57 protein-coding genes and 1 tRNA gene (1 of these 58 running past the window's edge) are annotated in these 57,671 nt (G+C 36.4%); 12 read left to right on the forward strand and 46 right to left on the reverse strand.

What is annotated here, in order from left to right; genetic code table 11:
• Positions 1-256 precede the first annotated feature (256 nt).
• Positions 257-1,492: an ABC transporter permease gene (locus NHE85_RS03035; protein ID WP_252809540.1), complete on the reverse strand. Its 1,236-nt coding sequence runs from the start codon at positions 1,490-1,492 to the stop codon at positions 257-259.
• Positions 1,493-1,499: 7 nt separating this feature from the next.
• Here NHE85_RS03035 and NHE85_RS03040 point away from each other — a divergent pair, with 7 nt between their 5' ends.
• Both NHE85_RS03040 and NHE85_RS03045 read left to right on the forward strand, forming a co-directional pair.
• The gene (locus tag NHE85_RS03040) at positions 1,500-2,765 is read left to right on the forward strand and encodes an exo-beta-N-acetylmuramidase NamZ domain-containing protein (RefSeq protein ID WP_252809544.1); all 1,266 of its coding nucleotides are present in this window, start codon (positions 1,500-1,502) and stop codon (positions 2,763-2,765) included.
• 92 nt (positions 2,766-2,857) lie between these two features.
• On the forward strand, positions 2,858-3,067 hold the full coding sequence (locus NHE85_RS03045; RefSeq protein WP_252809546.1) for a hypothetical protein: 210 nt from the start codon (positions 2,858-2,860) through the stop codon (positions 3,065-3,067).
• Here NHE85_RS03045 and NHE85_RS03050 read toward each other — a convergent pair.
• The 3 genes from NHE85_RS03050 to NHE85_RS03060 are packed head-to-tail and all read right to left on the reverse strand — an operon-like array spanning position 3,064 to position 4,197.
• Positions 3,064-3,309 (reverse strand): hypothetical protein, encoded by a 246-nt coding sequence (locus NHE85_RS03050; protein ID WP_252809548.1) that lies wholly within the window; start codon positions 3,307-3,309, stop codon positions 3,064-3,066. The two genes, NHE85_RS03045 and NHE85_RS03050, sit on opposite strands and share 4 nt — an antisense overlap.
• A 7-nt stretch (positions 3,310-3,316) precedes the next feature.
• A complete protein-coding gene (locus NHE85_RS03055; protein ID WP_252809550.1) occupies positions 3,317-3,682 on the reverse strand; it encodes a VOC family protein in 366 nt (121 codons plus the stop codon).
• A gap of 23 nt (positions 3,683-3,705) precedes the next feature.
• Entirely contained in the window at positions 3,706-4,197 is a 492-nt protein-coding gene (locus NHE85_RS03060) for a YkgJ family cysteine cluster protein (protein WP_252809551.1), read from the reverse strand.
• Between the two features lie 42 nt (positions 4,198-4,239).
• On the opposite strand from NHE85_RS03060, the gene NHE85_RS03065 reads away from it, so the two are divergent.
• Complete coding sequence (locus tag NHE85_RS03065) at positions 4,240-4,947, forward strand: bifunctional 2-polyprenyl-6-hydroxyphenol methylase/3-demethylubiquinol 3-O-methyltransferase UbiG (protein ID WP_252809554.1); 708 nt, start codon at positions 4,240-4,242, stop codon at positions 4,945-4,947.
• Between the two features lie 53 nt (positions 4,948-5,000).
• Here the strand turns inward: NHE85_RS03065 and NHE85_RS03070 are convergent, their stop codons facing one another.
• From NHE85_RS03070 to NHE85_RS03115, 10 genes are all read right to left on the reverse strand, one after another.
• On the reverse strand, positions 5,001-5,411 hold the full coding sequence (locus NHE85_RS03070) for a DUF2059 domain-containing protein (protein WP_252809555.1): 411 nt from the start codon (positions 5,409-5,411) through the stop codon (positions 5,001-5,003).
• Positions 5,412-5,431: 20 nt separating this feature from the next.
• Positions 5,432-6,064: a 7-carboxy-7-deazaguanine synthase QueE gene (locus NHE85_RS03075; RefSeq protein WP_252809558.1), complete on the reverse strand. Its 633-nt coding sequence runs from the start codon at positions 6,062-6,064 to the stop codon at positions 5,432-5,434.
• 100 nt (positions 6,065-6,164) lie between these two features.
• Entirely contained in the window at positions 6,165-7,859 is a 1,695-nt protein-coding gene (locus NHE85_RS03080; RefSeq protein WP_252809560.1) for a tetratricopeptide repeat protein, read from the reverse strand.
• A gap of 43 nt (positions 7,860-7,902) precedes the next feature.
• On the reverse strand, positions 7,903-8,826 hold the full coding sequence (locus NHE85_RS03085; RefSeq protein ID WP_252809561.1) for a PstS family phosphate ABC transporter substrate-binding protein: 924 nt from the start codon (positions 8,824-8,826) through the stop codon (positions 7,903-7,905).
• The gene (locus NHE85_RS03090; protein ID WP_252809564.1) at positions 8,819-9,070 is read right to left on the reverse strand and encodes a hypothetical protein; all 252 of its coding nucleotides are present in this window, start codon (positions 9,068-9,070) and stop codon (positions 8,819-8,821) included. Before NHE85_RS03090 ends, NHE85_RS03085 begins: the two co-directional genes overlap by 8 nt.
• A gap of 11 nt (positions 9,071-9,081) precedes the next feature.
• On the reverse strand, positions 9,082-9,909 hold the full coding sequence (locus NHE85_RS03095; protein ID WP_252809565.1) for an energy transducer TonB: 828 nt from the start codon (positions 9,907-9,909) through the stop codon (positions 9,082-9,084).
• 29 nt (positions 9,910-9,938) lie between these two features.
• Positions 9,939-10,499, reverse strand: coding sequence for a biopolymer transporter ExbD (locus NHE85_RS03100; RefSeq protein ID WP_252809567.1), 561 nt, complete (start codon positions 10,497-10,499; stop codon positions 9,939-9,941).
• Positions 10,500-10,519: 20 nt separating this feature from the next.
• Positions 10,520-11,179, reverse strand: coding sequence for a biopolymer transporter ExbD (locus NHE85_RS03105; protein ID WP_252809569.1), 660 nt, complete (start codon positions 11,177-11,179; stop codon positions 10,520-10,522).
• Positions 11,180-11,268: 89 nt separating this feature from the next.
• Positions 11,269-12,108 (reverse strand): MotA/TolQ/ExbB proton channel family protein, encoded by an 840-nt coding sequence (locus tag NHE85_RS03110; RefSeq protein WP_252809571.1) that lies wholly within the window; start codon positions 12,106-12,108, stop codon positions 11,269-11,271.
• A gap of 467 nt (positions 12,109-12,575) precedes the next feature.
• Entirely contained in the window at positions 12,576-13,922 is a 1,347-nt protein-coding gene (locus NHE85_RS03115; protein WP_252809574.1) for an NAD(P)/FAD-dependent oxidoreductase, read from the reverse strand.
• Positions 13,923-14,105: 183 nt separating this feature from the next.
• On the opposite strand from NHE85_RS03115, the gene NHE85_RS03120 reads away from it, so the two are divergent.
• Positions 14,106-14,264, forward strand: a complete 159-nt coding sequence (locus NHE85_RS03120) for a lmo0937 family membrane protein (protein ID WP_252809576.1) — start codon at positions 14,106-14,108, stop codon at positions 14,262-14,264.
• 177 nt (positions 14,265-14,441) lie between these two features.
• Complete coding sequence (locus NHE85_RS03125; protein WP_252809577.1) at positions 14,442-15,308, forward strand: cupin-like domain-containing protein; 867 nt, start codon at positions 14,442-14,444, stop codon at positions 15,306-15,308.
• Here the strand turns inward: NHE85_RS03125 and NHE85_RS03130 are convergent.
• Positions 15,298-16,071 carry a phosphatase PAP2 family protein gene (locus NHE85_RS03130; RefSeq protein ID WP_252809579.1) on the reverse strand — a complete coding sequence of 258 codons (774 nt, stop codon included), beginning with the start codon at positions 16,069-16,071 and terminating at the stop codon, positions 15,298-15,300. The genes NHE85_RS03125 and NHE85_RS03130 overlap by 11 nt on opposite strands.
• Before the next feature lie 144 nt (positions 16,072-16,215).
• Entirely contained in the window at positions 16,216-16,722 is a 507-nt protein-coding gene (locus tag NHE85_RS03135) for a hypothetical protein (protein WP_252809581.1), read from the reverse strand.
• 229 nt (positions 16,723-16,951) lie between these two features.
• On the opposite strand from NHE85_RS03135, the gene NHE85_RS03140 reads away from it, so the two are divergent.
• Positions 16,952-17,905, forward strand: a complete 954-nt coding sequence (locus tag NHE85_RS03140; RefSeq protein WP_252809583.1) for a GNAT family N-acetyltransferase — start codon at positions 16,952-16,954, stop codon at positions 17,903-17,905.
• Between the two features lie 44 nt (positions 17,906-17,949).
• On the opposite strand, the gene NHE85_RS03145 is transcribed toward NHE85_RS03140, so the two are convergent.
• The 15 genes from NHE85_RS03145 to mraZ form a co-directional block, all read right to left on the reverse strand.
• Positions 17,950-18,023, reverse strand: a tRNA-Arg gene (locus NHE85_RS03145).
• Between the two features lie 40 nt (positions 18,024-18,063).
• The gene (locus tag NHE85_RS03150) at positions 18,064-18,513 is read right to left on the reverse strand and encodes a GatB/YqeY domain-containing protein (RefSeq protein WP_252809585.1); all 450 of its coding nucleotides are present in this window, start codon (positions 18,511-18,513) and stop codon (positions 18,064-18,066) included.
• A gap of 88 nt (positions 18,514-18,601) precedes the next feature.
• Entirely contained in the window at positions 18,602-20,593 is a 1,992-nt protein-coding gene (gene ftsZ, locus NHE85_RS03155; RefSeq protein ID WP_252809587.1) for a cell division protein FtsZ, read from the reverse strand.
• Positions 20,594-20,606: 13 nt separating this feature from the next.
• A complete protein-coding gene (gene ftsA, locus NHE85_RS03160) occupies positions 20,607-22,013 on the reverse strand; it encodes a cell division protein FtsA (RefSeq protein ID WP_252809589.1) in 1,407 nt (468 codons plus the stop codon).
• A 4-nt stretch (positions 22,014-22,017) separates the two neighbouring features.
• Complete coding sequence (locus NHE85_RS03165; RefSeq protein ID WP_252809591.1) at positions 22,018-22,740, reverse strand: cell division protein FtsQ/DivIB; 723 nt, start codon at positions 22,738-22,740, stop codon at positions 22,018-22,020.
• Positions 22,727-24,076, reverse strand: coding sequence for a UDP-N-acetylmuramate--L-alanine ligase (gene murC, locus NHE85_RS03170; RefSeq protein WP_252809594.1), 1,350 nt, complete (start codon positions 24,074-24,076; stop codon positions 22,727-22,729). Before murC ends, NHE85_RS03165 begins: the two co-directional genes overlap by 14 nt.
• A gap of 17 nt (positions 24,077-24,093) precedes the next feature.
• Positions 24,094-25,185: an undecaprenyldiphospho-muramoylpentapeptide beta-N-acetylglucosaminyltransferase gene (gene murG / locus NHE85_RS03175; protein ID WP_252809595.1), complete on the reverse strand. Its 1,092-nt coding sequence runs from the start codon at positions 25,183-25,185 to the stop codon at positions 24,094-24,096.
• A 10-nt stretch (positions 25,186-25,195) separates the two neighbouring features.
• Complete coding sequence (locus tag NHE85_RS03180; RefSeq protein WP_252809597.1) at positions 25,196-26,530, reverse strand: FtsW/RodA/SpoVE family cell cycle protein; 1,335 nt, start codon at positions 26,528-26,530, stop codon at positions 25,196-25,198.
• Between the two features lie 55 nt (positions 26,531-26,585).
• The gene (gene murD / locus NHE85_RS03185; protein ID WP_252809599.1) at positions 26,586-27,917 is read right to left on the reverse strand and encodes a UDP-N-acetylmuramoyl-L-alanine--D-glutamate ligase; all 1,332 of its coding nucleotides are present in this window, start codon (positions 27,915-27,917) and stop codon (positions 26,586-26,588) included.
• Between the two features lie 3 nt (positions 27,918-27,920).
• The gene (gene mraY, locus NHE85_RS03190) at positions 27,921-29,150 is read right to left on the reverse strand and encodes a phospho-N-acetylmuramoyl-pentapeptide-transferase (protein ID WP_252809601.1); all 1,230 of its coding nucleotides are present in this window, start codon (positions 29,148-29,150) and stop codon (positions 27,921-27,923) included.
• Positions 29,151-29,159: 9 nt separating this feature from the next.
• Positions 29,160-30,623 (reverse strand): UDP-N-acetylmuramoyl-L-alanyl-D-glutamate--2,6-diaminopimelate ligase, encoded by a 1,464-nt coding sequence (locus tag NHE85_RS03195; protein ID WP_252813272.1) that lies wholly within the window; start codon positions 30,621-30,623, stop codon positions 29,160-29,162.
• Entirely contained in the window at positions 30,617-32,617 is a 2,001-nt protein-coding gene (locus NHE85_RS03200; RefSeq protein ID WP_252809603.1) for a penicillin-binding protein, read from the reverse strand. The genes NHE85_RS03195 and NHE85_RS03200 overlap by 7 nt, the downstream gene beginning before the upstream one ends.
• Entirely contained in the window at positions 32,608-32,955 is a 348-nt protein-coding gene (locus tag NHE85_RS03205; protein WP_252809605.1) for an FtsL-like putative cell division protein, read from the reverse strand. Before NHE85_RS03205 ends, NHE85_RS03200 begins: the two co-directional genes overlap by 10 nt.
• A gap of 3 nt (positions 32,956-32,958) precedes the next feature.
• The gene (rsmH, locus tag NHE85_RS03210) at positions 32,959-33,864 is read right to left on the reverse strand and encodes a 16S rRNA (cytosine(1402)-N(4))-methyltransferase RsmH (RefSeq protein WP_374676551.1); all 906 of its coding nucleotides are present in this window, start codon (positions 33,862-33,864) and stop codon (positions 32,959-32,961) included.
• Entirely contained in the window at positions 33,842-34,315 is a 474-nt protein-coding gene (gene mraZ / locus NHE85_RS03215; protein ID WP_252809607.1) for a division/cell wall cluster transcriptional repressor MraZ, read from the reverse strand. The genes rsmH and mraZ overlap by 23 nt, the downstream gene beginning before the upstream one ends.
• A gap of 407 nt (positions 34,316-34,722) precedes the next feature.
• Here mraZ and NHE85_RS03220 point away from each other — a divergent pair, with 407 nt between their 5' ends.
• Together NHE85_RS03220 and yihA are read left to right on the forward strand one after the other, a co-directional pair.
• Entirely contained in the window at positions 34,723-35,508 is a 786-nt protein-coding gene (locus tag NHE85_RS03220) for an alpha/beta fold hydrolase (protein WP_252809612.1), read from the forward strand.
• Between the two features lie 116 nt (positions 35,509-35,624).
• Complete coding sequence (yihA, locus tag NHE85_RS03225) at positions 35,625-36,245, forward strand: ribosome biogenesis GTP-binding protein YihA/YsxC (protein ID WP_252809616.1); 621 nt, start codon at positions 35,625-35,627, stop codon at positions 36,243-36,245.
• A 46-nt stretch (positions 36,246-36,291) separates the two neighbouring features.
• On the opposite strand, the gene NHE85_RS03230 is transcribed toward yihA, so the two are convergent.
• Complete coding sequence (locus NHE85_RS03230) at positions 36,292-37,494, reverse strand: alkaline phosphatase family protein (RefSeq protein ID WP_252809618.1); 1,203 nt, start codon at positions 37,492-37,494, stop codon at positions 36,292-36,294.
• A 278-nt stretch (positions 37,495-37,772) separates the two neighbouring features.
• On the opposite strand from NHE85_RS03230, the gene NHE85_RS03235 reads away from it, so the two are divergent.
• Positions 37,773-38,837 (forward strand): AraC family transcriptional regulator, encoded by a 1,065-nt coding sequence (locus NHE85_RS03235; RefSeq protein ID WP_252809620.1) that lies wholly within the window; start codon positions 37,773-37,775, stop codon positions 38,835-38,837.
• A gap of 9 nt (positions 38,838-38,846) precedes the next feature.
• Here the strand turns inward: NHE85_RS03235 and gldC are convergent, their stop codons facing one another.
• Together gldC and gldB are read right to left on the reverse strand one after the other, a co-directional pair.
• Positions 38,847-39,188, reverse strand: coding sequence for a gliding motility protein GldC (gene gldC, locus NHE85_RS03240; protein ID WP_252809622.1), 342 nt, complete (start codon positions 39,186-39,188; stop codon positions 38,847-38,849).
• A complete protein-coding gene (gene gldB / locus NHE85_RS03245) occupies positions 39,188-40,150 on the reverse strand; it encodes a gliding motility lipoprotein GldB (protein ID WP_252809624.1) in 963 nt (320 codons plus the stop codon). Before gldB ends, gldC begins: the two co-directional genes overlap by 1 nt.
• Positions 40,151-40,234: 84 nt before the next feature.
• On the opposite strand from gldB, the gene nadE reads away from it, so the two are divergent.
• Together nadE and NHE85_RS03255 are read left to right on the forward strand one after the other, a co-directional pair.
• Positions 40,235-41,041, forward strand: a complete 807-nt coding sequence (gene nadE / locus NHE85_RS03250; RefSeq protein ID WP_252809626.1) for an NAD(+) synthase — start codon at positions 40,235-40,237, stop codon at positions 41,039-41,041.
• 75 nt (positions 41,042-41,116) lie between these two features.
• Complete coding sequence (locus NHE85_RS03255) at positions 41,117-41,746, forward strand: response regulator transcription factor (RefSeq protein ID WP_252809629.1); 630 nt, start codon at positions 41,117-41,119, stop codon at positions 41,744-41,746.
• 118 nt (positions 41,747-41,864) lie between these two features.
• Here the strand turns inward: NHE85_RS03255 and dnaG are convergent, their stop codons facing one another.
• The 9 genes from dnaG to NHE85_RS03300 form a co-directional block, all read right to left on the reverse strand.
• Positions 41,865-43,850 (reverse strand): DNA primase, encoded by a 1,986-nt coding sequence (gene dnaG / locus NHE85_RS03260; RefSeq protein WP_252809631.1) that lies wholly within the window; start codon positions 43,848-43,850, stop codon positions 41,865-41,867.
• Positions 43,851-44,146: 296 nt separating this feature from the next.
• On the reverse strand, positions 44,147-45,070 hold the full coding sequence (locus NHE85_RS03265) for a cation diffusion facilitator family transporter (protein ID WP_252809633.1): 924 nt from the start codon (positions 45,068-45,070) through the stop codon (positions 44,147-44,149).
• Between the two features lie 122 nt (positions 45,071-45,192).
• The gene (locus NHE85_RS03270) at positions 45,193-46,251 is read right to left on the reverse strand and encodes a hypothetical protein (protein ID WP_252809635.1); all 1,059 of its coding nucleotides are present in this window, start codon (positions 46,249-46,251) and stop codon (positions 45,193-45,195) included.
• Positions 46,252-46,286: 35 nt separating this feature from the next.
• Positions 46,287-46,967 carry a hypothetical protein gene (locus NHE85_RS03275; RefSeq protein WP_252809637.1) on the reverse strand — a complete coding sequence of 227 codons (681 nt, stop codon included), beginning with the start codon at positions 46,965-46,967 and terminating at the stop codon, positions 46,287-46,289.
• Positions 46,954-47,514, reverse strand: a complete 561-nt coding sequence (locus NHE85_RS03280; protein WP_252809639.1) for an RNA polymerase sigma factor — start codon at positions 47,512-47,514, stop codon at positions 46,954-46,956. The genes NHE85_RS03275 and NHE85_RS03280 overlap by 14 nt, the downstream gene beginning before the upstream one ends.
• A 198-nt stretch (positions 47,515-47,712) precedes the next feature.
• Complete coding sequence (locus NHE85_RS03285; protein WP_252809641.1) at positions 47,713-49,554, reverse strand: T9SS type A sorting domain-containing protein; 1,842 nt, start codon at positions 49,552-49,554, stop codon at positions 47,713-47,715.
• A 290-nt stretch (positions 49,555-49,844) separates the two neighbouring features.
• The gene (locus tag NHE85_RS03290; RefSeq protein ID WP_252809643.1) at positions 49,845-50,822 is read right to left on the reverse strand and encodes a polyprenyl synthetase family protein; all 978 of its coding nucleotides are present in this window, start codon (positions 50,820-50,822) and stop codon (positions 49,845-49,847) included.
• A gap of 54 nt (positions 50,823-50,876) precedes the next feature.
• Positions 50,877-51,935, reverse strand: a complete 1,059-nt coding sequence (rlmN, locus tag NHE85_RS03295) for a 23S rRNA (adenine(2503)-C(2))-methyltransferase RlmN (RefSeq protein ID WP_252809646.1) — start codon at positions 51,933-51,935, stop codon at positions 50,877-50,879.
• A 119-nt stretch (positions 51,936-52,054) separates the two neighbouring features.
• On the reverse strand, positions 52,055-53,671 hold the full coding sequence (locus NHE85_RS03300) for a T9SS type A sorting domain-containing protein (protein ID WP_252809647.1): 1,617 nt from the start codon (positions 53,669-53,671) through the stop codon (positions 52,055-52,057).
• A 123-nt stretch (positions 53,672-53,794) separates the two neighbouring features.
• On the opposite strand from NHE85_RS03300, the gene NHE85_RS03305 reads away from it, so the two are divergent.
• On the forward strand, positions 53,795-54,436 hold the full coding sequence (locus NHE85_RS03305; protein WP_252809649.1) for an O-methyltransferase: 642 nt from the start codon (positions 53,795-53,797) through the stop codon (positions 54,434-54,436).
• On the opposite strand, the gene NHE85_RS03310 is transcribed toward NHE85_RS03305, so the two are convergent.
• The 3 genes from NHE85_RS03310 to NHE85_RS03320 all read right to left on the reverse strand — a co-directional run.
• Positions 54,392-55,009 (reverse strand): phosphatase PAP2 family protein, encoded by a 618-nt coding sequence (locus NHE85_RS03310; protein ID WP_252809651.1) that lies wholly within the window; start codon positions 55,007-55,009, stop codon positions 54,392-54,394. The two genes, NHE85_RS03305 and NHE85_RS03310, sit on opposite strands and share 45 nt — an antisense overlap.
• A gap of 1 nt (position 55,010) precedes the next feature.
• Positions 55,011-55,310, reverse strand: a complete 300-nt coding sequence (locus NHE85_RS03315) for a twin-arginine translocase TatA/TatE family subunit (protein WP_252809653.1) — start codon at positions 55,308-55,310, stop codon at positions 55,011-55,013.
• A gap of 122 nt (positions 55,311-55,432) precedes the next feature.
• A protein-coding gene (locus NHE85_RS03320) for a M1 family metallopeptidase (protein WP_252809655.1) crosses the window boundary here: on the reverse strand, positions 55,433-57,671 show its 3' portion. Its footprint extends 23 nt past the window's final position; the window shows 2,239 of its 2,262 coding nt (coding positions 24-2,262); its start codon lies off the right edge, out of view; it ends in the stop codon at positions 55,433-55,435.

Raw genomic sequence — 57,671 nt, forward strand, 5'->3', positions numbered from 1 at the left:
TTTTTTTAATGTTTTTTTAACCTTATTTCTCAACTGTCTAATTACCCGATTATTGCAGTATGAATTATTTTTGGTTTTGTAGAGATGACAAGGATGACAATATTGAATTTTTGACAATTTTAAGCTTTAAAACTATAGCAGCATTGAAAAGTTTCTAATCACATCACATTTTTATTTAAAAAAAATACTCTTATATATATGTAGTAATAAAAAATCCCGGCCTAACCGGGATCAAATTTTTAAGCAAAATCTATTATTAGTCAAATCGCAATGCTTTTACGGGTGATATTTTGGTAATAATATATGAAGGTATCAATAATAATGTCACACACACTATAATAGTTCCGGCATTGATAAGTAGTATAGCCGGTACATCAATAGCTACGGGAGCAACAGTTACATAGTAATTTTCCGGAGGAAGCTTAATTATTCCGAAATATTTCTGAATAAGCAGTAATCCAATACTTATAACATTACCCCAAAACAATCCTTTTATTATAAGGTAAGCTGCATTGTATAAAAATATCTTTCGCACACTCCAGTTTGTAGCCCCAAGTGCTTTTAGCATTCCAACCATTTGGGTTCGTTCCAGAATCAGTACCAGCAAGGCAACAATCATATTAATTGTAGATACTACTACCATTATTATTATAATAACAATAATGTTGGTATCAAACAATTTCAACCATTCAAAAATATTAATGTATTTCTCTTTAATTGTCTGACAAAATAAGGTAGAGGGTATGGCTTTATATATCTCATCTCCTTTTTCATCTATCTTAGTAAAGTCATCAATAAAAACTTCAAAAGCCCCTACCTGATCACTTTTCCATTTATTGATGCGTTGTATGTGACGAATATCACCTATTAAATAGGTAGCATCAAATTCCTGGAATCCCGAATTATAAATACCTACTAATTGAAACACTCTAAGGTTAGGCATACCGTTTCCGCTTTCTTTCATAAAGAAAGTATTAAACTTATCGCCTACCTTTAGCTTTAATCTGTCGGCAAGGTACTGCGAAAGCAATACTTCATTATTAAGGCTGTGTTTTAAATCCGGTATTCTTCCTTCTACAATATATTCTTTGAGCACATCCCATTTATACTCTTTCCCCACACCTTTAAAAACTATACCTTCAAAAGCCTCTTCAGTTCTAATAATACCTGCTTTAGAAGCTACAGCCTGAATATGATCTATTCCCTGCACCGATCTGAATTGTGGATAAAAGTTTTGATGGATTGATAGAGGCTCTACACTTACGTCAGATTGATTATCATCAAAATTAGTGATAATAACGTGTCCGTTAAAAGCAGATACTTTTTCGCGAATCTTATCCTGCAGTCCAACACCCGTTGCTATGGCTATTATCATCATGATAATACCTACAGCTATAGCTATAATCGCTATTTTTATAATTGGTGCAGATATACTACTTTTATGGTTCTTTGCGGTAACCAGCCTACGGGCTATGAAATATTCTAAATTCAACTGACTTATGGTATCTTATTCGTTGTTCAAAAATACATTTTTATTCTCATTTATACTTATGGCTGCCTGCGGAAATTCTGTTTCTCGGGCAAAACCAACTGAAGACAGTCAAAAGTCACAATTAAATGAAATAATAATAGATACCCTTCCTAATCAGGCAGTATTATCTGAATTTAAAACCGGTGCCGAAAATTTTAAAAACTATGCTCCTTTACTAAAAGGAAAAAAAGTAGGTATTGTTACCAATCAGACCGGCACCGTAAGAATTAATACTACGAACGAAAGTATATCAATAGTAGATTTTCTATTATCTAAAAACATTGCCCTTGAAAAGATATATGCTCCTGAGCATGGTTTTCGCGGAACTGCTGATGCAGGAGAACTGGTTAAAGATGGTAAAGACACGCAAACAGGCCTACCAATTATATCATTATATGGTAATAATAAAAAACCTAAACCTGAACAACTGAAAGATATAGATATTATGCTTTTTGATCTTCAGGATGTTGGTGCCCGCTTTTATACCTATATATCTACACTGCATTATATAATTGAGGCATGTGCTGAAAATAATATTCCACTGGTAGTTTTAGACAGACCTAATCCTAATGGCAATATTGTTGACGGCCCCGTTCTTGAAAAAGAAAACACAAGTTTTGTTGGAATGCACACCATTCCAGTTTTACATGGAATGACAATAGGAGAATATGCACAAATGATAAATGGCGAAAAATGGACTAAAAATACTAATCCGTGTCAGCTTACAGTAATTCCCTGCTCAGATTACGATAAAAATATGGAATATCACTTACCTGTTAAGCCATCTCCAAATTTACCAAACGACCAGGCCATTAACTTATATGCAAGCCTTTGCTTCTTTGAAGGTACTAATGTGAGCGTAGGACGCGGAACAGATAAACAATTTCAGATTTACGGATCACCTTTTCTGCCAAAAACAGGATATCATTTTACGCCAAAACCCAATCATGGAGCTAAAGATCCCTTGTATAATGGTGTTGAATGTTATGGTGAGGATCTTTCATCTATAAATAAAGTAAAAGGTCTGGAATTAAAATGGGTGATAAAAGCTTATAAGGAAACCGCAGATAAATCTAAATTTTTTATTCCTTTCTTCACAAAGCTGGCTGGGACATCTAAATTACAGCAGCAAATAGAAGCTGGCATTACCGAAAAGGAAATAAGAAAAAGCTGGGAATCTGATATTGCTAAATTTAAAACAATAAGAAAAAAGTATCTTATATATAAAGAATAGATTTTTAATTCTTAATGTTTACACAAAGTCTTTTACAGTATGCGCAGCGTTTCGTAATTTTCAGTTGTATTAATAATCTAAAAACAAAAGCTATGAATATTACTGAAACAATTGACAATATAGTTCAATACATTATAAAATTCATTGAAAAAATTAAAGGCTATGTAGATATTGCCATCGATTTTTTCACTGACTTAAAAGACCGTATTGAAGGCCTGCTTGAATATATTGAAGAAAAACTTGAAAGCATCGGCGGCATTATTGAAGAACTAAAGCACCACAACGAAGAAGTGGCTGCTTAATTATTAAAACCTTCCTCTCCGGAAGGTTTTTTCTTTTTTGTATTCCTTATAGTTTTTACCAATGCCCTGTTTACATATAATAATATAGTGAGAATAATAAATACCGGTATAGTCAGAAAAGCAATTTCAAATATCTTATCGGTAAAGTTATTTACAATAATATTACTATTTATAAAAAATAGCCCTGTGGCTATTATGGCCGATACAAATATTAATATAAAAATTCTTTTAAATGTTTTCATAGCCTGATTATTCTATTTGCTGACCAAATTGTAATAAATAACCGTTATTATCATAAACTGCAAACTCCCGCATTCCATAATTAAAATTTTCTATATCATAACAAACTTTACAAACCTCTTTAAACCTGGACCATAATTCATCTACTTTATTCGTAATAATGTAAAATGAACCCGTAAAATACGGTTTTGCAAAAGAGACATGTTCATTCGGATAGGCAAAAATTATTTCTATATTATCTTTTATCACAGATGCCCACCCCAGAGATTCTTCAAATGCTGCACAATCAAAACCCAATATAGTAGTATAAAAGGTTATTGTTGCTTTTAATTCTTTTGTATAGAGCACCGGCTTTAAAGTGGTAAATGTTGACATACCAAAAATTTAGAAAAACAAAACTACACAATTTTCTTTTTCATTTCTTCGACTATATTATAAGCTGCGGGGCAGATAGCAACATTTTGAAGTGTAAGATTTGATATTTGCTGAAATTTTTTCCTGTCGGTATGTGGAAATTCCCTGCAAGCTTTAGGTCTCACATCATAAATCATACAATAGTTCTCATTGTCTAAAAAAGTACAGGGTACACTTTGCAGCACATAGTCATTATCTTCGTCTATACGCAGGTACTTATCAATAAATTGTTGTGGTTTTAATCTGAAATGCTTTGCAATACGCTCTATATCTGCCAGGGTAAACAAAGGCCCGGTGGTTTTACAGCAATTAGCGCAGTTAAGGCAGTCTGTTTTTTTAAATTCCTTATCATGCAGCTCCTGCATAATATAATCCAGGTTTTTAGGCGCTTTCTTTTTAAGCTTATCAAAAAACTTTTTGTTTTCGTTATGCTTATCTTTGGCAAGCTTTGGGAGCTGTTTTAAAAAGTCATCCATCACACAGGACATTTATCAATCATCTGGCAAAAGTATAAAAAAATGAAAGACCTTTTCGGAAAAGCTATATTAGACTATCAGACCAACAATTCACCGGAAAATTTAATTACTGAAACATCAATTTCTGAAGAGGATGAAATGAGTGTTGCTTATTTATTCAGGGAGTTTAAAGAGATGCCTAAACTAGAAAAAAAAGCATTGCAGATGGCAAAAGGCAAAGTGCTGGATGCAGGCTGCGGAGCCGGCAGCCATTCTTTATACCTGCAAACCGAACGAAATCTTGAAGTCACATCTATAGATATTTCTCCAAATGCAATAGAAGCCTGTGTATTGCGAGGTGTAAAAGATGCCAGGGCAGAAAATATTATGCAAATAGACGAGACCGAAAAATTTGACACCATATTATTGCTAATGAATGGTGCCGGAATGTGCGGAAAGCTTTCTGAAATTTCCGGTTTTTTACAGAAGCTAAAATCTTTACTGAAAGAAGGCGGGCAGATATTACTCGATTCATCTGATATTATTTATATGTTTGATGAAGATGAAGATGGCGGAAAATGGATTCCATCTGATGTTGAATATTATGGAGAGGTCATTTTTAACATCTCCTATAAAAACCAGAAAGAAGATCCTTTTAATTGGATGTATATAGATTACAATACGCTTCAAAACGCAGCGCATGCTAATGGATTGAATTGTGAATTGGTTTTGGAAGGCGAGCATTATGACTATCTCGCAAGACTTTATTAAAATACAAAACCCCGAACTTTAATTCGGGGTTTTGTATTTAATTTACTGTGCGACTACTCCATATATTTTGCCATAACGCCCTGAAGTCCCATGCCCCATTCCTGTCCTGCAGCCTGTCCTTTTTCAAAAAGCACTCCGGTTTTAGAAGCAAATTTCTTACCTACAGGGCTCTCATAATATTTAAGCATTGCTTTAATATCTTCATGCGTAAACTCCTGCATATATATATCAGCTATTTTAGCTATCAAATCCTGAATAGAAGCATCAAGATCTTTTTTAAACTCAGCCTGTTTTTCAGCAGGAACATTTTTCACTATATCTTTAGTAAGCATTTCAAATTGAGTAGCAAACCCACTAAGATTAAGTACTTTTATAGCATCTGCTTTAAAAGTAGCATCTGCCGTTTGTGCCATTGTTACTTGCGCAACCAGCATGAATACTGCTGCTAATAGTAATTTTTTCATTTTTAGATTGATTTAAATTATTAAGGAATATTAAGATATTTATGTGTTTGCAGTGATACTCTCCACTTAGGGTTATTCATTACATAATCTACAATAAGTGGTGTCATCTCTTCTTTTTTACTCCACTCCGGCTGTAGGAAAAGAATTGCATTACCATTTATTTTGGCAGCCTGTTCTTCGGCAAAAATAAAATCGTGCTTATTATGAATAATCATTTTAAGCTCATGGGCATGCTCATATATTTCCTCTGTAGGAAGCTTAGTTTTTTTAGGAGACAGGCATATCCAGTCCCAGGTACCCGATAAAGAATAAGCTCCGGAAGTTTCAATATGCACTTTTAACCCGGCATTTTTCAACTTGGATGTGAGAGGGCCCATATCCCAGGTAAGTGGTTCTCCTCCGGTTACCACTATAGTTTTTGCATACTTTGCAGCATTCGTGGCAATGGTTTCAGTTTCTGTTGGCGGATGCAGTTCAGCATTCCAGCTTTCTTTTACATCGCACCAGTGACATCCAACGTCACAACCGCCAACCCGGATAAAATATGCTGCTGTACCGGTATGATAGCCTTCTCCCTGAATGGTATAGAATTCTTCCATTAACGGCAGCATTTCTCCTTTTTCTACTTGTATTTGTATTTCCTTCTTCAGCATGATATTTCAAACAGGGTGCAAAGATAAGGATAATCACTTTATTTTAAGCAAATAAAAAACCGATGGCTTGCCATCGGTTTTTTGTAGTTATGAAAGAATATTATTTTAATGCTTTCAACTGGCTTTTTACAAATTCATCATTAGGATCAATTGCAAGTGCTTTATTAAAATAGTCAGTAGCTTTGGCTTTATCAGTCAATGCGTAGTAAGCTCCTGCATTAGCATAAGCATCCAGAAGATTATTTTTCTGATTATTTATTTCTGCCTGTCCTTTAGCGGTTACTATCCTTATGTACTCATCATAAGCCTTAGCCATTTCTCCCAAAGATTCATCAGTATTTATATATCTGTTGATTTTGGCTCTGTATAAATGAGCATCCTGAGCATCAGGAGAAAGCTCAATTACTTTAAGAAGAGATTTATCTGCTTTCTTAAGGTTTTCAATATTATTTTTTTTGTCCTCGTCTGATTTATTTACGTGATCGTAATAAACAGAGTAAGCATAGTAAAAGCTATCAAAGAAGAGATTAGGGTTATCCGGATTTGTTGTAGCAATTTCAAATACTACAGCAGCAGGACCATATAATTTTTGCTTGAATAGTTTTTGACCTATAGTATTAAACTCAGCTGTAATATTAATATCAGTTTCAGCAGCTTTTTTAATATTAGCAATTGCTTCATCAAAAGCAGCCTGATCTGTAATTATACTATTGCCCTGCTCGTCCTGTCCAACACTCGATGCAAGATTTGCAAGTCCAAGATAAAGGTAGTCACGTGCTATAATACGCTTAGGATCTGCTTTAGCAATCCATTCCCTCATAGCAGCAGAGCTTTCTTTATATTTACCGTTTTCATATAGTGAATAAGATAAGTAACGCAGTATTCTTGGATTAACTTTATCCATCTGCTGCATTTTTTGAGCTTCAGCTTCAAGCGCTTTGTAATCTCCTGTTAAAAGAAGAAAATCTGCATGTCTCATACGTGAGTTAAGTGAATAATCAGTAAGAGTCATGTATTTCTCATAGTAAGAAAGTGCTTTAGCATTATATTCCGGCTTTTTTTCCGGCTGAACTACACCCCAAATATAATACGTTTCCGCAAGCTCTCTGTAAACAGGTCCATAGTTAGGATCTGCAGCTACAATAGCTTCAAAAGCTTTAATTGCCTCAGGGAATGCAGCCCTGGTATTTTTAGTAATAACAGCCAACTGAAGTTTAGCTCTTAACAAACTGCTGTCATACTGAAGAGCATTACGATATGCAGAATATGCCTCGTTTTGTTTTCTGTCGCCATAATAAGCATCTCCCAGACTTAGATATGCCTGAGCAGATTTAGAATCTTTTGCAATAGCCTTATTTAAAAAAGTAATTGCTTTTTTATAATCCGGCTTTTCAGAAAATATATATGCACGGCCTATATAAATAAGCTGATCTACATCTCTTCTTCCCATTTCCTCTTCCACAGCTGCAAACTTAGTCTGAGCCGCGGCTGTATTGCCATTATTAAGATCTATCTGACCTAACCCTATTAAGTTGAATTCAGGGTTCTTTTTAACTTCTTTACCTTTATTAAAATAAATGGCAGCAGAGTCCTGCTCTGTCTGCTTAAGGTAAACATCCCCTAAAAAGAAATAATTTTTTCCTTCATCCGGTGATGACGCTATAAGCGATTTTAAAATTGTTTTTGCTTTTTGGTATTGTTCGGCATCAATTGCTTTTTTTGCCTGATCAACATCCTGTGCAGATGCTGCTCCAAAAAACAGTAATGATAATCCGAGAAATTTCAACTCTTTCATTTGTATTATTTTATAATTCTACTTGTTCAAATTTATACTAAGCCTAAAGCTCATTTCGCACTTCTATTTCCCTTGTCGGAATTTCAACAGGCAGTAATCCGGACTTTAAAATAATGCGTTGTCCTTCAAATGCACCTATGTAAGTTGCAAAACCCATGCCTAATCCGTCTTTCCCACTGTAATTTAACACGTATAACTTACGTATTAAAGGATAAGAACCCGTAGCAATATTGCTTTGAGAGGGCTTATAATATTTTTTTTCTCCTTTGTCAGTTTTAACATTATCTACTGCCAAAACAGTAATATCAGACACTATTCCTGCTAAAGAAGGTGTAGGTTGTGACAGCCAGTTCACCCCAACTATACCAACTGCGCCGGGAATGTCATGTACATACTTAATAACCTCTTCATTTGTTTTAAGTGAATACACATTTTGAGCAGGAACCTGCTTAACCCCGGCTTCTTTTAGAAGATACTGCACCGTGCTGGAATTAGGATTGTCAAATACAAGTTTCTGCACCTTATCAGAAGTATTACCCTTTAATATTTTCAGGACTTCTTCAAGATCAATAACGGTATCCTTTACGCTTTTATTAGTTATAAATGCAATTGCATCTGAGGCAAACGCAGTAATTTGCGGCGTTATTTTTCTCTTTTTAAAATGGGTATTTTCTTCTTCAGTAAGAAGCCTTGGTAATACTACTACACTGGCAGAATCTTTCAATAAAGCATTTACCAGTTCATTTTCAGTCATATTAACCTGAGTTACATGTGCCCGGTCATAAACACTATGAAAAACGGCAAGTACATCTTCCACAATTGGCTGAACGGTATTATCAACCAATATTGTGGTTTTACCAGAGGTAAGTGTTTCGCTAGTACCCTGCCCTGCCTTATCTCCTTTGCAGGAAAAAACAGCAAGAGCTATAATAATACCTATAAAAAATATTTTATATATTTTATTCATCTTCATTATTGTTTCCTTTGGTACTTTGCCAAAGCCTTATAAACCTGAAAAAAGAATAAGCAATAAGCAATATACCCATTGCCAGCCTGCCATTACGGGTTAGTGATAACGGAATTTTTTCCCAGAATATTATCATTAAGCCTAAAGCAAAATACATTAGGAAAAACACTATACCTAAAACAAACAGAAATCGCTGTATGGGCGATTTCTGTGTTTGTTGGTGAGATTTTCTTTTTGAAAGCATCTCTATATTCCTTATGATCTAATATTAATTGTAATAGGAAGGTTGTATGAAGCCCTAACCGGCTTACCGTTTTGTATACCCGGCTGCCACTTAATTTTAAGTGATTTAAGCACACGCTCAGCTTCTTTACCTAATCCGTAACCAGGATCCCTAAGTACTTTAATTGCAGTTAACGAACCATCTTTTTCAACAACAAAAGATACATATATCTTAGCCTGTAAATTCTGGTCAATTTCAGGAATCCTGAAGTTATTGTTAACATACTTATAGAATGCTGCTATACCACCCGGGAACTCAGGCTGAACCTGAAGACCTGCAGAGTTATAAACAGTGTTATCAGGAGCTTCAACTCCTTTATCAAGGTCACCTGATGGTTTACCAATATTGATATCTCCTGTAGGACTTGCTTCAGCATTCCTTGAACTCGGATCAGCTTCTTTAAACTGCTCCTGTTTCGGCGGATCTTCCGGAACTTCTTCTTTCTTAACTGCCTCAAGCGGTTTAAGCTTCACTTCCTCAACAATAGACTTAGGCGCCTGTTGCTGCTCTACCGGTGGTGGTGGTGGCGGAAGCGGTTCTTCAACCGGTGGCGGCGGAAGATCAATCACCTCGATAACTTTATCCACATCATCTTTTTTATCCTTAGAAGCTATATCACCCAGTTTCTCAACAATTTTAGGTGTAGCTACAAGAAAAGTAAAAAGCACTGCCCCGATGATAAGCGACTTTACTGTAGTCTTTGGGTTTTCTGTACGAAGCTGATATGCGCCATACTCTTTGTTACGGCCTTCAAAGACCATATCAACCCAGGACTTATTAAATATATTCAGTTTTGACATAATAATAGTTTTTTAATTAACTCTTTAGGTTAGTATAAACCCGATTGAGTCAATAGGTCAATTTCTGCAGGCGTAATATCACCAATTGCATAAAGCTGCGGATGGGTAATTGCCATTTCATCAAGCATATCTACAAGATTCTTATAACTTGCCTTGTCACTTGCCTTAATGTTAACAATAAGTCCTTGTTCAGGCTTACCATCTCTTTCAGCAATAGCCTTACCAATTTTTATCTGTTTTAAAAGATCCTGACGTATTCCGTCTTTACCAAATACAGCTTCCGTTGGTGCTTCAATAGGTGTTTCAAACTTACCTCTATACCACATTATTTTATTATCCTTTCCTATTAAAATAGTCATCAAACGAGACTCATCGATAGGAGTACGGTCAGTTATATTATTAGGGTCTTTATCCGGCATTGCAAGCGGCATAGATTGCGGCTTGGACAGCGTAGTGGTAAGCATGAAGAAGGTGATAAGAAGGAAAGCCAAATCTACCATCGCAGTTAAGTCAACTCCCGGATTAGATTTCTTACTTCTTACCTTGCCGCCTTTCTTGCCACCGCCGTCGCCGGTATTTAATTCTGCCATTTTATAGTGTGTTTATAAAATTAAAAGTTTTCATCTCTTAAACCGGTCACTAAATAGAACCTGTTCTTTTTTTGTTCCTGAAGAATATCCATAACTCTTTTAATAGTTGGGTAATCTTCTTTAGCATCACCTTTTATAGCAATATTAAGATCTCCATCTCTAAACTGATCTACGGTTATCTCCCCTTTTGCAAATTTTTCATCAAGTTTCGCTTTTTGAGCTTCCCTTGCAAACTGAACCCAGTCACCTAACTGATTAGTAATAGTATCAAAAGGAATACCTTTCTGAACCCCAGGTTCATTTCTTTTAGCAGCGTCAAGCTTTAAAAGACCTTTAAGTTCATTGATCTTAACACCAAAACCATCGATTTTAGAAAACTCTTTATATTCTTCATCAGTAAAGTTTACACCATACTTAGTAGAAATACGCTCAAGAGTACCTCTTCTTACCTCAGGATCAGGAATTGAAAGAAATGCCTGTTTATCACCTACTGTAATTGTTGCCACACCTTCTTCAGGAAGCTTATCAAGCACTGTTGAAGCCGGAGTATCTACCGGTTTAGGTTCTGGCTGTTTTGCAGTAGCAGTCATAATAAAGAATGATAACAGCAGGAATGCCACGTCGCACATCGCGGTCATGTCTATCCTTGTGCTCTTCTTTGATATTTTAACTTTAGCCATTATTGATTTTTATTAGCTACGGACGTTAGAAAGCACACATTATAAGTGTACTTTCAAACTCCATATATTGTTTATACTTCTACTATTGATTATGCTTGGTTAGCACGAGATCTGAATCTTCTGTACGTTTGTACAATTGTGAATCCAGCCTCATCAATAGAGTAAGTAAGTTTGTCAATTTTAGACGTAAAGATGTTGTAAGCAATAATTGAAAGCGCAGAAGTACTAATACCTGTAGCAGTATTAATAAGTGCTTCAGAGATACCATTTGCTAACTGAGATGAATCAGGAGTAGAACCTGCACCAAGAGCAGAGAACGCCTTGATCATACCTGTTACTGTTCCTAATAGACCCATTAGCGTACCAACTGATACCAGTGTAGAAATAATTACAAGGTTTTTTTCAAGCATTGGCATTTCTAATGAAGTAGCCTGCTCAATTTCCTGCTGAATAGCAGCTTCAGCTCTTTCGCTGTCAAAACCTTCTCTTTTTACTTCTTCATATTTTAAAAGACCTGCTTTTACAACATTAGCAACAGTACCCTGTTGTTTATCGCATTCAGCCATAGCCTCATTAATATTTCCGTTGCTGATCTGAGACTGTACTTTTCTTAAGAAAGACTCAACATTTCCTTTTCCTGAAGCCTTGCTGATAACAAAGAAACGCTCAAATGAAAACACAATCGACATTAATAATAGTCCCATTAGTACAGGTACTACATAACCACCTTTGTAAACCATCGCCAGGTAGTTACCCGGTAGTGGGTGGCCCTCAGGATTACCATCCTGGAAGTTAGAAGGATCTCCCATTATAAATTTCCAAACAAGGATACCAACTACTATAGATAATACTATCGCTAAACCTGCGAAGATATTAGATCCTTTAGATTCTCCATTTTTCTCAACCTTCTGAATAGATGCGTTTGCCATTTTTTTTAAAAATTTAGTTTTCTGATTTTTTAATAATAGTTTCTTATTGTTAAAATTTTTCTTGTATAAGATTGGCAAATTTATATCATTAAGGCATAAAAAAAAATAAAATGGTTTTTTTTATCAATTCTTAACAATAATTTATTGCAAACTTAAACGATACGAAATCTTGCGTTTAAATAAATTACTTATACATTATTTATTTTTCCCAATTTAAAAACCCCATTATTTGTTAATTATTTGAAATTAATATAGATTAAGTATAAATAACATAAATCTATATGATTTATTGTGCAAGCATTATAATTTATTCAATTAATTGCTTTTAAAGATTTTTTTTAAAAATATCTCAACATTCACCTAACGTTAGAAGAAGATTCAACAACAGAAAAACGATTTAGCAACACCAAAAAAAGTCAATTTTACCATATCCCTTCTAATGCATTTCTTTTTTAAATTTTTATTTGTCAGTGAGTATTTAAAAGTTCAAGTATTTTATCTTCAACTTCTTTGCTATCCCATTTCTGTTCAATGTTGTCCATTAGCATTATCTCGTCCATTATAGCCTTCTGATGGTCGCCTAGTGCCAATGCTTCAGCATAAGGCCTGAAACTAAATGTTACCCTGCTATATAAAGGTAGCCATTTATCGGGATATTTTTCTGAAAAATGCTTTTCAATTTTCTTTTGAAGCAAAAAGCCTGCATCTGCAGTTTTAGATCTCATTTCCATAAAATTGCGATAGGATAGTTCCGCAATAGCATCGGCATTGGGTTTCCTGCTTACCTGATATTCTTTAAAAATAGCTTCCCAATCGTCGCCGTATTGCTGCATAAGCTGGTTAAGAATAGTAATATCTTCAAATCCGGCGTTCATACCATGCCCGTAAAAAGGAACTATGGCATGGGCTGCATCACCTATAAGCGCTACCTTGTCCTTATATGTCCAGGGGTAACATTTCATTGTAACAAGTGTGCTGGTTGGATTTTTAAAAAAGTCTTCAACCAGATTAGGTATAACTTCTATGGTAGAGGGGAAATGCGTTGCAAAGAAAGTTTCCAGTGTTTCTTTATCTTTTAAAGATTCAAAAGAGTTTTCTCCTTCAAAAGGCATAAAAAGAGTGCAGGTAAAGCTGCCATCAAGATTAGGCAGTGCAATAAGCATAAAATCCTGTCGGGGCCATATATGAAGCGAATTTTTATCAAGCTTATGAGTTCCATCCGGGTTAGACGGAATATTAAGCTCTTTGTAGCCTGTATTTAAAAATTCCTGTGAGTAATTAAACATGCTTTGGCGCTGCATTCTGTGTCTTATCCTGGAGAAAGCACCATCAGCCCCAAAAACTATATCGTATTTAAGATCTTCCCAGGGGCCTTTTTCTTCTTCACCTGCATGAAGTGTAGCATCCGCCATGGTAACATCCCATATTTTAGTTTCAAAAAAGAAGTCCACACCTTCGGCTTCTGCCAGATTTATCATCTCCCTGTTAAGCACACCGCGCGATATAGAAAAAATACTCTCTCCCTCACTACCGTAGTATTGATAATTAAGTGGCTGGCCTATAAGATGAATAGCCCTTTTTTCCATTGGTATACCTATCTTTCTTATCTCATCCCCTAAACCCACATCGTCAAGGGCGCGCCACCCTCTGTGTGACATGGCCAGATTAATAGATCTTCCCGAAAAACGAATGGTTCTTATATCAGGGCTGCGGTCGTAAACATGAACAGTATGTCCTGCCCTTTTTAGGTATATTGCCAGTAATGACCCTACTAAACCCGAGCCAACTACTGCAATTTTTAATGGAGTCTGCATTGCAAATTATTCTATAACAAAACAAAAGTACTTAATTAAACTTCAGACAAGGGTGTTTTTAATCATTTATTTATAACTGATTTTTTATTAAGAAAAATTTGGCTATTAAAGGATTCATAATTAATTAACACCTACCGCTATAAAGAAGTAATTTTAACATACTAACTAATAAAAAAATATATTATGAGAGATTTAGTATCGTTAATTATTGTAATCCTTATCATAGGATGGCTGGTAGGATATTTTGGTTTTGGTGAAGCAGTAGGTAGCTTTATCCATATACTATTAGTACTTGCAATCATAGGAATTCTTTACAGACTTGCTGTAGGAAGAAGACCTTAACCAAAAAAGTATCACCCTTTAAAGCTTAAAATCAAGCCCTTTATGCAATTGCATAAAGGGCTTGATCTATATATTACAACCCAATAATTTATAGCATATATATTTTAATAACTACCCAATTATCAGTTTGGTTTTTCATTACATTTGTTAAGCTTAACACTAACTTAGCATTGGGTCATGGGGTTTGAATATAAAGAAATAGAAAGAGTTGGAAAACTCACCAAAAAAGAATTCATAGAGAATTATTACAAGCCCCAAAAACCTGTAGTAATTACCAATCAAATAGAAGACTGGCCCGCTTTTACAAAGTGGAATTTTAAATTTCTGAGAGAGATCGCCGGAGACAAAACCGTTCCGCTTTATGACAGCCGTAAAACAGATTACACTAAAAAAGTAAATGAACCTGATTTTAAAATGTCTATGAGACAGTATATAGACATTCTGGAAAAAGGCCCTACAGATCTTCGTATTTTCCTATATAACCTAATGAAAGATGTACCTTCTATGAAAGAAGACATGAAGTGGCCAGACTTAGGATTACGGCTGCTCAAAAATCTTCCATTAGTTTTCTTTGGCGGAGAAAATGCTAAAGTCTTTATGCATTATGATATCGACTTTCCTAATATTCTTCATTTTCATTTTGCGGGACAAAAACAATGTGTACTTGTAGATCCTCAAGAAACCAAATACATGTACCGCCTACCTTATTCATGGATATGCAATGAAGATATAGATTTTGACAATCCTGATTTCGAAAAATTTCCCGCACTTAAACATGTAAAGCCTTACATTACCACCCTGCAACACGGAGAAATGCTATATATGCCTGAAGGCTGGTGGCACTATATGAAATACCTTACTCCCGGCTTTTCTTTAAGTCTGCGCTCCTTAGCCGGAAGGCCTTCAAATCTTATAAAAGGATTAACTAATGTGGCTTTTAACCGCTATTTTGACAACTGGATGCGAAAGTATAAAGGGCAAGCCTGGCTGGATTATAAAGACAAAGAAGCTATCCGTAGAACCAATGCTACACTTAAAATTTAATAACTACGCTTAAGCCTGCCTGCTCACCATTATAAAAGGGAAGTCCTAATATGGACATCTTATTTTCTTCTTTATTTCCAAACAATTGCTTCTGAATAAAAGGATGCAGCCAGTAAGCCAGTTTTGTACTTAAAATACCTATACCCGCTCCGGTAGCAACATCAGTAAACCAATGCCTGTCGTTATACATTCTCAAAACTCCTGTACCGGAAGCAACCGCATACCCTGCAACGCCATACCATGGAGAAACATCTTTATATTCCTGCCACATAATTTCTGCCCCTGCAAAAGCAGTAGCGGTATGCCCTGATGGAAAAGAATTGTCAGTACTCCCATCCGGCCTTTGCTCTTTACACAATGATTTGAGGCCCATTACCGAGCCTGCCATAATAAGATGTGAAGTAGCTACAATTATCGTAAGATCTTTATAATTGTGCTTTCCTTTAATACCGGCTATATTTAAGGCATATATAGATACAAGCGGTGCATAGCGGGTGTAATCGTCTATTGTGGTTCCATCACCCTGCCCTTTAGAAACTCTTGATCGTACAGTTGTATTAAAATCTTTAATTCCGTGATTAGCAAGCCCAACCACTCCATATCCAACTAATACCGTAGGCACTAAAAGTTGTTTATATACAGAACCTTTTTGAGTAACAAGAGATTGATTTATAAGAGTATCTTTACCTATAATAATTTCTTCCTGAGCCGCAACTGTCAATATATTACATATTGAAAACAGTAAGATGATTGTTCTCTTCATTAATAGTCCTTCCCATATTCGATACTATAACGGGACCTGAATTAATAAATTATACAATGTTAATTTTTTAACATTTATCATTATTTGCTCATTAAAAAACGCAATCAATTAATGATGCGCTTTTTTTAACTATAGAAAATGCTTCTATTTTTTTCCTTTCGACTTCGCTTTCTTTTTAGATTTAGCCTTCTTTTTAGATTTTTCTATTTTCTTAGCTTTTGCTTTAGCTTTTTGCTTTTTAACTTTATCCTTAGCCTTCTTTTTAGCTTTGGCTTTTTTAGCTTTACCCTTCTCCTTTAAACCTTTCAATTTTGCTTTCTTCTTTTTCTTATCTTTTTCTTTTTTGCTCTTTTCTTTATCTTTCACCTTTTTATCTTTTTTAGCAGGCTTATCTACTTTTACAACCGGCTCCTCAGAAGCTGTTGTAACTTCGTCATTTAAAGTTTCAGTATTGATCTCCTCCTTTATTTCTTCCTGCTTATCCGAATCAATTTCAACAGGCTTATGCTCTGCAGATTTGGTTGTATTTCTCGGTCTTCTTGCAGGTTTCGGCTTCACAGCATCTGGCAAAGATTCTTCACTTATTTTTGGGTCATTTAAAGATGCAGCTTCTTTAGCCGCTTCGTCTTTTTTTTCAACTGGTTGTTTCATGGGGTAAACTTTTTGCTATTATATTAGGTTTTCTGCATCATTTCGCACATAATGTTATTACATTATCAATTAAATGTAAATTTAATCCTAACAAAAATAAGCTTTTAAAACACATCTCAATGTTAAGTTTTTACCATCCAAAGAAATCAAAAACACAAATTATGTCGAATTGAATAAGAAATTGAAAATTTTTATACATTTACGTAATCAGTTACGTAATTAATATTATATGAATTTTTTTAATAAAACAGGAAAAATGGCAATTGGCAGCCGATTGAGAATACTTACAGATAAAATAACAGAAGATGCTGCCAAAATATATGAGTTATATGATGTGCAGCTTCAGCCCAAGTGGTTCCCGGTATTTCATACACTCACACATGAAGAAAATACAATTACAGGTATTGCCCAACATATAGGGCACTCCCATCCTTCTGTAAGCAAAATAGTTGCAGAGATGTCTAAAAAGGGAATTGTTACCGAACGAAAAGATAAAAATGACGGCAGAAAGAATATAATAGTGCTTTCTGAGAAAGGGTTACAAATGGCTGAAAAAATGAAAAAGCAGAATATGGATGTAAATAACGCCATAGAAGATATACTTACATCTACCCAAAATAATTTATGGAAAGCTATTGAAGAATGGGAATTTGTACTTACTCAAAAATCACTGCTACAAAGAGTAAAGGAACAAAAAAAGCAAAGGGAAAGTAAAAAAGTAAGAATAGTAAATTATACTTCTAAATACAAAGAGGCTTTTAAAACACTAAATGAAGAATGGATAACAACCTATTTTAAAATGGAGGCCGCAGATTATAAAGCTCTTGACAATCCTGAAGAATATATATTAAACAATGGAGGCTGTATTTTTGTAGCTCTATATGATGGAGATCCCGTAGGTGTTTGCGCTTTACTTAAAATGGATAATACTCTATATGATTACGAATTAGCCAAAATGGCAGTGTCGCCAAAAGCACAGGGAAAAAATATAGGATGGCTGCTCGGACAGGCAATAATAGAAAAGGCAAGATCTTTAGGAGCCTCCAATATTTATCTTGAAAGTAATACTATATTAAAACCTGCTATAAATCTATATCATAAACTCGGATTTGAAAAGGTGGCCGGTTTAGAATCTCCTTATGAACGCTGTAACATTCAGATGGAGTTAAAAATAAGACAATAAAAAAGCGTCAGGATTTCAGGTGAAATTCTGACGCTTAGGTTTTGTGACCTCAGAGGGATTCGAACCCCCAACCGCTGGAGCCGAAATCCAGTGCTCTATCCAGTTGAGCCATGAGGCCGATTATTTCTGATGTAAAATAAGATCAGAAATTTATAATGTTATGCTAATGCCTTTTTAACTGCATTTGAAATTGTTTTTCCGTCAGCAGTACCGGCAAGCTCTTTGGATGCAATTCCCATCACCTTACCCATATCTGCCATTCCTGAGAAGCCATTATCAGCAATAATTTTCTTCACAACAGCTTCAACTTCTTCCTCACTAAGCTGTGCAGGTAAAAACTTTTCTATTACAGCAGCCTGTTCAAGTTCAGGGTCAGCAAGATCCTGACGTCCCTGCTCTATGTATATGTTAGCACTGTCTTTGCGTTGTTTTACCAGCCTTTGAAGTAATTTTATTTCTTCTTCGGCAGATAATTCTTCTTTAGCCCCACTTTCAGTCTGCGCCAGCAGTAATGCTGATTTAACTGCCCTAAGTGATTCTAAAGCTACTGTATCTTTAGCTTTCATGGCGTTTTTAATAGCGTCCATGATATCGTTTTGTAAACTCATAGTACAAGTTTTAATGTGCCTGCGAAGATAAAAAAATAACCCGAAAATACTATTATATTTTCGGGTCAAAGGTTCACATTTGGATTAGTTAATCTACATTGTCATGCAGGAACGAGTTGTTAGAACGCAACTGTAAGTCGTCGTTGCTATCTGTTCCTAAAGACAAGCGCGATTTGCTATTATCTGTACGGGAGTCGTTTAGATCGATACCCATTCTTTTATAAGCAGGTTCTTTTTCAATTTCATCAATCCTTGCAGAACTGTTATGAAATTTATAATTGAACTCTTTCATTTTCCTTCTGCGCTCTTCCGCTCTCATTTTAAGTGTTTCTTCTATAGTCATTTCTACAGGAGAAATATCCTCATTAGCAGAAGTCTGCTTAGCAGGTTCCTGTTCGGCAGTTTTCATTGTGAGATTAAGCTCCGGAGCAATAGGTTCTTCAACCTTAGCAACAGGCTTAGATTCTAAAAGTTCAGTTTCTTTTTCAAGATATTCCTCAAGCGAATACCTCACAATACCTGTTTCATTAAGCTCAGTAACAGGAACTACCTGTACCGGCTCATTAACTTTAATATCGCGGGTTTCATCACTTAAGCTGAAAAGAACTTTTTCTTCTCTTTTAATGTTATCTGTAGAAAGATCAAATGAGAATGTAAATTGCTCTTCTTCTTTCTTAGCTGCCACTACAAACTCAGGCTCAAATACTTCAATCTCCCTAACATCTTTAATTTCTGTCATCGCAGGCGCAACAGCAACAGGAGCTGCTACAGGTTCAGGAGCAGGAGCAACCACTGGTTCCGGTGAAACGATTTCAAAAAACACGTCAAGATTATTGATGTATTCTGAAGAAGGAAACTCCGGTTCTGCAACTTCAGCTGTCGGCTTTTTTCCTTCAGCCTCCTCCTCTTCAAGCTCAAAAATTATTTTTTCTTCAACAACAGGCTGTGGTTTTACTTCAGTTTTTGGCTGTTCAGACGGCACTGAAAAATCAAATCCTGACATTGGCTTATTTGTAAGATCCTGAACCAGTCTCTGTCCTTCTTCCAATGCATGGATTATTCTTTTAGGCTCTGTATTTACAATTTCGTTTTGCTGCTCTACATTAAAGCCTGTAGCAATAATAGTTACAGCAACAGAATCACCTAAAGACTCATCTTCACCAACACCCATGATGATATTAGCATTATAACCTGCTTCAGCCTGGATATGATCATTTATTTCTCCTATTTCATCAATAGTAATTTCACTTGTACCCGAAACGATAAGCAACAATACGTTTTTAGCACCTGTAATTTTATTATCATTTAATAAAGGTGAATCAAGAGCATCAACAATAGCATCTTTAGCACGGTTATCACCCGATGCTATAGCAGACCCCATTATAGCAGTACCACTATTTGACAATACTGTTTTAGCATCTTTAAGGTCAATATTTTGTGTATAGTGATGCGTTATAACTTCAGCAATACCTCTTGAGGCAGTTGCCAAAACTTCATCAGCTTTAGAGAACCCTGCTTTAAAACCAAGATTACCATAAACTTCACGCAGCTTATTATTATTGATAACGATTAAAGAGTCTACCTGCTTTCTAAGCCTTTCTACACCAGATAATGCCTGTTCGGACCTTACCTTACCTTCAAACTGAAAAGGTATGGTAACAATACCTACTGTAAGGATATCTCTTTCTTTAGCCAGCTGGGCAATAACAGGAGCAGCACCTGTTCCGGTTCCGCCGCCCATACCGGCAGTTATAAATATCATTTTAGTATTAGTGTCAAGCATCTTTTCAATATCCTCAATGCTCTCGAGAGCCGACTGCTGCCCTACTTCAGGGTTTGCGCCTGCACCAAGGCCTTCGGTTAATCCGACACCTAACTGTATTTTGTTTGGTACAGGGCTATTTTGCAATGCCTGTGAATCTGTATTACAAACAACAAAATCAACACCTTTGATCCCCTGCTTAAACATGTGGTTTATCGCGTTGCTTCCGCCTCCGCCAACACCAATTACCTTGATCACGTTCGATTGATTTTTGGGTAAATCAAACGTAATGCTTCCAAAATCTGAGTTGCTCATCATATCAATTGGGTTTTTATTCTGCGTTATCTAAAAAATCTTTAATCTTATCAATATACTTGTCAAAAAATGACCTTTTCACTTTCTTTTCAGTAGACTCATCTCCTCTGCTGTTTTCTTTTTGAGCCGTTACTGTTTCCATATCCTCCTCTTCATAACCTCCCTGTACAACTTCAGCAGCTGCCGTATTTAAAACAGGCTGCCTGTAAACCGGTTGTTCAGCCGGTTTTTGAAGTTCTACCAGCGGAGTAGCACTTTGCGTATGATTGCGAAGGCTGTTCATTACCAATCCTACCGCAGTGGCATATAAAGGACTTGATATTTCCTCATCAGAATTACCTGCCAGATGCTCATTAGGATACCCTATTCTTGTATCCATACCGGTTATATATTCAACAAGCTGTTTAATATGCTTAAGCTGGGCTCCCCCTCCTGTAAGCACAATACCGGCAATAAGCTTTTTGCGCGGATCTTCATGTCCGTAAGCCTTTATTTCTGCAAACACCTGTTCTATAATTTCTACCACACGGGCATGAATAATCTTAGAAAGGTTCTTAAGGGAAATTTCTTTTGGCTCCCTTCCGCGTAATCCCGGAATAGAAACAATTTCGTTATCTTTATTTTCACCCGGCCAGGCTGACCCGAATTTTACCTTAAGCAGTTCTGCCTGTTTTTCTATAATAGAACATCCTTCTTTTATGTCGTCTGTTATTACATTTCCGCCAAAAGGTATAACTGCCGTATGACGGATAATACCATCTTTAAAAATAGCCAGATCGGTAGTACCACCACCAATATCAATCAGTGCAACACCTGCTTCTTTTTCTTCCTGGCTTAATACAGCATCAGCAGAAGCTAACGGTTCAAGAGTTAATCCTGAAAGATCAAGCCCCGAGCTTTTAATACATCTGCCTACATTACGGATAGATGAAGCCTGCCCTACAACAACATGAAAACTACTTTCAAGCCTGCCGCCATACATACCTATCGGCTCTTTTATCTCATTTTGCCCGTCAATCTTAAATTCCTGCGGCAATACGTGGATAATTTCTTCTCCTGGCAGCATTGCCAGTTTATGCACCTGGTTAATAAGCATATCAATATCGGCATCGCCAATTACCTCTTCAGGATTATTCCTGCTGATATAATCGCTGTGCTGAATACTGCGAATGTGCTGTCCGGCTATACCAACAACTACATCATTTATTTTATAACCGCTATCGGCTTCCGCTTCCTGAACAGCCTGTTGAATAGACTGTATAGTCTGCGTAATATTATTAACAACACCTCTGGCCACACCAAGGCTTTTGGATTTTCCGACACCCAGGATTTCCAGTTTTCCATACTCATTTTTCCTGCCTATCATCGCAACAATCTTTGTTGTCCCGATATCTAAACCTACTGCAATGCTGTCTTTTTCCATAACCCTATTTTTTGGTGCACACAACCTGTTGTGTAAATTTCAGATTTATTGTTTTGTACTGTTTTATCAATGTATCTTTTACTGCATCCTGAAGAAATGCCATATAGTTATTAAATTTCTTTTCAATGTTTACCGGCTTGCCAAACTGAATTTCATAATTGTAATTCCTGCTTCGCATAACAAGATTACCCGTAAGAGCAACCTCAATACCGATGATGTTTTTCTTTAAAAATTCATCGTCATTGATATAATTAAGCAACTTGTGCAATTTTTCCTTCTCAATGCTGTTTACCTCTCCCGTTACAAGAGGAACCCTTGCGGTATAGGTATCAGAAAGTGGCATTTCGTCACCCCTGTAATCGATATAGTACGAATTATCCCCCCGAAAAATTCTGGCAACAGGCTTTCTCTGCGAAATTATCGCCTTCAACTTCCCGTCTATTGTAGCGTAAACCTCTGCCTTGTCAATCATTGGGTTTTTGTCAAGGGATTTTTCAACGCTATTCAAATCTAATTTATCTTTTTGAATGCTTTGTATGCTGCCAAAATTTTGTATCAACAAGTTATTAACTTTCTCATGGGTTATAAAGTCTTCAGCCTCTGCAAACTCAATATCGGTTTCTTTTATTTTCCTGTTTTCATTCCGTTTAGACGCGAAAGAATAAAGGAAAACAACCGCACTCAAAATAAGCACCAATCTTATGTTATTCCAGTTAATTTTTTTCATCTAAAATCTTTTTAATTTCAGGCACCATTTCACCTATATCACCCGCCCCTATAGTAACAATAACTGTTGCATCTGTCATTTTTAAAAAAGGCAGTAAATCAGTTTTTGAAACCAGTTTTTTTTTCGGGTTTTCAATTTTTTGTAAAAGCCATTTAGAGGTTATCCCTTCCATTGGCAGTTCGCGAGCAGGATAAATATCCAGTAAAACCACATTTTCAAATGCCGAAAGGCTTTTAGCAAACCCATCTGCAAAATCTCTTGTACGGCTGAACAAATGAGGCTGGAATATGGCTAACACCTTTTCATTAGGATATAGCTCTGAAACAGCCTGATAAACCGCATTTATTTCTGTGGGATGATGTGCATAATCATCTATATACACTAATCCTTCTTTTTTTATCTGATAAGAAAATCTTCTTTTTACACCTTTAAAAGATTCAAGCGCTTTTTTTATATCATCAGTTGCCACGCCATAGGTTTTTGCCATTGCCAAAGCCAGTAACGCATTGGTAAGATTATGATGCCCAGGAAGCGCAAACCTAAGATCTGTAATTGTTTCATGCGGTGTAACCACATCAAATACATACCAGCTATTTTCTATACGGATATTTGACGCAGAAAACTCTCCCTCATGAACCCCTACTGTTATACCCTCAAGCGGGAGGCCATTAGTAACAAACAAATGTTTTTTATCTGACACCTTATCTGCAAATTCTCTGAATGACGCTTCTATAGAAGCCGTATCGCCATAAATATCAAGATGATCAGCATCCATCGATGTAACACAGGCAATATCCGGATGCAAGTGTAAAAAAGAGCGGTCAAACTCATCAGCTTCAACAACAGTCACGGTTTTACCACTGCCAATAAGGTTTGAATTATAATTTTCTACAATCCCGCCTAAAAAAGCAGTAACATCTAATCCGCTTTCATACAAAATATGCCCCAGGATGCTGGACGTTGTAGTTTTACCATGTGTACCTGCCACAGCAAAGCAAAAGGTATCTTTAGTAATAATACCTAGCACCTCTGCACGTTTTTTTACTACAAAATCATTCTGAAGGAAATAATTCCATTGTATATGATTTTTAGGTACTGCCGGAGTTACAACTACCAGTGTATTGTCCTTATTAAGATACGGCAGCCCTATAAGCTCAACCTTATCTTCAAAATGGATGGCTATTCCTTCAGCTTTTAATTCATCCGTAAGATGAGTTGGTGTACGGTCATAACCGGCAACATTTTTGCCTATAAATTTAAAATAGCGGGCCAGGGCACTCATACCTATGCCTCCTATACCTACAAAATAGACGTTATGTATTTGGTTCAGATCCATTTATACTATTAACTATATTATTTTATCAATTTTATTATCTCTTCAACTATATCTTTGGTAGCGTTTGGCTTTGCCATCTTCTTTATATTCTCACCCAGCTTTTTTTGTTTTTCAGGGTTTGTTATTAAATCTGAAAACACTGGCTGAAACTGGGTATCAAGCTGTATTTCTTTAATCATTAATGCTCCGTCTTTATCTACAATAGCTTTTGCATTTTTTGTCTGATGATCTTCGGCAACATTAGGCGACGGAATAAACACTACCGGCTTTCCTACTAAACAAAGCTCTGAAACCGATGATGCACCTGATCGTGATATTACAAAATCTGCTGCTGCATATACCAAATCCATCCTGTCAATAAAAGAAAGCACCTTCGCTCCCTCTTTATCACCATAATGCCTGTATTCCTCAAAATAAAATTTGCCACACTGCCATATTACCTGAATATTCTGAGCATCAAGCCAGGTAAGTTCTTTCGCAATAAGCTGGTTAATACGTCTTGAACCTAAACTACCCCCTAAAACCAACAATGTTTTTTTATCAGGGTTCAGTTCAAAACGGCTAATAGCTTCTGCCCTTTTACCGGCTACATCTACAATATCACTTCGTACAGGGTTACCTGTCAGTACAATTTTATTCGACGGAAAAAAACGTTCAAGATTGTCATAAGCAACACATATTTTTTTTGCTTTTTTAGACAGCCATTTGTTTGTTATTCCCGGGAATGAATTTTGCTCCTGTATAATTGTTGGCACTCCCATTCCTGATGCGGCTCTTAATAATGGTCCGCTGGCAAAACCACCCGTACCAATAACCACATCCGGTTTAAACTCTTTTACTATTTTTCGCGACTTAACAAGGCTACTCATGAGTTTTAAAGGAAACATAGCATTATCCAGCGTAAGTTTTCTTTGTATGCCTGCAATCCAAAGTCCTGTTATTTTATACCCTGCCTGTGGTACTTTTTGCATTTCCATCTTATCGCTTGCACCAACAAAAAGTATTTCGCAATCCGGAAAGCGCGATTTTAATTCATTTGCAATAGCAATTGCCGGATATATATGTCCTCCGGTACCACCACCACTTAATATGAATTTTTTCTTTTCCATTTATTAAAACCTATTTCCCAAAAACAGCGCTCATTGGATTTTTAGACTTATCTTCTATCGAGAATGCAGCAGGCTGCCCATGTTTTACATTGGCTTCTTCAGTTGCCAAAACTCCCGCTTCTTCTTCCTGCTTCTCTTTCAGTATATGTTCATCAATCATTCGCTGCAATGTTGCTTCACGTTCTTCTTTCTCCGCCAGTTCCTCTGCTATTTCTTCTTCTTTTTTAGTAACACTTATTATTATCCCAACAGATATGCATGTCATCCAGATAGAACTACCTCCGCTACTAATTAATGGCAGTGTCTGCCCTGTAACAGGCAATAACTCTACAGCTACGCCCATATTGATTAATGCCTGAAATATTATAGGAAAACCAAGACCTACAATAAGTAATTTGCCAAAGAGCGACTTTGCCTTATGTGCAGTAACCAGAAACCTGAAAAACAGCATAAGATATAATGCCAATACAGCCAATCCTCCTGCCAAACCGTATTCCTCTACTATAATGGCAAAAATGAAATCGGATGATGACTGTGGCAGAAAGTTCTTCTGCACACTTTTACCGGGCCCAAGCCCATATATCATTCCTGATGCAATAGCAATCTTTGCTTTCTCAATCTGATAATCATCTTCATTAGGCTCGTTGGACGAAAAACGCTCTAAACGATTCAGCCAGGTATCTACCCTGTTTGGCATTGCATTAGGAAATGCTTTTGCAAACAAAACAAACAACACCAGCATAACTACCCCTGCCGCTATTATGGTACCTAAATACCGTAACGGATACCTGCCTACAAATACCAGCATGCACACCATAGAAAATATAAGCGCTGCTGTAGAAAAGTTAGCAGGTAGTATAAGTGCCAATATAGCAAATACCGGAATCCACAACTCAAAGAACGACGCTTTAAACGTCACCTCTTTATCCTGCATTTTTGCAAGATACCGGGCCACATAAACCATAAGCACTATAAAGGCAAGTGCAGATGTTTGGAAGGTAACCCCTATAAAAGGAACTTTTATCCAACGGCTGGCGTTTGCCCCATCTATTACTGTGCCCTGAAAAAAAGTGTAAACAAGCAACAATCCTACAATAGGGAGTGCTATTTGCGAGATACCTTTATAATAATGATACGGTACTTTGTGTACAAAGTAAATAAGACCAAAACCAATAAAAATATGAACCAAATGCTTAACCAAATAACCTATAGTAGAGCCCTTACCGATAACATATACAAGATTAGTACTTGCACTGAAAACCGGCATGAACGAAATTAGGGCCAGCAGCATTACAAATGACCAGATCCCTTTATCTCCTTTCAGGTTATTGATTAATTCTTTCATCGTTTTATTCTTTATTCATTTTGTCTATTGCAGTTAGCAGACAGCCAGATTGCCATTACAAATTCTGAACTGCATTTTTAAACTGCTTACCACGATCTTCATAGCTTTCAAACAAATCAAAACTGGCACATGCCGGAGACAACAATACAGTATCTCCTTTTTCAGCCAGTTTCTGGGCTACTTTTACAGCTTCTTGCATGCTTGCCGTCTCAACCATTACATCTACCACATTGCTAAAAGCATCCATGATTTTTTTATTATCAACACCAAGACATACAATAGCTTTTACTTTCTCTCTTACCAATGGCATAAGCTCATCATAATCATTACCCTTATCTACACCGCCAACAATCCATACGGTAGGAGTATTCATGCTGTCCAGGGCAAAAAAAGTAGCATTAGTGTTGGTAGCCTTACTATCATTTATATATTGCACATTTTGTATTTTCAGTACCTTTTCAAGTCGGTGCTCCACACCCTGAAAATCAGAAAGGCTCTCTCTTATGGTATCTTTTCTTATTCGCATAAGCTGCGCAACAGCCGTTGCAGCCATAGCATTCTTTACATTGTGCTTTCCTTCTAATGACAGTTCGTGTGTAGGCATGGTAAATTCGTCTTTATTAATATTGCTGATAATAGTATCTCCTTTTAAATAAACTCCGTTTTTAACTTCGTGTGTAAGCGAGAACGGAATCTTTTGTGCTTTAATCTTATTGTTTTCTAACCATTTAGAAATTATCTCATCATCTGCATCATATACCAGATAATCATCTTTGGTCTGGTTCATTGTTATTCTGAATTTGGCTTCTATGTACAATTCATATTTGTACTCGTAGCGATCCAGGTGATCAGGACTTATGTTGGTAATTACAGCTATATGCGGCCTGTAATTTCGTATTCCGTCCAGCTGAAAACTGCTTAACTCTAACACATAGCCCTCATGCTTATTTTCGGCAACCTGCCAGGCAAAGCTTTTTCCAATATTTCCGGCAAGCCCAACATTAAGCGAACCCTGTTTTAGCAAGTAATGCGTTAGCATTGTTGTTGTAGTCTTACCGTTACTGCCCGTTATACCAATAGTTTCTACATCTATAAACTGAGAGGCAAATTCTATTTCTGATATTACAGGAATATCTTTTTTCTTGAGCGCCTTTATTATTGGCGCCTTATCCGGAATACCCGGACTTTTCATTACAATATCTGCATTAAGAATAAGTCCTTCCGTATGCTTCTCTTCTTCCCAAGCAATATTATGAAGCCCCAAGACTTCTTTGTAATTGTATTTTATATTTCCGAAATCGGAAACAAATACATCATACCCCTTCTTTTTTCCAAGGATGGCAGTACCAACACCGCTTTCCCCTCCGCCAAGCACAACTAGTCTCATAGATTATCTTAGTTTTAAGGATACTAATGAAAATATTGCCAATAGTATTGCTACAATCCAAAAACGGGTTACAATCTTACTTTCATGATATCCCTTTTTCTGGTAATGGTGATGCAGCGGCGACATTAAAAATATTCTCCTGCCTTCTCCAAATTTCTTTTTTGTGTATTTAAAATAGCTTACCTGTAATACTACCGAAAGGTTCTCTGCAAGAAAAATTCCGCATAACACAGGTATCAATAATTCTTTTCTTACTGCTATCGCCAGTACTGCAATAACACCACCTATAGTAAGACTTCCGGTATCTCCCATAAATACAGTTGCCGGATAGGTATTATACCAAAGAAAACCTATTAATGCCCCTACAAATGCAGTTATATATACCGTCATTTCGCCCGAATTGGGTATGTACATTATATTGAGGTAATTGGAAAAAATAATATTACCCGATACAAAAGCGAAAATACCAAGGGCCAGTACTGCTATTGCCGATGTTCCTGCGGCAAGTCCATCAATACCATCCGTAAGGTTAGCCCCGTTAGATACCGCAGTTATAATAAATATTACTACGGGTATAAATATCAGCCATGCATAATTTTCATATCCATCACCTGCCCATGAAAGCATTTCGGCATAATCAAACTCATTATTTTTAAAGAACGGAATAGTAGTAGCCGTAGATTTTTCTTCCAGTCCTGCAGGAGAGATAACATTTACGTTTGCTTCACTGTAAATATTTACTTTACCGGTATCTGTTCTAACAGTAACTGCGGGATGAAAGTAAAGTATGTATCCTACAATAAGGCCAAGCCCTACCTGACCTACTACTTTAAATTTTCCTTTAAGCCCTTCTTTATCTTTTTTAAATATTTTTATATAGTCATCTATAAAGCCAATTGTACCCATCCATAAAGTGGTAATAATAAGCAGCATCACATAGATATTATCAAGCTTCGCCAGCAATATTACCGGTATAAGAGTTGCTACTATAATAATAAGCCCTCCCATTGTAGGCGTACCTGCTTTTTGCGCCTGTCCTTCAAGTCCAAGCTCTCTAACAGTTTCTCCAACCTGCTGCCTTCTAAGGAAATTGATAATTTTTTTACCAAAAACAGTTGAAATTAGAAGCGACAATATAATTGCCAGCCCCGAACGGAAAGTTATATACTGAAACACCCCTGTGCCCGGTATATCTAACTGTTTGTCTAAGTATTCAAATAAATAATACAGCATATGTTCCGCTTATTTGTTGAGTTGTCCTAAAATCTCTTTTACTGTTTCCATATCATCAAAGTGAAAACGTTCACCTTTAATTTCCTGATACGTTTCATGGCCTTTTCCGGCAATGAGTATAATGTCATTTGGCCTCGCCAGCTGGCACGCTATTTTGATAGCTTGTTTCCTGTCTACAACCGCAAGTGTTTTTTTATAATTTTGTGGCTCAACACCATCTTCCATATCCTTAATAATATCCTCCGGCACTTCACTTCGTGGATTATCTGATGTAAAAATGGCCTTATCGCTCATGTTAGAAGCTATATGAGCCATAAGAGGCCTTTTGGTTTTATCCCTGTCTCCGCCACAACCAACCACTGTTATTAACTGTTCATTGCGTGTACGTATGTTCTCTATAGTACTTATTACATTTTCCAGCGCATCCGGTGTATGGGCATAATCTACTATTGCTGTTATTTTAGTATCAGATACTATAAACTGAAATCTTCCTGAAACACTTTCAAGTTCACTCATTAGTCTTAATACTTCCTGGCTTTCCAAACCAAGATTAACTGCCGCAGCATAAATAGCCAACAGGTTATAAGCATTAAAAGTGCCTATCAGTTTAACCCAGACCTCCTGTTCATTTATCTTCAGCAATAGCCCGGATAGCTGATTCTCTAATATCTGCGCCTTATAATCAGCATAGGTTTTTAAGGCATAAGTAAGTTTTTTGGCTTTTGTATTCTGAAGCATAACCAGGCCATTCTTGTCATCTACATTTACAAGGCCAAATGAACCTTTAGGCAATTCGTCAAAGAACCTTTTTTTAACATCCCTGTATTCTGCAAAGGTGTTATGGTAATCAAGGTGATCATGAGAAAGGTTAGTAAAAATACCTCCTGCAAAATGAAGTCCTGCTGTTCTGTTCTGGTGAATACCATGAGAACTCACTTCCATAAAGCAATATTCACATCCGGCATCTTCCATTTCTTTCAGATACCTGTTTATAGTAAGAGAATCCGGTGTTGTATGGGTTGCTTTGTATTCTATATTATCTACCATTATTTTCACAGTACTTAAAAGCCCTGTTTTATATCCGGCATTCTTAAAAAGCTGATATAATAATGATGCTATAGTAGTTTTACCATTAGTACCTGTAACCCCTACTAGCTTAACATTTTGAGAAGGGTTTCCGTAATAGTTTGCCGCCATGTGCGCTAATGCAGCACTTGCGCTTTTAACTTCTATATAAGTAATACCTTCTTCTGTCCTTTCAGGTAAAATTTCACAAACAATTGCAGCCGCCCCAAGACTTAAAGCTTTATCAATAAAATCATGGCCATCGCTAACAGTACCTTTAATAGCTATAAAAACATCGCCCGGCTTTATAAGGCGTGAATCAAACTCAATTTTGTTCACATCAATATCTGTGGCGCCTTTTACCGCCTCAATAGATGTCCTGTATAATATATCTCTTAAAATCACGATAATTCCAGTATTATAGTTTGATCTTTATATATAGCTTCCCCCGGCTGTAACGATTGTTTCTTAACCTTCCCAATCCCTATAACCTTTACTTTCAGCCCCATGTTACCCAATAGTGCTACGGCATCCATACCGCTCATACCTATTATATTTGGCACAACATTTTTAACTTTTGCCTCTTTATCATAATAAGAAGCATATAATTTATCCTGCTCTTTTATCTGTCCGTCCAGTTTCTTAACCTTGTTTGTAGAAGGCACATCGGTATATATCTTTTGAGCTATTCTTTTAAATACCGGCCCCGATACGTCTGCTCCATAATATCCTTTACTGATACTTGGCTTATGGATAACTACAATACATGAATATTGCGGATTATCTGCAGGAAAATATCCTGCGAACGAAGATGAATAATACATCCCGTCTTTTCCTTTGCCATAATTTACCTGAGCCGTACCTGTTTTTCCTGCCATAGAAAAATTAGGTGAATACAGCTTTGAGCCTGTACCTTTTTTCACTACGTTCTCCATTATAGCTCTTACCTGATCTATTGTTTCCTGAGAGCATATTTTAGGATTAATAACTTCTTTATCAAATTTCTTAATTGTCCTGTCCCATTCTTTTATCTCCTGAACAAACAACGGCCTAACCAGTTCGCCATTATTAGCTACTGCATTATAAAAAGCCAGTGTTTGCAACGGTGTCATAGAAACACCATATCCAAAACCCATCCATGGTAATGAAAGTCCTGACCAGTTTTTATCCTGAGGCTGCGGAATTCTTGGCTTACCTTCTCCTTTTATGCAAACTCCCAGTCTTTTATTAAGCCCGAAAGCATTAAGATGATCTACAAATTGCTGCGGATTATCTTTATAATTTTCATATACGGCCTGTACAAGTACGGTATTTGATGATAACTCGAATCCTCTTGCAAGGGATATTTTCCCATACCCACCTTTTTTAGAATCTCGCACTTTTCGGTTATATATAACAAACTCACCTCCGTGGCAATCATAAACATGACTTGTATCCACCTTTTTATCTTCAAGTAATGCTATAAGCCCGGCCAGCTTAAAAGTAGAACCCGGCTCCTGAGATTCACCTACCGCATAATTTATTGTTTCATAATACGATCCGTTCTCATGCCTTCCAAGATTAGATATAGCTTTAACATAGCCGGTTTTGGTTTCCATCACTACAACACAGCCGTGATCCGCCTCATAATACTCCAACTGCTTAAGCAATGCATGGTGGGCTATATCCTGAATATAAACATCTATAGTAGATACAATGTCGCAACCGTCAACAGGCTCAATTTCATTATTATCGCTAATCGGTTTCCATTGATTTTTAGCAATCTTCTGCATCAACCGCTTACCATCTTTACCATTAAGGTATTTGGCAAAAGCGCCTTCAATTCCAACTTCAAGATTTTCTCCGTTAAAACTTACTCTTTCATAACCAATAGTACGTTCTGCAATTTTCCCTATAGGATGCTCGCGTATCGTTCTTTGCTCAGTTATTATCCCTCCTTTAAATGCGCCCCTGTTAAAAAGCGGAAAGCTCTTAATACGCAAATATTCAGTAAAGCTTAAATCGCGGGCTATTAAAAGATACCTGTTTTTTTTAGCCCTGGCTCTTTTTAACTGACTGTAATAATACTCTGAAGATTCACCCAACATCACAGACAGCGAATCTGCCAACGGTTCCAGGTACTTATTAAAATCTTTATCATTCGGTGCCAGAGCATCAAACCTTATATTATAATTAGGGATGGAAGTTGCCAAAAGACTTCCGTCTGCCGAATAAACATTACCACGGTTGGCATGTATAGTAACATTTTTAACCGTACGGTCTTTTGCCAGCTGTCGGTAATAGTCACCTTCTACCCACTGTATATTAGCAAGCTTTACAGTAACAAGAATAGCCATCACAAATATTGCGAAGGCTACCAGGTAAATCCTGTACGATATTTTTTTATCGTTATCTACTGCCATAACTTTTCAAAAAAACCTTTTTTTTCCTCTTTTACTACTTCAATCTTCTTTGGCGGCACCGATGAAGGATATATTTGCCTTGCCTCCATTTTTGCTGACACCGTAGATTCCATCTTTAGCTCCATCAATTTGGAACGCATATCTACAAATTCAGACCGAAGTTCTTTTACCTCAGTCTCAAGCGCACTTATTTTAAATATTTTCTGCTCGTAATTGTGCGAGTTAGCAATCATAAGTATACATACCAGAATAAGAAAAACTATAAAACGCCAGTTTCTCATAGATCCCTGATCTACAAGATATTTAGCCTTTAATAGATTTATTACACCACCTTTCATACTTTATTTTTTTTCTGCTACTCTTAGTTTTGCGCTTCGTGCCCTGTTATTTATTGCTATTTCCTCTTCAGTAGGAATTATAAGCTTTTCAATACTCTTAAAAGGAACTTCAAAGTTGCCAAACATATCACGCTCCGGTTCTCCCTCAAACAATCCATTCCTCATAAACCGCTTTACCAGCCTGTCCTCAAGCGAGTGGTAAGAAATAACACTTAATCTGCCTCCTTCATTAAGCACTTCTAAAGACTGCTCTAAAAACTCCTTAAGAACATCCATTTCCTGATTCACTTCTATTCGTATAGCCTGATAAATCTGAGCTAATATTTTATTGCTTTTGTGCGCCGGTAAAAATCTGCCCAGCACTTTTTTTAACTGTTCCGAATTTTTTATTGGAGCTGCACGCCTTGCTTCTACAATTGTATGTGCCAATGCAGCGGCGTTTTTCAGCTCTCCATAATCAAAGAACATTTTTTTTAGCCCCTGTTCATCATAGTCATTTATCACAACAAAAGCATTCAAATCATTCTTTTTACTCATCCTCATATCAAGCTCAGCTTCAAAACGGGTAGAAAATCCACGTTCCGGAACATCAAATTGATGTGATGAAACGCCAAGATCTGCCAGAATACCATCAACAGCTTTTACACCATGAAACCGAAGAAATCTTTTTATAAACCTGAAATTTTCAGGTATCAGCACAAAACGTTCATCATCAATAACATTTGCCTGCGCATCTTCATCCTGGTCAAAAGCAAACAATTTACCACCCGGCCCCAGCCTTCTCATTATTTCCCTTGAATGGCCTCCGCCACCAAAGGTCACATCCACATAAATTCCGTCCGGCTTAATATTAAGACCATCAACCGTTTCTTTTAATAAAACAGGGTTATGATATTCCATCTTCGTCATCCATTAAGTTACCCATCACCTCTTCAGCCAGATCTGCAAAATCCATCACCGAATCATCAATAGATTTTTCGTATTTATCTTTATCCCAGATCTCAACAATGTTTACCGCAGACGAAAGCACAATATCTTTATCTATTCCTGCAAAAACAAAAAGATCTTTCGGTATCAGTAATCTTCCTGCTGCATCAATTTCAACAACTTTCACTCCGGCTGTAAACCTTCTTATAAAGTCGTTGTTCTTCTTAACAAACCGATTCAGCTTATTAATCTTCTGCATCATTTTGTTCCACTCTGCCATAGGGTAAAGCTCAAGGCAAGGCTGAAAAACCGAGCGCTTAAGCACGAAACCATCTTCCAGGCCGGCATGCAGCTGCTTCTTCAAAGGAGCAGGCATCATTAGCCTTCCCTTTGTATCAGCCTTACATTCGTATGTTCCTATAATGGTATTCAAGCAGTTAGGTTTATAGAGATTACAAAGCAAATATAGATATATTTTACCACTTTATACCACTTCCTACCACTTTGTTGATAAGTTTTAAGGTTTTTTTACCACTTGAAAAAAAACTCTTACGAAGCTTTAAAACCGAATTTTACAAAAAAGCCCGGGTTACAAAAAAAATGATGAAATATTTATAATTTTTTAAGACAACTTAACATGAGAACTACAGAAAATTAAAAATTATAAAATATTGTTAATAACTCTAAAAACTGTGTTTTAGGTGATTAAGACATACTTTGTTTTTATTTCGGGTAAAAGCGTGCAAAGGTTAAAAAATAACCCAAATATTATGTAGTAAAATTCTTTTTAAGGCAGAATATTATATATTTGCGATAATTGAATTTTGTTTACACCCTAACATGCACATACCAAAAAAAGAAGGCAAATATACTTACTTTGAAGCCGGCGAAGGAACTCCCATAATTATACTACACGGCCTTATGGGGGGGCTTAGTAATTTTGACGGCGTAGCTAAGTATTTCCCTCAGCACGGCTATAAAGTAGTTATACCAGAACTACCGCTTTACACACAAAGTATTTTAAAAACTAATGTAAAAGCCTTTGCCAGGTGGGTAAAAGACTTTATTACATATAAAGGCTTTAACAGAGTAATATTGCTTGGCAATTCTCTTGGAGGGCATATAGCCCTTTATCATACTAAAATGTATCCTGAAAAAATGCTTGGGCTAATAATTACAGGAAGCTCAGGCCTTTATGAAAGCGCTATGGGTGACAGCTATCCGCGAAGAGGCGATTATGAGTATATCCAAAAGAAAGCCGGCGATGTATTTTATGATCCCGCAATAGCAACTAAAGAAATAGTAGATGAAGTTTACGCTGTAGCTAACGACAGGCTTAAACTTATTAAAACCCTAACTATTGCCAAAAGTGCTATCCGCCATAATATGGCAAAGGACCTGCCAAAAATGCATGTGCCAACCTGCATTATATGGGGTAAAAATGACACTGTAACACCGCCGGATGTAGCAGAAGAATTTCACCAGCTACTTCCAAATTCTGCACTTTACTGGATAGATAAATGCGGACATGCAGCTATGATGGAACATCCTGATGAGTTTAACCGTCTTATGCATGAATGGCTTAAAAAGCTTGATACTGCCCATCATCTGCTTACTGAAGAATAAGCAAAAATCCTAACATATAAAAAAGTCATGGCTTACAATTAATTGTAAGCCATGACTTTTTTTGAATAATTCCCCCTAAATAAATTTACCTTAACTTTGCAACAAAATAATAAGCCATGAAAATTAATACTGCCGAGTTTATAATAAGCAATTCTGACGTTAGCAAATGCCCTAAAGAACCGCTACCTGAATATGCTTTCATCGGTAGAAGTAATGTAGGCAAATCATCATTAATAAACATGATAACTGGTCGTAACAGCCTTGCCAAAACATCCGGAAGGCCGGGTAAGACTCAGCTTATTAATCATTTTAAAATCAATGACAACTGGTTTCTGGTAGACTTACCCGGTTATGGATATGCACGTGTATCAAAATCTACCAAGCAAACTTTTCAGGCTTTTATTACTGAATATTTTGAAAAACGTGAACAGCTTGTTTGTGCTTTTGTACTTATAGACATACGCCTTGAAGCCCAAAAAATAGATTTGGAATTTATAAACTACCTTGGCACAATAGAGGTTCCGTTCTGTATTATTTTTACCAAAGCAGATAAAATCAGCCGTGGTAAAATAGACCAGCATGTTGCTGCTTACCGTAAGGCATTACTGGCCAATAACTGGGAAGAAATGCCCCAGTATTTTGTAACCTCATCTACAGAAGGTACCGGACGCGATACTCTTTTAAATTATATAGACGAAGTTAATCAGGGAATTTTTGACAATCAGGGATTCATATAATACATAAAATAAAAAGCGGCTTAGGCCGCTTTTTATTTACTACATCTTAACGATAGAGCCATGCAGCCACTTTATAGTTGTGATCAAAAAAAGAGGCATCCGGTGCTTTTTTAGCATTATAAACAAACAATGGAACAATACACTCATATGTTGAACCATGGCTGCGATAGTTTTCAGGAAGCTTTTCAGATTCCGAATCCTGTAATAAACCAAATACAGTTGTTTTATTTCCTAAAACCATAAGATCACCGACACGGTCTGACAATAGATGGTATTTTGCAATTGCTTCTTCTTTAGTTAAAACAGCTTCTACTCCCTGTAAAGACAATATTGTTTTTTTAACCTTCTCAAGGTCTTTAGAGCTTTTAAGATATACATAAGCAGAACCTCCCATGCCCCTGTGATGTTTAAAATAACGATCCTTTTCAGGTGATATAGAAATTCTAATTGGTGTTTTGCGGTTAGCGCAGGCTTTTTCAAGATCCCAGCATAAATCTTTATGATTTAGTCCATGATCGGCAGTAATAAGAATTGCAGCGTCCGGTGCAGCTTCATGCAGTTTCCCGATATATTCATCAATTTTATGAAGAAACTCCTTTGAGTTTTTATCTTCCGGAGCCCATGTATGCATAGGATAATCAGTTGTATGGATATAAATAAATCCAAGGTCAGGATTTTTTTTCATGGTATATAAAGCCGATTCCATGATCCAGTAACTTACTTCTTTACTATAAACCGCAGGAGGTGCGCCAAATTGCTGTGCCCATTCAGATTCATCAGCTCCATCACATTCAGGACAAAGCGAAATATCCGTATTAATACTCATTATGTCAATAGTCTTTTTTTTCACCGAAAATAATGCTGACTTAATGCCCGCCGCTTTTGCCCTGTCAAAAATGGTTGGCACGATTATTAAATCAGGATCTTCAATAAATTCTTCCTGTTTTGTTACAGGATTGTACCACACGTTACCGGTTATACCATGTTTATCGGGCATTTCACTGGTTGCAATAGCAACATTATTAACATTGGTAACAGCAGGCATAATAGACGGAACAATTTTAAATATACCTTCTTTTTCCATCTTATTAAGATTAGGCATATCACTATTGCGATAGTAATCTTCGCCAAACCCATCTATCATTATTACAATAGTACGTTGTGGCTTTTGTGTATTCTGAGCAAAGACATTAGCTAAACCAGCAGCTAGAAATAAAGCTGTAAAAAGATTTTTTAAAACAAGTTTCATAGAATTATCTTAATTAGTTAATCGCAATATTCACTTGCAGGCCTGCCTTGTTTTTAATTGCAGTGCAAAAGTGGTTATATACCTTAACATGAACGACCAACTAAAAAAAATTAAACTAATAAAGTAAATTTCGTTCTAAAAACACCTCCAATAAATTGTATAACAATCAACTACATCAATATTAAATTATTGTTAAGTACTATTTAAAATAATTTAATAACATTCCGGAAACATTCCTGTAACTATGTAGCAGCTAATTTTGTACTGATTTTAAAAAAATGAATTATATACTTTTTGCAGGATTATTACAAACAGGGCTTACAATACTATTTATTGCTTTTGGAAAGCAAAAAGAGAAAGCCGATTATTTACTGCTTTTATTTTTAGCATGTATCGGATTGCATCTGGCTACCAAATTTTACATATTTACCAACGTAGCCAACATAGCCATAACTTTAAGAATGCATACCTGCATACAACTTGCTTATGGGCCACTACTATATTTATATGCCCGAAAGAAGAATAATCTTAATTTTCTCCCTGCTAAAATGTGGTATTTGTTTATCCCGCTTATTATAGCAATTACTCTTTACATCTGTACATCGTTAGTAATACTAAAATACCCCGCTCAGGGAACTGCAGTATTAAGATTTTATAATCAGATAGCATTTTTCCCTATAGTAACCTCACACATTACATTCGGAATAATAACACCCATAAGAATTTTAGGTCCAGAAAAAGCAATGCTTTACAGGTTAAAATACATTCTGATAGCAATAGGAGTAATAGAAATCATACTTGTAGTATCAGGAAATATAAATCCAGTCTATAATTCTTACATACGCAGTGTACTTTATATAGTTTTAGGCAGTTCGCCGGTAATAATTATGTGGGAAAGGCAACAAACAACAGTATCAGGAAAAGCTACCGCAACAAAAAGTATAGATAGGGAAATTGACATAAATGCAGTACATGAGAGAAAAATAGCGCTGGAAAAAACCAGGCATGAGGAAATATTTTTACAGCTTGAAAAACTGCTTCAGGAAAAGCATTTGTATAAAGATGAAGACCTGTCACTTGAAAAGCTGGCAAACATATCGGGCATTAACAGGCACCATATATCTGAAACCTTAAATATATATGCCAAAAAGCCATTTTACCAGTATATTAATGAATACCGCATACAAGAAGTAATTCATCACCTTGACAATAACAGTAAAAAGAAAAGATTACTGGCTATAGCTTATGATAGCGGATTTAAAACAAAAGCGTCATTTAATCAGTACTTCAAAAAGCTCACGGGAAAAACCCCATCAGATTATTTAAAAGAAAAAGCGGCCTGAGCCGCTTTTCTAATTCTTTTTAAGTTCAAGTTTTTCTGCAAAGTAATCACAGAAATCTTTCATGGTATCGCTCATCTTTTTATCGCCCGTAGCACGTTCAAAAGAATCAGCCATAGAAACAAGAGTCTGATGATAGAATACTTTCATTTCATCTACCGGCATATCTTTAGTCCAAAGATCGATACGCATGCTTTCCTGTGATTTGCTGTCCCATACGGAGAGCATTACAGCTTTAGATTCCTCATTCACAACACCACCATCTCGGGCAGTCCAGCTTAATTTATCCGGAACACGATTTTCATCAAGTTCCACAGTTATTTTTATCTCTGATTTTAGAGGGGTTTTAGACATTATTTTTTGGGTTTGTATTTAGAATTATCAAAAATTGTTTTGGCATCCATAGCCAAAAGCTCCTGCAAAGGTACATTTTTATTGTTTTCAGCATAAGACCTTACAATCTGCCATCCCAGCCACTGGCCTATTCGTCCCGGAGATTCATTGTCAAGTTCAAGATAAAATTTAGAAAATGGCGCAGGGTTTATAAAACGTGCAGGCAGCTTAGGATCAGAATCATAAAGTAGTTTCTTATCAATAAAATACCTCCATATCTCTGCCTCATTAACTTCTGCCCATTCAAGCTGCTCTTTTGTATAACCAATCTTATTATTATCAGGCACATGAGGAATCAGCAAATCTTTAAGGTAAAGTTCTTTACCATAATATATCATTAACGAAAGTAACTGCCTGTCACGTGGCGGGGCAATTTTTCCGTAAGCAAAAGAAGTAACAATATCAGGTACAATCTGCGATGGTTCATATTGCTGCACTTCATATTTATTAAGCCCTTCATACAGGTAATTATCTTTCCCCAGATAAAGGCTTAGTGGTATTAATATGATCTCGGGAGTATAAACCGCCTTAATATCGGTATCGTCAGTAACCAGCGCAACAACTTTTGGAGTAGGCAGCTGTGGATAATAATATTTTACATGCTGAAGAAAAGACCCCATACTTTCTTCCAGCCCGCTAAGGTTTGGGAATGTTTTTTGCGATTCCTCTTTTAGCTTAAGCATAAAAGGATCTTTCATTTTATTTATCCACACCGTATCTTCATTCCCTTCAGGAAACAAATAAGGATACTGTTGCTTTAAAGCAGGCAGACCCTTAGCCCCGGATTCAAAAAAAGCTTTATCAAAACGGGCAATTTCCACTTTCGGCTCCGGTATGGCTGCAATTTTTTCTTCTGCTTCATTTTCCTTTTTACAGGCAGTAAAAAATACCATCAGAGCAAGAATAAAAATACATTTTTTCATTTTGTGGTTTTATTAGTAATTTCTTATTAAGGTTTTTTTAATTTTATGGCAAATATACAACTCACTCATTAATATTGAACAATTATGCCATCCAAGTCCTCTTTTCAGGCAGAAGCTATAAATAACCATATTGTAAAATGGCTGCACAACTATGCAGAAAACGCAAGAGTAAAGGGTTTTGTTGTAGGCATATCAGGCGGAATAGACTCTGCGTTAACATCAACGCTATGTGCACAAACAGGTTTACCTACTGTTTGTATTGAAATGCCAATACATCAGGCAGCTAGTCATGTAAGCAGGGCAAGAGAACATATTAAAAACTTAAAGGCAAAATTTTCAAACGTAACATCGGAAATAGCCGATCTAACTCCTATATTTGAAACTTTTAAAAATCAGGTTCCTGAAAGCGAAAATCCGTACATACAAGATCTTACTCTCGCCAATACCAGAGCCCGCTTAAGAATGACAACTTTGTATTATTTTGCCGGACTTCACAGCGCTCTTGTTGCAGGGACAGGTAATAAGGTGGAAGACTTTGGCGTAGGTTTTTTTACAAAATACGGAGATGGCGGTGTGGATATAAGCCCTATTGCCGACCTTTTAAAATCTGAAGTAAGGCAGCTTGCCAAATATTTAAATGTAACTGATACTATTATAACAGCTAAACCTACTGATGGATTATTTGGCGATGACAGGAGTGATGAAGATCAGCTGGGGGCAAGTTATGACGAACTTGAATGGGCTATGGAACAGATTGAAAATGGTAAAGATCATAATGATTTTACAGGCAGGCAAAAAGAAGTTTTTGAGATTTATAAACGCCTGAATACCATCAACCAACACAAGATGAATCCTATACCTGTATGCAAAATCCCCCATCATTTGAAATAAAATTCTTTCATTCACAATACTTTAAGAATTAAATTACTAAATTTACTATAGTCTAAACCCAAAAATCTAACAACTATGATTAAACTATGCCTCGCGGATAACCACCCCGTAGTGCACTACGGCATGAAGTCGTACTTTAGCGATAATCCGCAAATTAGCTTTGCCGGTGTGGTAAACAACCTGGACAGCCTGCTTGATACCCTGGCTAAAAAAACAGTAGATGTTGCTGTTATAGACCTGGAACTGGAAGGGCTTACAAGTATAAGTTCATTAAAATCGCTGGTAAAAGATTTTCCTGAAACAAAAGTGATAATTTTCACTAATCTTGCAGAACAAATTTATGCGCCTAATGCTCTTAAAGCAGGAGTTTCTGCTTATGTGCATAAAAGTGCCAAAATGGAAGAACTTGAAAACGCCATTAAGAGAGTAAATGAGGGCGAGGTAGTATTTAGTGAGGCTGTTAAGAAAAATCTTGCGCTACTAAACAAAGGTAAAAAATCAGAACGTCTTTACAGAAAGTTATCTTCAAGGGAAATTGAAGTATTACGCTACCTTAGTGAAGGTAAAAAAAATAAAGAAATTGCAAAATTGCTTGACCTTAATGAGAAAACAATAAGCACTTATAAATTACGCCTGCTTACCAAATTACATGTTACAAATCTGGTAGATCTTGTAAACAAGGCTAAAACGCTGGATATTGTTTAATGTAAATTTACATACACGGAAAACAAAATTACACTTACTATAAAATATAAGTATGATGCAGCAGCATTGTCTTGCATATACATTTAAAACGCCCCGCTTACTACCGGGGCGTTTTTAATTAATAGTATTGGCTGCGTATCCTGCTCATTTTTCTGGAAAGGTAATTTACCAGTGTATTGTAATCATTTACCGCCATTAATATTTCCATATTATCAGCTTCGGGACTTACCTGCATTTTTAAATCCTGAATAAGCCTTCCAAGTAACAGCCAGCGCAAATCTACAATATGTTCATTTGTATAATTAGCTACGGTTACAAGCTTTTCTTTAACAGGTATCTGTTTTTTTTCTTCCCATTCATGCAGGTAATATTTTTCATCCTGCATATAAACATCTGTAGCCACCTGCTGCAATTCAGGATGCAGTGTGTTCAAAAAACTGTCTATCACAAGTTGCTCGTTTGTGTGATAATATTCTATAATTGCTTTATACAGATCTTTAAATACAGGATTTGTAAATTCTATTTCATCTTCCTGTAAATTAAGATAAATACGCTCATAAACCTTATAAGTTTTATGTTCGGTATGTTCGTATTCCTTACCAAACTCATCATATTTTATATAAACATCCTGAAACTCCTGCTCTGTTCCGCCATACAAAAGTAATATCTCAATTATTTTACGCTCAAGCCCTTCAAGTATATTTAGTCTTGGCTTATTCGGCATGTCCCCCTCATCCGCAACAGGTTTCATAGTATTACCCTTTTGCTCTTCTCTTACTTTCTTACCGGCATCCGACACATCTTTTTGAATGAGCTGGGCAAGCGTACTTGATAGTACCTGTTCAGATATATCCATAATACGTGCACACTCCTGAATATAAATTTCACGCTGAATCCTGTCCGGTATTTTAGAGATACTGGTTACCATATCTCTTATAAGTCCTGCTTTTTTTACAGGATCATTTTTAGCCTCATCCATCAGGAGCCCGGCTTTAAACTGTATAAAGTCTTTAGAATTATCTGCCAGATAAGCTACCAGCTCATCATAAGGTGTTTTTTTGGCAAAACTATCAGGGTCTTCACCATCAGGAAAGGCACACACTTTCACATTCATACCTTCTTCAAGAATAAGGTCTATACCACGTATAGATGCTCTTAATCCTGCCGCATCGCCATCAAACAACACAGTAATATTTTTAGTAAGCCTGTTTATAAGCCTTATCTGATCGGGTGTTAAAGCTGTGCCGGAAGAGGCTACAGTATTTTCTATACCCGCCTGATGGAATTGTATAACATCGGTATACCCCTCTACTAAAAAGCAATTATCCTGTTTCGCTATAGCCTGCTTGGCATGATAAATACCATATAAAACTTTACTTTTATGGTAAATATCACTTTCGGGTGAGTTAAGGTATTTGGCTGCTTTTTTATCATTGCCTAATATACGTCCGCCAAAACCTAATACACGCCCCGACATACTTTGTATAGGAAACATTACACGCCCGCGAAAACGGTCTATATGCCTGCCGTCTTCTTTGGTAATGGTTAACCCGGTTTTATCAAGATACTCCAGTTTATAAGCTTTACCCAATGCTTCTTTTGTAAAAGCATCCCATTCTTCAGGGGAATAGCCCAGTCCGAATTTTTTTATAGTATCTCCTGTAAAACCACGCTCTTTAAAATAAGAATAACCTATTGCCCGGCCTTCATCTGTATTCAGTAAAGTATTCTGAAAATACTTTTGTGCAAATTCAGAAACAAGATACATACTTTCCTTTTCATTGGCCTGCTCTTTATCCTGTTCCGTTTGTTCTGTTTCCTCAAGTTCAATATTATACTTCTTTGCCAGATACCTAATAGCCTCGGGGTAAGTAAAATGCTCATGCTCCATTAAAAAGGCTACAGCATTTCCTCCTTTTCCGGAACTAAAATCTTTCCATATCTGCTTTACCGGAGAAACCATAAAAGAAGGTGATTTTTCATTGCTGAAAGGACTTAGCCCTTTTAGGTTTGTACCAGCCCTTTTAAGCACAACAAAATCGCCGATAACCTCCTCTACACGGGCGGTTTCAAATACTGTATCTATGGAACTTTTGGATATCAAATCGTATAAAGATTTCTAAAAATAAGGAAAACAAAGTTACAAAGATTTGCACTACCTGAAGCCTAATAAAAATAAAAAAGCAGGCTCTTACTCAGCCTGCTTTTCATTACCAAAAAAAAAGAAATACACTACATCTAATGATTACTGTGTCCTGCCCTACTAACATTAAATTGGACAGCAATTTATAATGCGTTAATCAGTAACAGTAACCCTAAAAACTTTTTCAAAACTACTTTGATAAAAGACATAAAAAAATACCCAATAGTGGGTATTTTGCATTATAAGATTATAAACACTTAATATTCAAGTGCATTACTGCTATGCCCATGGGCAAGATCGCAGGTTTCTTCATTAAGTTCAACTTCAATAGTATAATGCGAAAAAGGATATTTTTTTAAAATGCTCTTCACTTTTTGCTTCGCTTCCAGCACCTGCCTGAATGTAAATATTGCATTTAATTTTATATGAGCTGTAAATACGTGGTTTTCTCCTTCAAGCGACCATATATTCATATGATGCAATGAAACAACATTAGCAACATTAAGTATTTCCATTTTAATTTTTTCAGGATCAATCCCTTCCGGCGTTCCCTGAAGCAATATCACAAAAGTTTCTTTAAGCCTTTTTACTACGTTATATAATATGAAAAGAGTAATACCTAAAGATAATGCCGGATCGAGATATGGTGCATCGGTAAACATCATTACAACTGAAACGATAAGCACTGCCACCCAGCCTAAAACATCTTCTATAAGGTGCCAGCTTACCACACGCTCATTAAGCGATCTGCCACTGCTTAATTTAAAGGCAGCATATCCGTTTACAGCTATTCCAATAACAGCAAACAATAACATGCCCTGCGCATCAGACTGTTCCGGCGATATAAGCCTTTTAACGGCTGCCACTATAACAAATACCGACCCCGCGATGAGTATTATACTGTTGATTAATGCGCCTAGTATAGAAAAACGGCTATAGCCAAAAGTAAATTTATTATCTGCTTCTTTTCTAGAGCGGTTATGCAGGTACCATGATATACCAAGCGAAAAACTATCGCCCAGATCATGCAGGGCGTCCGAAAGTATTGAAACACTATTTACATAAAAGCCACCAATAATCTCAAGAACAGTAAAACCCAGATTAAGAAAAAAGGCTACTTTGATGTTTTTACCTGATGTATGATGGTGATGGGAATGACTATGTGAGTGATCGTGAGGCATTACACTGTTTTTTTATAAAAATACAAAACATATAACAGCCTATACTTAAAATAAACAAAAAAAGGATGCCTTTACGCCGGCATCCTCTTATCAAAGTACAAAACTAACCCTAATCTTTATTCTTAATTTAAATCAAATCTTATGCCAAGAGATAAATTATTCTGATCAATATCGTTGTTGCTAAATACACTCTGTAAATCATATTTTGCATATAAACTTATATCTCCATAGCCTACATAAGCACTTACACCATAAACAAAGTCATTTACATTAAAATCACCTTTTGTTTTATTTCTTACTTTATTATCATCTTCATCATCATATTTCAGTATCTGCTTCTCTTTTACATTAACCCCTGCATAGCCTCCTAAACCAATACGAAAACTATCCTGTACCGGGTAATACGTTTTATCTCCGTTTACCTCTCTTTTAGAAAAGTCAAACTCCACATGCACAGGCAATACTAAATTTACATAACGAAGTCTTGATTTATTTAAATCTATTCCTGAGTCTACAAGCTCTGTTTTATTGCCGTTAAGAACAAACATTTTGTTATCATCCGGCCTTAGGTTGTTATATTGTAAAGACAAACCATATCTAAGATGCAGCAGATTGTTATTTTCAAACATCCTTGTGTTCCATGTAACACCCCACTCGTAAAAATCTGAGCCTCCTTTAAAATTTTCATTATCAATTTTTCCATCGGTCACAAGGCGGTTAGCACCAAGTGCAAATAAAAATTGCGATGTAGTTCTTTTATAACTGCGTTTATCAACTACTACTTCTGTACTGTCAGCATCATCTCCTTTTTCGTAGTAAAAGCTAAAACCGCTTCTTTTTCTTCTGCTTTTTACTTTACCATCTACTTTGTCTTTAACAAGTTCTGTTAGTTTTTGCTCTTCAACTGCAACCTTGTCCTCAATGTTTTTAGCACGCATTTTTGCAAGTTCCTTCTTTTTTACATCAGCCTGTTCTGCAGTTATCTCATTATTTTCAAGCTGAGTATTTATTGCTTCAACTTCTATTTTAAGCGAATCTTTCTGCTGTTTAGTAATTGTTTCAATATTTTTTGATATTTCCCTTGCCCTGTCTTCAAATGTTAGTGGTTCTTTTTCCTGGGCTGTTAATCGTGTTGCAAGCAGACATAGTACGCCCACAACATAAAAAGTTACTGTTTTCATGTTTGATGATATTAATTATTTATTTCTGTTGATTATTATTCGTAATTCCTGTTCGCTACAGCTACTTTTACTGTATTAAATCCTTTTACAACGCTTTGAAAAGCTTTGCTTCTGTAGCTGTCATTAAGCTCACCCTCTACCGAAGACAGGAGCGAATTGGGATCTACCTTCACGCCACTTTTCTTTTTAGGAGTAGTACTAACAGTGGCAAGTAAATTATCTGTACTGCTTGTAGCTATTTCATTTGGAGATTCTTTTTTATCAATTAATGCTATTGCTTCCTGCTTAACTATAGGAGCAGTATTTATAATTATCTTTTTATCAGTGTTATTTTTAACTGCTATTGGTGTGTGTTTTGAAAACGAAGGAGCGTTTTCTTTAACCTCAACAATAACTTCATCATTAGCTGTATTATCAGGAACAATTATTTCAGGTTTACCTGATTGCTCAATATCTCCCTGTTTGTCTACAACACTATCCTGCGTATTAATAAGCGTTCCGTTATTTGCTTTCTCCTGATTTAAAAACAAAACACCAACCAACAGGAATACCAAAAAAGCAGCCGCCATATATAACCATGTCCTGTTTGTTTTCGGCTTTTTGTTTTCGGCAACCGAAAGCATGGCATCCAGCCTGTCCCATGCCATTTCAGAGGGCTGAATTTTTCTTTGCTCCAGCTTATCTCTAAATTCCTGTTCCAATTTATTCGGTTCCATTTTCATAGTTCTTTAATTTATTAATCTCTTCCTTCAGCATCTTCCTTGCATGTGATAATTGCGATTTTGATGTCCCTTCATTTATCCCCAGCATTTTTGCTATTTCCTGATGTTTATACCCTTCTATCGCATAAAGGTTAAACACCATCTTATATCCATCCGGCAGGCTGTCTATAAGTGCTTGTATATCTTCTACCGAAAAATGGCTTTCTATATTATTAAAAGTATCTTCTGTATAAAATTCATCTTCAAGAAAGTTTACTTTTTTCTGTACTCTTAAATAAGATATACATTCATTAACCATTATCCTTCTTATCCAGCCTTCAAAACTACCTTTATACTCAAATGTCCTGAGGTTAGTAAACACCTTCATAAAAGCCGTTATCATTATATCTTCTGCCTGATGAACATCTTTTACATACTGCCTGCAAATGCTTAGCATTTTTGGCGCATATTTAGAGTAGATCTTTTGCTGTGCATGGCGGTTATTATCCGCTGCCTGCGCAATTATATCTTTCTCTTCCTGATGTAAGGCTATTACTTTCAAAATGATTGGTTATTGGTTTGCCTGTTATTTTTAATATTTAACCGACTTCTATTAACATAGACGAGATGCTTTGGAAAATGGTTGCATGAAAGTGTAAAAATAATTTAAAAAAATTATGATATTAAATTAAAGTACTGATTTACAGAATAAAAAAAGCCGCTCTAAAGAGCGGCTTTACTTAACTATAAAAATTAAAAACTATTTCTTAATGAATTTAGCAGTACTAATTTCTCCGTTTATTACTGTATTAACCATATAAACACCGCTTTGCAGCTGCTCTACGTTAATATTAGCTGTTTCAATATTTGGCGTTACTTCAAGCACTTGTTGTCCTAAGGTATTATATAACGTAACTTTTTCTATAGTATTTGCACCTTGTATTGTCAGCACATCTTTGGCCGGGTTAGGGTACATTACAAATTTATTTGCTTTAATATCATTAAGGCCTGTAACATCATCATTATTAAAATAAATATTATCTACAAATACGGTAGCTCCACCTTCGCTTACAAATACTAATTGCGAGATATGCTCATTAGCGAGCAAGCCTTCAAAATTTTCAATCGGAATATGAAGTGTAACCCATTCTCCCTGTGCAGGCTCAGCATATGTAACTATACCTTCAGAATCATCCGGGCCTCCATCATATTGACCATTAGCTCCAAAATCTACCATTTTAATAGTAAACGTTGTAAAATCTGCCGACCATACATCTACATTAAAGTGTGTCATTTCAGATATATTTATCTGATTAGCTATACCTATATCAACACCCACATAACCTAAGCCACCAAATTTTTTAGTATCATTACCTTCTACCTGTAAATCTACAAGTGAACCGGTAGACCAATCGGTATGCCAGGTTTCTATAGCCTGATCTGTATATACATTGCTAAATAAAGATATAACATTCGCTTCATCAGCTGTAGGATCCGGTGCTGCGGTCATTGGTTCGCTTATAACAACTTCTTCGGTATTAAAGAATACATTATCTATATATACGGTAGAAGTTCCGTTACTTGAAAATATAAGCTGTGATATATGTTCTTTTGAAGTAAGGTTTGCAAATGCAGTTAATGGTATATGATACGATATCCATTGTTCCTGAACCGGAGCGTCATATGTAATTTCGTGTTCGGTATCATCACCTCCGCCAAAAGCATTATCTGCTCCAAAATCTACCAGTTTAATTCTTAGCTGTGTAAAATCTGCCGACCATACATTCACATTAAAATGTGTCATTCCTGAAACATCGAGTGCATTTGGGCCTACAGTTTCAACACCGTTAAAGCTAAGATTACTGTATTTTTTAGTAGCATTACCGGCAATCATTACCTCTTCAAAATCTGCATCAGACCAATCGGTATGCCAGGTATCTACGGGAACATTTGTATATACCCCGCTAAATAATGATATAACATCTTCTTCAGCAATTGCAGGATCAGGTGCTGCCGTTGCAGGTTCTGCAGGGCTTACCATATCTTCATTACTAAAATAAACGTTATCTACAAAAACAGTAGCATTATTTTCTGAAACTAATATAAGCTGAGAAATATGCTCTTTAGTTGTAAGACCTGTAAAACTCTCCATTGGAATTTTAAGCGTATGCCATGTGTTCTGGCTTAATCCCGGGTAGTTAACCTGAAATTCAACATCATCGTCTCCACCAAAAGCGTTATCTGCACCAAAATCTACCAGTTTAACACCTACAGTAGTAAAATTCGGAGACCATACATCAATATTAAAATAAGTCATTCCGGTAGCATCAATCTGGTTAGGATTTACAGTTTCTATACCCACAAAACCAAGGTTGGTATATTTCTTTACATCATCACCATCAATGCTTACCTCTTCCAATGCACCGCTTGACCAGTCAGTATGCCATGTATTAACAGTAACATTGGTATATGCACCACTAAACATTGATATTACATCTTCTGCAGGAGCCGTTGGCATAGGCGCTGCTGCTGCAGGAGCCTGAGCATTTGTGTTCCCTATCAGAGCCAGTGGCACTAACAGAGCTAAGTAAAATTTCTTCATAAATGTTTTGTCTTTATAAGGTTTATGATAAAATTATGAAGTTTTTATACTTATGAATAAGAATTTAGCAATACAAATACTATACAAAAATGAATTTGATTTTTTAAAGTCTAAAAAACTGAGAAATGATTAATAAAATAAGATATTCTGCAATAGGAGATAAAGAATAAGTTTTTTATCTACAACGATGTTGTTGAGGCAATGTATAGTTATTTTTTATGAAATAAGAGAAATGTTGTGCAAAAGCAAGGAACACAACATTACAACAAGAAGCTATAATTTAATTAAAATTATATTTTTCTTTCAATAACATAGTTAACCATTAAAACAAGCGCATCTTTATAGACCGAATAAGGATAATCTGCAAGAAGTAAAAGTGCTTCTTCCCTAAACTCAGCCATTCTTTGTTCAGCATAGCCAAGTCCGTTTTTCTTAGTTACAAATGCAATAACTTCCTTTACGCGCTTTTTATCTTTATTATAATTCTTTACAGAATTAATTAGCCACTTCTTTTCTTCTTTAGTACTATTGTTCAAAGCATAAATAAGAGGAAGTGTCATTTTTTGTTCTTTTATATCTATACCGGTAGGTTTCCCAATGGCATCATCAGTATAATCAAACAGGTCATCTTTTATTTGAAACGCCATTCCTATAAGCTCACCAAATTTGCGCATCTTTTCGGTATGTCCCCCATCAGGATCTACAGAACAAGCACCAAGGGAACAGCAGGCAGCAATAAGTGTAGCTGTTTTTTGACGGATGATCTCATAATAAACATCTTCTGTAATATCAAGCCTTCGTGCTTTTTCAATCTGAAGTAACTCACCTTCACTCATTTCCCGTACCGCAACAGATATTATCTTCAGAAGGTCAAAATCGCCATTATCAATAGAAAGCAATAACCCTTTAGAGAGAAGATAATCGCCAACCAAAACAGCAATCTTATTTTTCCATAAAGCATTTATAGAGAAAAAACCCCTACGCCTGTTACTGTCATCAACAACATCGTCATGCACCAGCGTCGCGGTATGAATAAGCTCAATTACGGAAGCTCCCCGGTAGGTACGCTCGTTTACAGTTCCTCCACTAACCATTTTGGCAGTAAGAAACACAAACATAGGGCGCATTTGTTTACCCTTCCGGTTTACTATATAGTAGGTAATACGGTTAAGCAACGCCACTTTAGAAGACATGGACTCATGAAACTTTTTTTCAAAAAGTTCCATTTCCTGTGATATAGGCTGCTTAATCTGCTCTGTAATTTTCATTGCGCTTCAAAGATAGCAAAAGCCCCTTTACACCCAAAGAGGAATTGATAAAGTTTATTGTGAAGAAACCGATTCATTTTTGTTTGCAAGCTGCCCGCAGGCAGCATCTATATCTTTTCCGCGGCTGCGTCTTACTTTAGCCACTATATTATTTCTTTCAAGAGCTTTTATATAAGCATCTATAGTCTCGGCATCTGCCTGCTGAAACTCGCCATCATCAATAGGGTTATATTCAATAAGATTTACTTTGCATGGAACATATTTACAGAATTTTACCAAAGCATCTATATCCTGTTTCCTGTCGTTTATACCTTTCCACACTACATACTCATAGGTAACACGGCTTTTAGTTTTGGCATACCAGTATTCCAGTGACTCCCTAAGGTCTGCCAACGGAAAGTTTTCGCTGAAAGGCATAATTTTAGAACGGACTTCGTCTATAGCCGAGTGTAATGATACTGCAAGTTTAAAGCGTACATTATCATCTGCAAGTTTTTTAATCATTTTTGGAAGTCCTGACGTAGAAACAGTAATTCTTTTTGGCGACATACCCAATCCTTCCGGCGAGGTAATCTTATCAATAGCTTTAAGAACATTATTGTAATTCATAAGCGGTTCACCCATACCCATAAAAACAATATTTGATAAGGGCCTGTTATGATACAAACGGCTTTCACTATCTATTGCCGCTACCTGATCATAAATTTCATCAGGATTGAGGTTACGCATACGCTTCAGTCTGGCTGTTGCACAAAAATTACAATCAAGACTGCAGCCTACCTGACTTGATACACACGCAGTAGTCCTGGTTTCTGTTGGAATAAGAACTGACTCTACAACAAGACCGTCATGCAGCCGTACAGCATTTTTGACAGTACCGTCGCTGCTCTGCTGCATTTCATCTACATGTATATGGTTGATTACAAAATTGTCCTCCAGCATCTGGCGTGTAGCTTTAGCAACATTTGTCATATCTTCAAAGCTATGGGCACGTTTGCTCCACAACCATTCATATACCTGATTACCGCGGAATGCCTTATCGCCATTAGCTACAAAAAAATCGCGCAATTGTTCTTTTGTAAGCGCCCTTATATCTTTCTTCTCCGTTTGCATGGTGCAAAGGTAATAACTATTTGCCAAATATCTGTTTACGCCCGGAATGCAAAAATAAATCCGGTATATAGGATGCTAAGCTATACACCGGAATATTAAATTTTCAATAGTAAATTTAATTATTCTTTTACCAGTTTATAATTTGCTGTTTTACCCGCAACATCTGTAATCTTTAAAATATATACTCCGTTCGAAAGGCCTGATAAGTTAATTGTATTATCACCCGAAGTAAATCGCCCTTCCGTTACAATCTGTCCTAAGATACTATATACAGCATATTCGGTTTCTTCAGCGCTATCAACCCTGAAAACCCCATAAGATGGATTAGGATAAATTTTAATGCTATGCAGGGCAGCATCTTCTATACCTGCTGTTCCTAGTTGTTTGTAATTAATTGTAGTCGCGTTGGTATTACCGGGGTCAAGCCAGTCTTTCAATCGTGTAGAAGAACCTGACCCTGCATTCCATGATTTACTAAATCTTCCATAAAAATCATCTCCTCCATTAGTAACAGTTCCCTGACATTCCGATGAACCACCATATAACTGACCAATTATCCTTCCGTTATTATCAAATAACGGAGATCCTGATGATCCTGGTTCTGTAACGCCAAGATCCCATGACTGCACTTCCCACATAAACTGGCCAAAACCATTGTCTAATACCGGAGGATCATAATCCCTGCTCACTTTCATAATATCTCCTGATGGGTGATGTATTCCAAATGATGAAGCTGCAGGAGTTTCACTTCTATTCCAGCCGGCAAGTATTGTATTCCATGTAGAAGGCATGTTAGCCGTTATCTTAATAAGGCAAAAATCACTTTCCTCACGTCTTGCTTTAAGTTCTGCACCACTTACCGTCTGATAATAATTTGGAGCATTTGAAGTACTGCTTTGATTTTGTCCGCAAACAGGGTTAGGACTTATCCAGTTAAAACGGAATGCCCATTGCGAAAAATTCTCATCCGGTTCGGTACAATGATTTGCAGTTAAAAAATATGGTGTTCCATCATTAGAAGTATTATTTATTAGAGCTCCTGTGCAAAAACTATTATTAGCAACAATAATAAGCCCCACAGCCCTTTTATTAATATCCTTTAGTTCATTAATACCGTTAATATCACAATCTACATCATAATTACAGCTACCGGAAGAATTCAGGTCATTATCAGGAGATTTCACAGGAACCGATCTGTAGCCATGCACAACCTTAAAAATTTCAAGCTTGCCCAGCCCTTTTACATCTGCCGGCTCATAATACTCTATCCATATATCCTGACCGCTTACCAGCCATGTACCCAATACCCTTTGTTCATTATTCTGTGCCGCATCATAAGCGCCAAGTAAATCAGTTCTTTCATTATTATATAAATATACTTTTGCGCCGCGTGGCATATAATAATCACTAAACAAAAAATTCATGGTATGAGCTCCCTGTGAATAGTAGCGAATTCTCCATATTCTGTCTCCGTTAGGCAAAACCGTCCATTCCCCATTGTTCTGAAGGTTATGATCTACAAGAAATTCATAACCGTACCTCCATGGTTTGTTTTTACCTGCATCATTTACTCTGTCTTCAGCTTCAAGTTTTGCAAGATCAAAGCCTGGCATAGTAATAGCTTCAATTTTATTTATAGTATTAATTTCCCAGCTTGCCGGTTTACCTTCATTTGTAACCTGTGCATTAGTAATACTAATTAAAAAAATCAGTAAAAACGTAATTTTAAATTTCATTATCTCGGTTTTATAAGGTGGTAAAAATAAAAGTTTTAATGTTATATCATTACATCCTTTAAACTTTTGCCCCTATAATTAACATTAAAATATCCTTTATTACCTTTGTTTAAAAATACTACTATGCATTTTATATCTGAAGAACTTGAGGAGTATGCTGCTTTTCACAGCGAAAACGAACCTGAATTATTAGCTGCACTTAATAAAGAAACCCACCAGAAAATACTGCAGCCGCGTATGCTGAGCGGGCATTTTCAGGGAAGGGTACTTAGTATGATATCAAAATTAGTTAATCCGATGCATATACTGGAAATAGGTACATATACAGGCTATGCAACACTCTGCCTTGCCGAAGGTTTACAGCAAGGGGGAACATTAGATACGATGGATATTAATGAAGAACTATATGATTTTCAGCGAAAGTATTTTGATCTTTCTGAATGGAAAGATCAAATAACCCAGCATTTAGGCAATGCGCTTGATATTATACCTACACTCAATAAAAAATTTGACCTGGTTTTTATTGATGATGATAAAGAAAATTATATAAATTATTTTAATATGATAGTCCCACTTATGAATAAAGGGGGGATTATTCTTTCAGATAATGTTTTATGGAGCGGAAAAGTTTTAGAACTAGTAAAATCTAATGATAAAAGCACCAGAATACTTTTAGAATACAACAAGCTTTTAAAAGAAGACACAAGGGTAGAAACTGTATTACTCCCCATTCGTGACGGCCTCACTGTTAGTAGGGTTATCTAAATTTTCCTTTTGTTTAGGGAAAAACCTGTTTCTTAAATAAACATACAGCCTAAGTACCAGCCAACCTGTAAACAAACCCCAGGCATAACCAAGAAGTATATCTCCCGGATAGTGCAGGCCTAAGTAAATACGACTGTAAGCGAATATAAGGGGCCATAAGAAAAAGAATCCCATATATTTAAGATATGGCCTCAGCACCTTATATAAAAAGAAAGCTACAGCCATAGAGTTTGAAGCGTGGCCGGAAATAAAACTAAAAGACCTGCGGTGTTGTATAGCTCTTATAATACCTGCAATTTCGGGATTATTGCCCGGACGCAGTCTTTGAAAGCTATTTTTAAAAAGGTTAGTAGTCTGGTCTGTGAGTGCTAAAAGAACAGCCACCATACCAACAACAAGCAATGCATGCCGCCAGCCCAGCCTTTTAAAAGTTAAATAAGCAATAAGGGCAAAAACAGGAATCCAGCTGGTTTGCCTGGTAATAATTTCCCAAAGAGGATCAAAAAATTCGGAACCCAGGGAATTAAGATATACAAACACATCCCTGTCAAGATCCATTAGGCTTTTAAGCATATTATTTGATACGTTTTATAGGCCCGGACATATCTTCAATATCCTCTTTCACCTTATTTATTTCACCTGTGATATTCTTATTTATATTATCTGTCCCATTTCCAATTTCATTAAACGACTTCTTTATGCCATCTATATCGGCACTTTTATGAATTTCACTTTTAATGTCGTTTGTTGCATTCTTAAGCTGCTGCATTCCTTTACCCAGCCCGCGGGCAATTTCAGGAATCTTGTCAGATCCGAATAACATTAGGACAACCAGTATAATGAAGAAAAATTCTCCTCCTCCTATTCCAAACATAACTTCAAAATTTTAATATACAAATGTAATTATAAATACGTTTTTAATCAGTGAGTGGTTGTAGATTTCTTGCATTTAAATTTAATTTAACTAATTCTTAATTTTTTAAAAGAATTACGTGGCTATTTTGATCTTTTTTCGAGCTCATCAAATTTAGAATTACCCTCCTGCTTTGGCCAGCTGTTATTGTCTGTATCTATATCAGCAGTCATCAGTTTCGGATCTACTACAATCTTCTTAACTTTCTTATCTACTGCAAAAACGCGGGATGCTGTTTCATTATTTTTTCTCCATATCTGTACCGGAAAAGTATATGTTTCAGCAGTACCATCTTCAAACGTAAGCTCAGCAATTATTGGCATAAGCATATCGCCCGGTTTATTAAAAGTTACCTCATAAAAATATTGAGGAGTTTTTAATTTTGCTCTCTCAGCCGCTGTTAATTTTTCATTAAGATAATCATCCAAAAGCTTAATGTCTTTTATATCCAATGCTTTTTTGTCACGCGCCTTCATATCGGCATCATCTGCAACCATATATATAAACGGGCCTTCCTCCTGTCCAAACCTGCCTTTTCTTATTTTTACATCTTTAGCACTTTCCGGCTGTTTTTCGGTAACATAGTATTCTTTCACATCCTGAATTCCTATATCAACATAATCTGTTGTGTAAAACCAGCCTCTCCAAAACCAGTCAAGATCTACTGCTGAGGCATCTTCCATAGTCCTGAAAAAATCTTCCGGCGTAGGATGTTTAAATTTCCATCGGTTGGCATACGTTTTAAAAGCATGATCAAACAATTCCCTGCCCATTATTACTTCCCTCAGTATATTTAACCCTGTAGAAGGCTTAGCATAGGCATTTGAACCAAATTGATGAATAGATTCTGAGTTGGTCATTATAGGCTCAAGAAATTTCTGGTCACCACTCATATAAGGAACAATTTTAGCAGCAGGGCCACGTGCCGATGGATATTCTGAAGAATATTCCTGCTCGGTTAAATACTGCAAAAATGTATTAAGTCCTTCATCCATCCATGTCCACTGCCTTTCATCAGAATTCACGATCATTGGGAAAAAGTTATGTCCTACTTCGTGAATAATAACACTCATATTACCCCATTTAATTCTGTCGCTCACAAACCCTTTCTCATCGGGGCGGCCATAGTTCCAGCATATCATAGGATATTCCATGCCCTGATCTTCTGCTGATACCGATATTGCTTTAGGATAAGGGTAATCAAAAGTATACTTAGAATAGGTTTTTAGAGTATGAGCAACCGTTCTGGTAGAAGTTTCACCCCATAAAGGATTCGCTTCTTTAGGATATAAGGAGATAGCCATTACTGTTTTTTCCGACAACTTAACTGCCATAGCATCATAAATGAATTTTCTTGATGTTGAAAAAGCAAAATCTCTTACATTTTTAGCATTAAATTTCCATGTTTTCTTTTGGTTAGAAAAACCTTTCTCTGCCTTTTCAGCTTCAGCCTGGGTAACAATAACAACGGGTCTATCATATGATCTTGTAGCCTGTTCATACCTTTTTAACTGTTCTGAAGTAAGTACCTCAGCCCTGTTGATAAGATCCCCGGTACCGTCCATAATGTGATCTGCCGGAACGGTAATATTAACCTCAAAGTTACCGAAAGGCAAGGCAAACTCACCTGCTCCCCAAAACTGCATGTTCTGCCAGCCTTCTACATCATTATAAACCGCCATACGGGGGTAAAACTGCGCTATAACATACAGGTTGTTATTATCTTTATCAAAATGCTCATAACCAGAACGCCCTCCTATTTCGCGATAATTATTTATAGTGTACCACCATTTAATGGAAAAAGAGATTTCCGCTCCTGATTTTAAAGGGGTTGGTAAATCAATCCGCATCATGGTTTGATTAATAATATAATTGAGAGGTTTGCCCTGAGCATCATGAACATAATCTATATTAAAACCACCCGGAAAACCATCTTCCAGATAATTTCTTGAAAAAGCAGCCGGTTTATATGCCGGGTCCATCTTTTGACTATCAATTAATTTAGATTTTGAATCTTTAGCCTTTTGGTTCTGATCCAGCTGTACCCATAAATACTCTAATGCCTCCGGCGAATTATTATGATAGGTTATTGTTTCTTTACCCGTAAGCCTGGTATTTTTATCGTCAAGCTCAATATCCATTTTATAATCTGCCTGCTGCTGATAATAGGCTGGTCCGGGCGCTCCCGATGCTGTGCGGAACATATTAGGCGTTGCAAGCAAATCATACATCTGACTAAACTTATTATTGTCTTTGTGCCCCGCTTCGTGTTTTTGTACGGGCTGCTCCTGAGCTGCAAGCTGTAGCGACACTAACAGCGAT

The sequence above is a fragment of the Flavobacterium sp. NRK1 genome, from assembly GCF_024054175.1.
Taxonomy (GTDB): domain Bacteria; phylum Bacteroidota; class Bacteroidia; order Flavobacteriales; family Flavobacteriaceae; genus Flavobacterium.

What these genes read in the sequence shown, in the direction of transcription:
- NHE85_RS03115 (WP_252809574.1), bottom strand. Translation starts at nt 13,922, where the DNA reads ATGCAGACTCCATTAAAAATTGCAGTAGTTGGCTCGGGTTTAGTAGGG.
- NHE85_RS03065 (WP_252809554.1), top strand. Translation starts at nt 4,240, where the DNA reads ATGAAAGACCTTTTCGGAAAAGCTATATTAGACTATCAGACCAACAAT.
- NHE85_RS03055 (WP_252809550.1), bottom strand. Translation starts at nt 3,682, where the DNA reads ATGTCAACATTTACCACTTTAAAGCCGGTGCTCTATACAAAAGAATTA.
- NHE85_RS03290 (WP_252809643.1), bottom strand. Translation starts at nt 50,822, where the DNA reads ATGAAAATTACAGAGCAGATTAAGCAGCCTATATCACAGGAAATGGAA.
- NHE85_RS03265 (WP_252809633.1), bottom strand. Translation starts at nt 45,070, where the DNA reads ATGCCTCACGATCACTCACATAGTCATTCCCATCACCATCATACATCA.
- gldB (WP_252809624.1), bottom strand. Translation starts at nt 40,150, where the DNA reads ATGAAAAAATGTATTTTTATTCTTGCTCTGATGGTATTTTTTACTGCC.
- ftsA (WP_252809589.1), bottom strand. Translation starts at nt 22,013, where the DNA reads ATGGAAAAAGACAGCATTGCAGTAGGTTTAGATATCGGGACAACAAAG.
- NHE85_RS03085 (WP_252809561.1), bottom strand. Translation starts at nt 8,826, where the DNA reads ATGAATAAAATATATAAAATATTTTTTATAGGTATTATTATAGCTCTT.
- NHE85_RS03130 (WP_252809579.1), bottom strand. Translation starts at nt 16,071, where the DNA reads ATGAAGAGAACAATCATCTTACTGTTTTCAATATGTAATATATTGACA.
- NHE85_RS03070 (WP_252809555.1), bottom strand. Translation starts at nt 5,411, where the DNA reads ATGAAAAAATTACTATTAGCAGCAGTATTCATGCTGGTTGCGCAAGTA.
- murG (WP_252809595.1), bottom strand. Translation starts at nt 25,185, where the DNA reads ATGGAAAAGAAAAAATTCATATTAAGTGGTGGTGGTACCGGAGGACAT.
- NHE85_RS03270 (WP_252809635.1), bottom strand. Translation starts at nt 46,251, where the DNA reads ATGAAAACAGTAACTTTTTATGTTGTGGGCGTACTATGTCTGCTTGCA.
- NHE85_RS03110 (WP_252809571.1), bottom strand. Translation starts at nt 12,108, where the DNA reads ATGGCAAACGCATCTATTCAGAAGGTTGAGAAAAATGGAGAATCTAAA.
- NHE85_RS03235 (WP_252809620.1), top strand. Translation starts at nt 37,773, where the DNA reads ATGAATTATATACTTTTTGCAGGATTATTACAAACAGGGCTTACAATA.
- NHE85_RS03165 (WP_252809591.1), bottom strand. Translation starts at nt 22,740, where the DNA reads ATGAAAAAAATTAACTGGAATAACATAAGATTGGTGCTTATTTTGAGT.
- NHE85_RS03105 (WP_252809569.1), bottom strand. Translation starts at nt 11,179, where the DNA reads ATGGCTAAAGTTAAAATATCAAAGAAGAGCACAAGGATAGACATGACC.
- mraY (WP_252809601.1), bottom strand. Translation starts at nt 29,150, where the DNA reads ATGCTGTATTATTTATTTGAATACTTAGACAAACAGTTAGATATACCG.
- NHE85_RS03060 (WP_252809551.1), bottom strand. Translation starts at nt 4,197, where the DNA reads ATGGATGACTTTTTAAAACAGCTCCCAAAGCTTGCCAAAGATAAGCAT.
- NHE85_RS03135 (WP_252809581.1), bottom strand. Translation starts at nt 16,722, where the DNA reads ATGAAACAACCAGTTGAAAAAAAAGACGAAGCGGCTAAAGAAGCTGCA.
- NHE85_RS03230 (WP_252809618.1), bottom strand. Translation starts at nt 37,494, where the DNA reads ATGAAACTTGTTTTAAAAAATCTTTTTACAGCTTTATTTCTAGCTGCT.
- gldC (WP_252809622.1), bottom strand. Translation starts at nt 39,188, where the DNA reads ATGTCTAAAACCCCTCTAAAATCAGAGATAAAAATAACTGTGGAACTT.
- NHE85_RS03300 (WP_252809647.1), bottom strand. Translation starts at nt 53,671, where the DNA reads ATGAAATTTAAAATTACGTTTTTACTGATTTTTTTAATTAGTATTACT.
- NHE85_RS03040 (WP_252809544.1), top strand. Translation starts at nt 1,500, where the DNA reads ATGGTATCTTATTCGTTGTTCAAAAATACATTTTTATTCTCATTTATA.
- nadE (WP_252809626.1), top strand. Translation starts at nt 40,235, where the DNA reads ATGCCATCCAAGTCCTCTTTTCAGGCAGAAGCTATAAATAACCATATT.
- NHE85_RS03200 (WP_252809603.1), bottom strand. Translation starts at nt 32,617, where the DNA reads ATGGCAGTAGATAACGATAAAAAAATATCGTACAGGATTTACCTGGTA.
- NHE85_RS03285 (WP_252809641.1), bottom strand. Translation starts at nt 49,554, where the DNA reads ATGAAGAAATTTTACTTAGCTCTGTTAGTGCCACTGGCTCTGATAGGG.
- NHE85_RS03310 (WP_252809651.1), bottom strand. Translation starts at nt 55,009, where the DNA reads ATGCTTAAAAGCCTAATGGATCTTGACAGGGATGTGTTTGTATATCTT.
- NHE85_RS03090 (WP_252809564.1), bottom strand. Translation starts at nt 9,070, where the DNA reads ATGCTTTCAAAAAGAAAATCTCACCAACAAACACAGAAATCGCCCATA.
- NHE85_RS03080 (WP_252809560.1), bottom strand. Translation starts at nt 7,859, where the DNA reads ATGAAAGAGTTGAAATTTCTCGGATTATCATTACTGTTTTTTGGAGCA.
- NHE85_RS03205 (WP_252809605.1), bottom strand. Translation starts at nt 32,955, where the DNA reads ATGAAAGGTGGTGTAATAAATCTATTAAAGGCTAAATATCTTGTAGAT.
- NHE85_RS03045 (WP_252809546.1), top strand. Translation starts at nt 2,858, where the DNA reads ATGAATATTACTGAAACAATTGACAATATAGTTCAATACATTATAAAA.
- NHE85_RS03180 (WP_252809597.1), bottom strand. Translation starts at nt 26,530, where the DNA reads ATGAAAGAATTAATCAATAACCTGAAAGGAGATAAAGGGATCTGGTCA.
- NHE85_RS03220 (WP_252809612.1), top strand. Translation starts at nt 34,723, where the DNA reads ATGCACATACCAAAAAAAGAAGGCAAATATACTTACTTTGAAGCCGGC.
- NHE85_RS03095 (WP_252809565.1), bottom strand. Translation starts at nt 9,909, where the DNA reads ATGTCAAAACTGAATATATTTAATAAGTCCTGGGTTGATATGGTCTTT.
- murD (WP_252809599.1), bottom strand. Translation starts at nt 27,917, where the DNA reads ATGAGACTAGTTGTGCTTGGCGGAGGGGAAAGCGGTGTTGGTACTGCC.
- NHE85_RS03150 (WP_252809585.1), bottom strand. Translation starts at nt 18,513, where the DNA reads ATGAGTTTACAAAACGATATCATGGACGCTATTAAAAACGCCATGAAA.
- NHE85_RS03120 (WP_252809576.1), top strand. Translation starts at nt 14,106, where the DNA reads ATGAGAGATTTAGTATCGTTAATTATTGTAATCCTTATCATAGGATGG.
- rsmH (WP_374676551.1), bottom strand. Translation starts at nt 33,864, where the DNA reads ATGACGAAGATGGAATATCATAACCCTGTTTTATTAAAAGAAACGGTT.
- NHE85_RS03125 (WP_252809577.1), top strand. Translation starts at nt 14,442, where the DNA reads ATGGGGTTTGAATATAAAGAAATAGAAAGAGTTGGAAAACTCACCAAA.
- NHE85_RS03305 (WP_252809649.1), top strand. Translation starts at nt 53,795, where the DNA reads ATGCATTTTATATCTGAAGAACTTGAGGAGTATGCTGCTTTTCACAGC.
- murC (WP_252809594.1), bottom strand. Translation starts at nt 24,076, where the DNA reads ATGGATCTGAACCAAATACATAACGTCTATTTTGTAGGTATAGGAGGC.
- yihA (WP_252809616.1), top strand. Translation starts at nt 35,625, where the DNA reads ATGAAAATTAATACTGCCGAGTTTATAATAAGCAATTCTGACGTTAGC.
- ftsZ (WP_252809587.1), bottom strand. Translation starts at nt 20,593, where the DNA reads ATGATGAGCAACTCAGATTTTGGAAGCATTACGTTTGATTTACCCAAA.
- NHE85_RS03050 (WP_252809548.1), bottom strand. Translation starts at nt 3,309, where the DNA reads ATGAAAACATTTAAAAGAATTTTTATATTAATATTTGTATCGGCCATA.
- NHE85_RS03100 (WP_252809567.1), bottom strand. Translation starts at nt 10,499, where the DNA reads ATGGCAGAATTAAATACCGGCGACGGCGGTGGCAAGAAAGGCGGCAAG.
- NHE85_RS03255 (WP_252809629.1), top strand. Translation starts at nt 41,117, where the DNA reads ATGATTAAACTATGCCTCGCGGATAACCACCCCGTAGTGCACTACGGC.
- NHE85_RS03315 (WP_252809653.1), bottom strand. Translation starts at nt 55,310, where the DNA reads ATGTTTGGAATAGGAGGAGGAGAATTTTTCTTCATTATACTGGTTGTC.
- NHE85_RS03140 (WP_252809583.1), top strand. Translation starts at nt 16,952, where the DNA reads ATGAATTTTTTTAATAAAACAGGAAAAATGGCAATTGGCAGCCGATTG.
- NHE85_RS03275 (WP_252809637.1), bottom strand. Translation starts at nt 46,967, where the DNA reads ATGGAACCGAATAAATTGGAACAGGAATTTAGAGATAAGCTGGAGCAA.
- NHE85_RS03075 (WP_252809558.1), bottom strand. Translation starts at nt 6,064, where the DNA reads ATGCTGAAGAAGGAAATACAAATACAAGTAGAAAAAGGAGAAATGCTG.
- rlmN (WP_252809646.1), bottom strand. Translation starts at nt 51,935, where the DNA reads ATGCAAACGGAGAAGAAAGATATAAGGGCGCTTACAAAAGAACAATTG.